The following is a 56,109-nucleotide window of genomic DNA, read 5'->3' on the forward strand; positions in this document are numbered from 1 at the left end:
AACACAAGCCCATTCCGGGAGAACTTTTATGAAAGCTCTTAAACTCACTGTCGCGGCTCTCGTCGCGTCCGTCGCTTTTGCTGGCGCCGCCGCCGCTCGCGACCAGGTTCAGGTCGCAGGCTCCTCGACCGTTCTTCCCTATGCCAAGATCGTCGCCGAGACGTTCGGCGAGACCTTCCCGGACTTCAAGACCCCGGTCGTTGAATCGGGCGGTTCTTCTGCCGGCCTGAAGGAATTCTGCAAGGGCGTCGGCCCGGATACCATCGACATCGCCAACTCCTCGCGCAAGATCAAGGACAGCGAAGTCGAGGCCTGCAAGGCCGCTGGCGTCACTGAAATCCAGGAAATCAAGATCGGCTATGACGGTATCGTCTTCGCGACCGACGCCGGCAATGCCGACCTCGCTCTGAAGCCGGTCGATCTCTACAAGGCTCTGGCCGCAGAAGTCGTCGTCGACGGCAAGCTCGTCGCCAACCCCTACAAGAAGTGGTCGGACGTCAACGCCGAGCTTCCGGCTGTTGATATCGCCGCCTACATCCCGGGCGAAAAGCACGGCACCCGCGAAGTCTTCGAAGAGAAGATCCTCGCTGCAGGCTGCAAGGACGCTGGCGCGGTTGACGTGATCAAGGCTGCCGTTGCCGACGAAAAGCAGCAGCACAGCAAGTGCGTCGCCGTTCGCAAGGATGGCATGGCTGTTGATATCGACGGCGACTACACCGAAACGCTCGCCCGTATCTCCGCCAACAAGAACGGCATCGGCGTCTTCGGCCTGTCCTTCTACGAAAACAACGCCGACAAGCTGAAGGTCGCGACCGTCAACGGCATCGTACCGTCGACCGAAACGATCGCTTCCGGCGAATATCCGGTTTCGCGCCCGCTGTTCTTCTACGTCAAGAAGGCGCATCTCGGCGTTATCCCGGGCCTCAAGGAATATGTTGAGTTCTTCCTCGACGATCAGATGATCGGCCCGGAAAGCCCGCTCGCCGAATACGGCCTGGTTGCTGCTCCGGACGCTGAGCGCGAAGAGATCCGCAAGGCCTTCTCCGCCGGCAACATGCTCTGATAACGACAAGCCCCGGTGCGAGACCGCTCGCGCCGGGGCATGCCTCCACCCGATTTTGCCGGCGGCCATGACGGGCAACGCCGGGGAGACGTGCCAATGAGTACTTCGCTCCTTCTTTTGTTTATTGTTGTTATTGGTTTCATTGCCTATTTTTCCGGCCGCGCACGCTCGCTTGCGCTCTCCGGCGGCAAGCTCTCCAACCTTCATTCTCTGCCAGGCTATCATGGCAGCTACGTCGCCATCTGGGCGATGCTTCCGGCGGCGCTCGTACTCGCCGCCTGGCTGATCGCCGCTCCGGTCTACATTGACGCAAGCACCCGTGCGGCCCTGCCGGACAACGTGCAGAGCCAGGGCGCTGCCCCGGTCCAGCTTGCGCTCGGTCAGGTAAAGTCGGTTGCCGGCGGACTGCTGCGCTTGAGCGGCGAGGAAATCGCCGCACTCGAAAGTGGTGCCGCCAATCTTCGCTCGACGCTTGCCGCCAAGGGTGTTGCGCTCGCCGGCGAAGGCGAGCCTTACATGATAGCCGCTGCGCAACATTTCAACGCGATGAATGCGACCAACCGCTGGATTAAGACCGCTGTCGTTTTGCTGATCGCGATCGTTGGCGGCATCTACGCGATCCGTAACGTCACGACACGCTTCCGCGCCCGCAACCAGGTGGAGCGGGTCATCCTCGGCTCGCTGATTGTCGCTTCATCGATCGCCATCCTGACGACGGTCGGCATCGTTGCCTCGATGCTGTCCGAAGCAGGTCGTTTCTTCACGATGGTTTCGCCGTTCGAATTCTTCTTCGGCACGGTCTGGGACCCGCGCTTCGCCGCAGCAGGCAGCGGTGGCGCTTCGGGTCAGTTCGGCCTGATCCCGCTTCTTGCCGGCACGCTCTACATCGCCTTCGTCGCCATGCTCTTTGCCGTGCCGATCGGCCTTTTCGCCGCCATCTACATGGCGGAGTACGCCAGCCCGCGTCTGCGCTCGACCGCAAAGCCGCTGCTTGAAGTGCTCGCCGGCATCCCGACGATCGTCTACGGTTTCTTCGCGCTGGTGACCGTCGGTCCGTTCCTGCGCGACATCTCGGCCCAGCTGAACGGGCTTGTGACCGGCGACTATCAGAACTTCATTCAGGCGCAGAGCGTTCTCACGGCCGGCATCGTCATGGGCATCATGCTGATCCCGTTCGTGTCCTCGCTGTCGGACGACATCATCACGCAGGTGCCGCGGGCGCTGCGTGACGGTTCGCTCGGTCTCGGCGCCACCCGCTCTGAAACGGTCAAGAAGGTCATCCTTCCCGCAGCCTTGCCCGGTATCGTCGGCGCTCTGCTTTTGACCGCATCGCGCGCCGTCGGCGAGACGATGATCGTGGTGCTCGCAGCCGGCGTTGCCGCCCGCATGCAGATCAATCCCTTCGAGCCGATGACCACGGTGACCGTGAAGATCGTCAACCAGCTGACCGGTGACCTTGAATTCACCTCGCCGCAGACGCTGGTTGCCTTCGCGCTGGGCATCACGCTCTTCGTCATCACGCTCGGCCTCAACATTTACGCGCTCTACATCGTGCGCAAGTACCGGGAACAGTACGAATGACCGACATCGCTTCCTCGACCGTTCGGATTTCCACCCGTCCCGCATCCGCAAAGCGCGATATCGGCATCAAGCGCCGCTATGCTGCAGAACGCCGGTTCCGCGCCTACGGCATGGCCGCCATCAGCACGGGCCTCTTCTTCCTGGGCTTGCTGCTGTGGACCGTGGTTTCCAACGGCTACACCGCATTCCAGCAGACGACCGTCACCCTGCCGATCGAGTTCACCGAAAAGGTCATCGACCCCAAGGGTGAGCGCGCGACCGATGGCAAGGTGCTGATGACGGCCAATTACCCGCTGCTGGTGCGCGATGCGCTCGTCAAGCAGCTCGGCATCGACCCGAGCAAGCGACCGCTGGTCAAGCAGGCAACGGATATGATGTCAGCAAGCTCCCGCACGCTGCTGCGCGATATGGTCGTCGCCGACCCGTCGATCATCGGCAAGACCGTCCCGGTCACACTGCTCGCGGAAGCCAACATCGACTCCGCCTTCAAGGGCCAGATCGACCTCAAGGTCGAAGAGAGCAAGCGCAAGGTGAAGGACCAGCAGGTCACCTGGATGAACCAGTTGGCCGAGGCTGGCGTCCTGAAGAAAAGCTTCAACACCGGCATCTTCACCTTCGGCGCCTCCAGCCGTCCGGAAGCGGCCGGTGTCGGGGTTGCCGCACTCGGCTCGTTCTACATGATGCTGATCGTGCTGGTGCTGTCGCTGCCGATCGGCGTCGCCGCCTCGATCTATCTCGAGGAGTTCGCGCCGAAGAACCGGCTGACCGATCTGATCGAGGTCAACATCAACAACCTCGCGGCCGTTCCGTCGATCGTCTACGGTCTCCTGGGCCTTGCCGTCTTCATCAACTTCGCCGGCATGCCACGTTCGGCAGCCGTGGTCGGCGGCTTCGTGCTGACGCTGATGACGCTGCCGACGATCATCATCGCCACCCGTGCGGCTCTGAAGGCGGTTCCCCCGTCCATCCGCTCGGCGGCGCTTGGCCTCGGTGCCTCGAAGATGCAGACCATCTTCCATCACGTGCTGCCGCTGGCGATGCCCGGCATCCTGACCGGCACGATCATCGGTCTTGCCCACGCGCTTGGCGAAACCGCGCCGCTTCTCCTGATCGGCATGGTCGCCTTCGTCGTCGACTATCCCGGTTCGCCGATGGAGCCGTCGACTGCGCTGCCGGTGCAGATCTACATGTGGGCCAACGAGGCGGAACGCGCCTTCGTCGAGCGCACCTCCGGCGCGATCATCATTCTTCTCATCTTCCTCGTCGTCATGAACCTTGGCGCCATTCTGTTGCGACGTCGCTTTGAGCGCCGTTGGTAGTGAGGTAATTACTATGAACATCATGTCAGAAGCAGCCGTCGAGAAAGCCCTGGACCAGAAAATGAACACGGTTCCCTACAAGATGATCGGCAAGGATGTGTCGGTCTATTACGGCGAGAAGCGTGCGCTTTTCGACGTCAACCTCAACATCCGCGAAAACACGGTAACGGCGCTGATCGGCCCGTCCGGTTGTGGCAAGTCGACCTTCCTGCGCACGCTGAACCGCATGAACGACACCATCGAGAACTGCCGTGTCACCGGCAAGATCACGCTCGATGAGGACGACATCTACGATCCGACGATCGACGTCGTGGAACTGCGCGCACGCGTCGGCATGGTGTTCCAGAAGCCGAACCCGTTCCCGAAGTCGATCTATGAAAACGTCTCCTACGGCCCGCGCATCCACGGTCTTGCCCGCACCAAGGCGGACTTCGACGAGATCGTCGAAACCAGCCTGCAGAAGGCTGGTCTGTGGAACGAGGTGAAGGATCGCCTGCATGAGCCTGGCACCGGCCTGTCCGGTGGTCAGCAGCAGCGCCTGTGCATTGCGCGTGCCGTTGCCGTCAGCCCCGAAGTCATCCTCATGGATGAGCCCTGCTCGGCGCTCGACCCGATCGCGACCGCCAAGGTCGAGGAGCTCATCCACGAACTGCGCACGAACTTCACGATCGTCATCGTGACCCACTCGATGCAGCAGGCAGCCCGCGTTTCGCAGCGCACCGCCATGTTCCACCTCGGCAATCTCGTCGAGGAGAACGACACCGACAAGATGTTCACCAATCCGGATGACCAGCGCACCCAGGATTACATCATGGGCCGCTTCGGCTGAGGCCGGAACCGGCAGAAACCGAACCCGGAACGCGCTCGCAAGGATCGACGATCATGTCCATGCATATCATGTCTGCCTATGACGAAGAATTGAAATACCTGACCCGCCGTATCTCGGAGATGGGCGGTCTGGCCGAACAAATGGTCGCCGAATCCGTGCGCGCACTGGTCAATTCCGACCTGGCGCTGGCACAGAAGGTCATTTCGGACGACACCGTTCTCGACGACGCCGAGCGGCAGATCGGCGAGAAGGCGATCATCACCATCGCCAAGCGCCAGCCTGTCGCTGCTGACCTGCGCGAAATCATGGGGTCGATCCGCATCGCATCCGATCTGGAGCGCGTCGGCGACCTCGGCAAGAACAACGCCAAGCGCGTCATCGCGGTTGCCGGTTCCGGCATCCCGCGCAAGCTCGCCCGTGGCCTGGAGCATCTTGCCGAACTGGCCCTCGTGCAGCTCAAGGAAGTGCTCGACGTTTACGCATCGCGTTCGCCGGAGAAGGCCAACAGCATTCGCGAACGCGACGAGGAGATCGATGCGATCTACACCTCGTTGTTCCGCGAGCTTCTGACCTACATGATGGAAGATCCGCGCAACATCACACCCTGCACGCATCTTCTGTTCTGCGCCAAGAACATAGAGCGCATCGGCGACCACGCGACCAACATCGCCGAGACGATCTACTACATGGCGACGGGCGCGCAGCCGGAAGGCGAGCGTCCGAAGGATGACAACACGTCGACGCTGGGCTCCGTCAACGACTGAGCGCCCTGCGCGGCACCCGAATGCATGCCACTTGAATGCCATCTGGTCGCGGCTTTTGTCGCGGCCCCGATTTCCTGTATCTGAAGCATGCGGTTATTGCCCCGCCTTTGAAAACGGGGGCTGCGCTCCAGATTTAGAGTGTCTGAGTGCCTCGGCGGTCCAGGCGACCGCGCGGTGCTCTTGGTAAGGAGACGTTACCTGATGCTGCCAAAAATCGCCGTAGTCGAAGATGAAGAGGCGCTGAGCGTCCTGCTGCGTTACAACCTGGAAGCCGAAGGCTTCGACGTGGATACGATCCTCAGGGGTGATGAGGCGGAGATCCGGCTCCAGGAACGCCTGCCTGACCTGTTGATCCTCGACTGGATGCTTCCGGGCGTTTCGGGCATCGAGCTTTGCCGCCGCCTGCGCCAGCGCCCGGAGACGGAGCGGCTGCCGATCATCATGCTGACGGCACGCGGGGAAGAAAGCGAACGCGTCCGCGGTCTTGCGACCGGCGCCGACGACTACGTGGTCAAGCCTTTCTCCACGCCCGAACTGATGGCGCGGGTCAAGGCGATGCTCCGTCGGGCCAAGCCGGAGGTCCTTTCGACGCTGCTTCGCTGCGGCGATATCGAACTTGACCGCGAAACCCACCGTGTACATCGCCGCAGCCGTGAGGTTCGCCTTGGACCGACGGAATTCCGCCTGCTCGAGTTCCTGATGTCCTCGCCGGGCCGGGTGTTCTCACGCTCGCAGCTTCTGGACGGTGTCTGGGGCCATGACATCTATGTCGACGAGCGCACGGTCGACGTGCATGTCGGCCGCCTGCGCAAGGCGTTGAACTTCTCGAACATGCAGGACGTGATCCGCACGGTTCGTGGCGCCGGTTACTCGCTTGAAAGCTGAGCGCTCCAGCAACTGCCAACAAAAAAAGGGGCCGATCGGCCCCTTTTTTATGATCCGGTACGCGGGTTCTCAGCGAGCCCGGCGGCGTTCTGCCGACGGCTGGTAAGCAAGCCGTGCGTGGAACGTGCAGTAGGGCGAAGCTTCCGGAGAATCGTTGCCGCAGAAATGGAACTCTTCCTTCAGCGGGTCGCCGATCGGCCACTTGCAGGTGCGTTCGGTCAGCTGGGTCAGCTCGAGGCGTCGCGACATCGGCACAACAACGTCGGTCCGCGTGCTGTAATCCTGCTCGGCAACGAGATCGACTTCGATCTCTTCCTTGAGAACGACAGCGCCAGCAGGACGGGCAACCGGACGGGCAACAACGCGTGCGGCGTAGTTCGGTGCGCGCGGCGCCGAAGTCGGACGCTTCGGGCTCCGGGCTGCGGTGGCGGTGCTGCCGCCGGCCTTGGCGCGGCCGGGAAGGCTCAGGCGATGAACCTTGCCGATGACGGCGTTGCGGCTGACGCCGCCGAGCTGCGCCGCGATCTGGCTGGCGCTTAGGCCCTCCGACCAGAGCTTCTTCAGTTTTTCCACCCGCTCGTCAGTCCAGTTCATTTCTGCACTCTCCGTTCTCAGCGTTAGGGATGGCAGAATCCCTCACCGCACCCTGGCTGAACCCCGGGGTTGCAAACGCGATAACTCTTTTGGTGACTAGGTCCGCCGCATGCGTCTAGTAATTGAATGTTAACGTACTGACGGCCGGACTCCGTGGCAAGAGTCCCAGGAATCGCACCGAATCGATTTCGTAGTTTTCCCCAACTTGCTCGGCTGGCGTTGCATTTTTGCAAGCCCTTCCGCGTGATTTTTTCGCCACCGACAAACGGCCTTCTCTGCTGCGCTGCAAGGCTTGGTTTTGTTGACATTGCAGCGCGAAATGGGAATAGTGCCTGCGCCGCCGAAAGGCGGCATTTTTGATTTTTATCGGACCGCGCGAGACGCGGGATCGATGCCGACTGGAGTGAGAAGGAGAGCCTCGCATGACTGCAACCACGCCGCTTTACGATACCTACCTGCGCGCGCCGTTGCGTTTCGAGCGAGGAGAGGGCGTCTGGCTGATCGCCGAGGACGGCACGCGTTATCTCGACTTCGGCGCCGGCGTTGCCGTGAACGCGCTGGGCCACGCCCATCCGCATCTGGTCGAGGCGCTGAAGGCGCAGGCCGACAAGGTCTGGCACCTGTCCAACCTTTATGAAATCCCAGGTCAGGAAAGCCTCGGCCGCCGCCTGACGGCGGTGACCTTTGCCGACAAGGTCTTCTTCACCAATTCCGGTGCGGAGGCGCTCGAATGCGCCATCAAGACGGCGCGGCGCTACCATTTCTCCAAGGGTCATCCGGAGAAGTTCCACGTCATCACCTTCGAGGGCGCTTTCCACGGCCGGACCATTGCGACGATCGCCGCCGGTGGCCAGCAGAAGTACATCGAAGGCTTCGGCCCGAAGGCCCCGGGGTTCTACCAGGTTCCGTTCGGCGATCTCACCGCGGTCAAGAATGCGATCACCGAGGAAACGGCAGCGATCCTGATCGAGCCGATCCAGGGAGAGGGCGGGGTCCGCCCGGCAGCCAAGGAGTTCATGCAGGAGCTACGCGCGCTCTGCGACGAATTCGGCCTGCTTCTGATCCTTGACGAGGTCCAGACTGGCGTCGGCCGCACCGGCAAGCTGTTTGCCCACGAGTGGGCCGATATCCGTCCGGATATCATGGCAGTCGCCAAGGGTATCGGCGGCGGTTTCCCGTTCGGTGCTTGCCTTGCGACCGAAGAGGCGGCCTCTGGCATGGTGGCCGGCACGCATGGCTCCACCTATGGCGGCAATCCGCTGGCCATGGCTGTCGGCAACGCCGTGCTCGATATCGTGCTTGCGGACGGGTTCCTGACGCATGTGCGTGACGTTGCGCTGGTCTTCCGCCAAGGGCTCGCGTCGCTGCATGATCGCTACCCTGATGTCATCGAGGAAATTCGCGGCGACGGTTTGATGCTGGGCATCAAGGTGAAGGGCCCCTCGGCCGACCTGCTGAAGGCAATTCGCGCCGAGAAGCTTCTGGCCGTGCCGGCCGGTGAAAACGTACTGCGCTTGCTGCCGCCTCTAACGATTACGGCGGAGGAAGCCCGTGAGGGTCTGGCACGCATCGAGCGCGCGGCTGAAGCGGTAAGGAAGGCCAGCGGCAACGCCGCAGCCTGACGGATAGGGCCAAGACTGACACGATGTTAGAATGACCTGTGTGCGCACATGCCGCGAGCGTGGCGCACAAGGGTTCGATTTTTTGAGGAACCGAGTACGATGGCAGGCACCAGACATTTTCTCGATCTTTCGGCCATGACGGCCGCCGACCTTAGGACGATCATCGACGATGCTCGCGTCCGAAAGGCGGCGACCAAGGCCGGGACAGCCGAGAAGCCGCTTGCCGGCAAGATGCTGGCGATGATCTTCGAAAAGCCTTCCACCCGCACGCGCGTTTCCTTCGATGTCGGCATGCGCCAGCTCGGCGGCGAAACGCTGTTTCTGTCGGGTACCGAAATGCAGCTCGGTCGCGCCGAGACGATCGGCGACACTGCAAAAGTTCTGTCGCGCTACGTCGACGCCATCATGATCCGCACCACCGATCATCGTCGTCTGCTGGAACTGGCGGAGCATGCGACCGTGCCTGTCATCAACGGCCTCACCGACGACACCCATCCCTGCCAGATCATGGCTGACATCCTGACCTTCGAGGAGCATCGCGGCCCGGTGAAGGGCAAGACGATCGCCTGGACCGGCGATGGCAACAACGTCCTGCATTCGCTGATCGAGGGTTCGGCCCGCTTCGGCTACCGGATGAACATGGCCGTCCCGCTCGGCTCGGAGCCGCAGGACAAGTTCCTGAACTGGGCGCGCAACAATGGCGGTGAGATCCTGTTGTGCCACGACGCCGAACAGGCCGTCGCCAACGCCAATTGCGTGGTCACCGACACCTGGATCTCGATGAACCAGGAGCATCGCGCCCGCGGCCACAACGTCTTCCAGCCTTACCAGGTCAATGAAGCGCTGATGAAGCGCGCAGCGTCCGATGCGGTCTTCATGCACTGCCTGCCGGCGCACCGCGGCGAAGAGGTGACCGACGAGGTGATCGACGGCCCGCAGTCTGTGGTCTTCGACGAGGCCGAAAACCGGCTGCACGCACAGAAGTCGGTTATCGCCTGGTGCATGGGGCTCGTCTGAGCCGCCTGCGCCCGACCGGGATCGACTGCGGCAAAAGGCGTAGGCGCATGCGCTCCATTGAATATGGGGCGCGTCCGGCACGTGAACGCCGCTATTGACATTGATGATGTGCGACACGATCTAGGCGGCATACGAGCGCTGCTACAGACAGTGAGCGCGCAAACCGTCGAGGTGGTGCGTCGCAATGGCGACGGCACAAACCTGGTGGACAATCCGTTCATCGCGGGATCAAGTGAAACAGCGGGCACGTTGCGCCGGGGGATATGGATGTCCCTGGCGCGATCCGGCTGGCTGAAGGCAAGGAGCAAGACATGACCGACATGACGCCAGGGCTTGGTGAGTTCGACTTTGCCGGTGACGATCACGTTGTACCTTTCCAGGTGGAAGGCCTCGACGTGCGCGGCCGCGCCGTGCAGCTCGGCCCGATGCTTGACGCAATCCTCGAGCGCCACAACTATCCGCTTCCGGTCGCCCGTCTCGTGGCGGAAACGGTCGTGCTCACGGTTCTGCTCGGCACATCGCTGAAGTTCGAGGGCAAGCTGATCGTCCAGACCCAAGGCGACGGTCCGGTTGATCTGGTCGTTGCTGATTTCTCGACGCCGGATCGTGTGCGTGCCTATGCCCGTTATGACGCCGAAGCGCTCGCCGTCGCCGAAAAGGATGGCCGCACGCGCTCGCACGAACTGCTCGGCAAGGGCGTGCTCGCCTTCACCATCGACCAGGGCGCCCACACCCAGCGCTACCAGGGCATCGTGGCGCTCGACGGTGCGACGCTCGAAGAGATCGCCGGCGTCTATTTCCGCCAGTCGGAGCAGATTCCGACCAAGGTCAGGCTCGGCGTTGCCGAACTGCTCGACCGCGACGAAAGCGGCAAGCCGCGTCATCGTTGGCGCGCCGGCGGCATGGTCGCCCAGTTCCTGCCGGAAGCGCCCGAGCGCATGCGCCAGCCGGACCTCTCCGGCGGCGATGGCGACAACGGCGAGAATGCCTTCGAGGACGACGATCTCTGGGCGGAAGCCAAGGTGATGGTCGAGACGATCGACATGGACGAGCTGACCGACCCGATGGTTGGAACCGAACGGCTGCTCTATCGCCTGTTCCACGAGCGCGGCGTTCGCGTCTATGAACCGCAGGCGGTTTACGATCGTTGCAGCTGCTCGCGCGAGAAGCTTCGCTCGGTGCTGTCCAACCTGAATACGGAAGACCTCGAAAGCACCATCGACGATGGCGAGGTCAAGGTCACCTGCGAGTTCTGCTCGACGACCTATCGCTTCGAGGCAAGCGAGGTTCGTCCGCAGTAGGACGGGTTCGCCGGTACAACGGAGAAACGGGAAGCACACGGACATTCCGCGCGCTTCCCGTTTTCGTTTTTTTGGCGGGCACCGTCAACGAGGGCGGCAGCTGCCAGGTGTTTTAGTTCAGCGTTCGCACCAAGCCTGGTGAATCGAGCGAGAAGGCTGGAATGGCGACGTTGAAGATCTCTCCGCCCTCGGCTTCCATGCTGTAATGACCGAACATCACGCCGGACGGCGTATCCAGCGGGCAGCCGGAGGAATACTCGTAGGTGTCGCCGGGATTGAGCAAGGGCTGCTCGCCGATCACGCCGGGACCGCTGACCTCGTCGACCTGTCCATTCTCGTCTGTAATGTGCCAGTAGCGGGTCATCAATCGGACGGCTGCGCCCGAATGGTTGGAGATGACGATGCGATAGCCCCAGACATAGCGGCCGTCATCCGGATCCGATTGCTCTTCGAGATAGTACGGCTCCACCGTAACTTCTATGTCGCGGGTCAAAGCGCGATACATGGGCAACACCTTGCTTCAGGTCTTTCAGGGTATTCTACAGCAAGATGGTTTCGTCAAGAATAACGGCAAGATTGTGCGTGGCCATTCTGGGGCAGGGGCTTGCGGCAACGCGATCGGGCCTTCGGGAAGATCATATCCCGTTGATTTTTATCCGGTTTTCGCGGCCATAGGGCAGTGGCGCTAAGATTGCTGGAGGTGATAAGCGGCCGCCGCCTGTTGCGGCGGCCGCGTTTTCGATCGTGTCAGGCTTTGACGGCCTTGAGCGCGCGGGCGAAATCTTCCACCACGTCGTCGCTGTCCTCGATGCCGGCCGAGAAGCGCACAGTGCCGGCGGAAATGCCGAGTTCTTCGCGGGCTTCGTCGGTCAGGTTCTTGTGCGTGGTCGTCGCCGGATGGGTGATCAGGCTCTTGCTGTCGCCGAGATTGTTGGAGATGCGGACGATCTCAAGCGCGTTCTGCAGGGCGAAGGCGGCATCCTTGCCGCCCTTCAGCTCGAAGGCGACGAGGGTGGAGCCGCCGGTCATCTGCTTGGCGATAATGTCGGCCTGCGGATGGTCCTTGCGGCCGGGGTAGATGACCCTGGCGACCTGCGGTTGCTCGGCCAGGAAGTCGGCGACCCGGCGTGCGGTTTCCGTCTGCTGCTTGACGCGCAGCGGCAGGGTTTCGATGCCCTTCAGCAGTGTCCAGGCGTTGAACGGCGACATGGCGGGGCCGGTGTGGCGGAAGTAGTCGTGCAGGTTCTCGTTGATCCATTCCTTGTCGGAAAGCACGACGCCGCCGAGGCAGCGGCCCTGGCCGTCGATATGCTTGGTCGCGGAATAGACGACGATGTGGGCGCCGAGTTCCAGCGGCTTCTGGAAGAGCGGAGTCGCAAAGACGTTGTCGACGACAACCTTGGCGCCGATCTGGTTGGCGAGCTTGGCGACGCCGGCAATGTCGATCACTTCGAGCGTCGGGTTCGTCGGGCTTTCCAGGAAGAAGACTTTGGTGTTCTTCTGGATCGCCTTTTCCCAGTTCTTGAGGTCGCGACCGTCGACCAGCGTGCATTCGATGCCGTACTTTGGCGCCAGCGTCTCGACCACCCAGCGGCAGGAGCCGAAGAGGGCGCGGGCCGCGACGATGTGGTCGCCGGCTTTCAGCTGGCAGAGGATGGCAGCGGTCACCGCGGCCATGCCCGATGCGGTGGCGCGCGCGTCTTCAGCGCCTTCCAGCATGCACATGCGCTTTTCGAACATGTCGTTGGTCGGGCTGCCGTAGCGGGCGTAGATGAAGCCTTCGGTTTCGCCCTTGAAGCGGGCTTCGGCCGCTTCCGATGTGTCATAGACGAAACCCTGGGTGAGGAAGATCGCCTCGGACGTCTCGCCGTGCTGGGAGCGGGTCGTTCCGCCGTGGACGAGTTGGGTTGCCGGGCGCCAGTTCTTGCTCATGTGACGATCACCTTCAAAAACAAAAAACCGGCCGCGTAAACGGGCCGGTTTTGACACCCGGCCTTTTTAGCTACTTGTTTAACGTGGCTGCAAGCCGACCGGCCAAATCACCACGGGATAAAGCTTCAATACTGCTAGGGTGCGCTTGCGTCAATTCCTGGAGTTTGGTTTTGTCTCGCAACTGGAAAGAGGACTGCAATGGCCCGCAATACTGGGATTTTGGCCGACCGCGCGATCGCCGCGCTGTTCGAAACGGGACGCCTGAAGAGCGAAAAGCCGCTGGATGCCGACCAGATCCAGCCGGCAAGTCTCGACCTGCGCCTTGGCGCCAAGGCTTTCCGCGTGCGCGCCAGCTTCATGCCGGGCCCCTCGCATCTCGTCGCCGACAAGCTCGACCGGTTGAAGCTGCATGTGGTCGACCTCTCCGATGGTGCTGTCCTTGAAACCGGCTGCGTCTACATCGTGCCGCTGATGGAGAGCCTGGAACTGCCTGCGGGCATGTCGGCCTCAGCCAATCCGAAGAGCTCGACCGGCCGCCTCGATATCTTCACCCGCGTCATTACCGACCGCGCCCAGGAGTTCGACAAGATCCCCGCCGGCTACAGCGGCCCGCTCTATCTCGAAATCAGCCCGCGCACCTTCCCGATCGTGGTGCGCCGCGGCTCGCGCCTGTCGCAGATCCGCTTCCGCATGGGGCAATCTATCCTGTCGGAGCAGGAGCTGCAGGCCTTGCACGACAGCGACACGCTGGTGGCGAGCGAGCGGCCAAACGTCAGCGGCGGCGGCATTGCGCTGTCGATCGATCTCAAGGGTACCGGGCCCGAGGGGCTGATCGGCTATCGCGGCAAGCACCACACGGCTGTCATCGACGTCGACAAGAAGGCCCAGCACGCGATCTTCGATTTCTGGGAGCCGCTCTACAGCCGCGGTCGCGACGAACTGATCCTCGATCCGGACGAGTTCTACATCCTGGTGTCGCGCGAGGCCGTGCACGTTCCGCCGCTCTACGCCGCCGAGATGACGCCCTTCGACCCCTTGGTCGGCGAGTTCCGCGTGCACTATGCCGGCTTCTTCGATCCAGGTTTCGGCCACGCGTCGGCTGGCGGCAGCGGCAGCCGCGCGGTGCTCGAAGTGCGTAGCCACGAGGTGCCGTTCATCCTCGAACACGGGCAGATCGTGGGGCGCCTGATCTATGAACATATGCTGGAGCACCCGGACGGTCTTTATGGGACCGGCCTCGGCTCCAACTACCAGGCTCAGGGCCTGAAGCTCTCCAAGCATTTCCGCGCGGAGTGACGGGTTTTCCCCGCGCCTCTGCGGAAGGGCGCTTGACAGATCGCCCCGGTTCGGGAAATTTCGGGGGCATTGCGGGTGTAGTTCAGTGGTAGAACGCCAGCTTCCCAAGCTTGATGTCGTCGGTTCGATCCCGATCACCCGCTCCACTTCTTCCTGATCACCGATTTGCTGCACCTTTCCAAGGGCTGGCCAGTTGCGCTGCGGACGGTTAGTTTGCCGCTCGATGAATCATCCGCGGTTCTATGGGCCGCATCAGACACATGAGGCGCGCCGGCCCTGCCATGAGAGTTTTTTCCCTGCTCGCCCTTTGTGCGTCCTTGATCGCGACCCCGCTTGCGGCCCAGCCCAAGGATCTGCCCATCCTCTTCGATCAGCGTGAGCGTATTGCAAAGCCAGACCTGACCGGCCTTGCCCGGCTGCGCTTTCTGACGACGGTGGACTTTCCGCCGTTCAACTTCATCGACCAATCAGGAAAACTCTCCGGCCTCCATGTCGATCTGGTGCGCGAAATCTGCCGCGAACTCGATATCGAGGCCAAGTGCCAGATCCAGGCCGTGACCTACGCGGAACTCCTGCCGGCGCTGGAAGAGGGGCAGGGCGAGGCGGTTGCAGCCGGCATTGCCGTCGGCCCGGAACTGCGCCAGCGTTTCGGCATTTCGCGCGCGTTCATGCGGCTTCCGGCACGCTTCGCGACTAACGCCAAGGCGGCCGGCGCGATTGCGGCGCCAAAGGATCTCAAGGGAAAGCCGGTGGGTGTCGTCGCGGGAACGACGCATGAGGCCATGTTCAAGGCGTTCTTCCCGACGTTCGAGGCGAAGGTGTTTCCGGATCGCGACGCGATGCTGACAGCGTTGCAGAAGGGCGAGGTGCCGGCGGTCTTTTCCGATGGCATGCAGCTTTCCTTCTGGATCTCGGGCACGACTGCCGGCGGCTGCTGCGCGCTCGTCGATGGTGCCTATTTCTCTCAGCGCTTTCTTGGTGAGGGACTGACGATCATGAACCGCAAGTCCGAGCCGGCCCTGACCCAGGCGATCGACCATGCGCTGCTGGCGCTGTCGCGCAGCGGCCGGCTTGAGGAAATCTATCTGCGCTATTTCCCGAACGGGATCTACTGAAGCCGCCGCGACTAAATATCAGAGAGTTAGATCGTTTTGATTGTTTCTATGAAACAATGAAGTGGGCTAGCGGCGGAAACGGGCAAGCGCGCCGCGCTCGATGGCAGCGCAGGTCAGCTTGTCGAGGCCGAGGCGGTCGCGCAGCAGCTGGAGCAGGCGGATCTCTTCGTTGCGGATGCGCTGGTCGGCTGCAGCGATCTCGACGGCGAGCGCATAGGCCGTCTCGTGGAATTTTTCAGGAAGCGCCTCGCGTACGATTTCGAGCATGATATCCAGACCCTCCGGCGCTGCCAGCTGGGCGGAACATTCATGGCCGATGTGGACGAGGCTGTCTTCGTCGAAGCCGTCGAAGACGGGCAGGAACTGCACCAGCCGGCCGATCCGGGTGAACTCGTCGTCGCTCATCTCGCGGTCGACCGCCGACATCATCACCATGACATAGACAAGGGCTTCGTGGTGGCTGAGGCTGGGCAGCATCGAACGTTCCGCTGTTGGACGGTTGAAAGCTGGGAATTGCAGCGGCTGTTTACAAGTCCGGCTGCAGGGCGTCCATACCCGTTCCCACGGTCGGATCGTCAAAGGTCATCGGCGTGTGGTTGAGATCGCGCGGGTCGTCGCCATAAAAGCCAAGCTTTGCCTTGCGCGCCGCATCGGCGTGTTTTTCAAGCGATGAGCCGGCAAGGGGCATCGCCCAGCCGTTCTCGACAAGCCAGGTTGCGAGGTCCTGCCCGCCGAGCGTGCAAGACGCCGTGGCCGACGGGCCGGCATTGCCCTCGGGCAGGTCGCAACTGAGCGCCCGTGCGCGCAGAAAGTTGCGAAACGCTGTCCGTGCGACAGCTCCGCAGGGCCAGCTTTTACCGGCACTTTCGCAGGTCCTGTCCGCCTGCTCGGGCTCGATGCCGTCGATCTGCACTGTGAGCTTGTCGAACTGGATCACGCCGGCCGCGATGGCCACGGGACGATAGAGGACCGTCGGCCCGGCCTTCGCCTGCTTGGGGTCCTGCTTCGACGAGGGGGTCTGCGGCTCTATCCGCTCGAGCGGTGCGCTCGTCACCGCACCTGAGCCACCGAACTGCTGCGGCTCGACGGCAAGCGCACTCGTTTCTGTCGTCGAATTACCGTTGGGGTCGCTCGCCGGCGCGCCTCCGCCGACGCCACCACCCGACGATCCAAGATCCAGTGGAACGTCGTTGTCTTCTTCCGCCTGATCCGGCGGCGGCTCAAGGTCCGACATGTCGGGCGTTTCTAGCACGAGCTCGGGAGCGGCAGCGCTTTCTCGGTCGCGGATGGCGCCCGCGCCTGCATAAAGGATGCCGGTGAAAAGAGCGATCGCGGCGATGCCGCCGGCAAGGGTATAGATTTGCTGGCGCATCAGGAAGTCGTCCTACTGGCTTGCCCAGATGACACGGGCGATCCATTCGATCTGGTTGGTCTCGAAGCTCCGGTTCGGATGCTCGGGATTGAGAGAGAGGAGTTCGATCATTTGGGGTGTCTGACGCGTCAGGATCTTGGCCATGACCTCGCCGTCACGGGTCTTGACCACCACGCGGTCGCCGCGCCTGATCTGTGCGCCGGGATCGACGATGAGCGTGTCGCCGTCGCGATAGAGCGGCAGCATGCTGTCGCCCTGAACTTCGAGCGCGTAGACGCCTGCGCGGCGCTCCGCTGTCGTCGGAAAGTCGATGACGTCCCAGCCCTGGCCGGCGGGAAAGCCGCCATCATCGAAGAAGCCGCCTGCACCGGCCTGGGCAAAACCGATCAGCGGTATGGTCGCGCTGGCCACCGGAGCGGAGGTCGCCACCGGTGCGCCGACCGTGTTTAACAGGCTCGTGAACTGGTCGATCGTGGCGCCGGTCGCCTCCAGCACCTTGGCGATCGATTCGGTCGAGGGCCAGCGCTCCCGTCCGTCGGCAGACCGACGCTTGGACTTGTTGAACGAGGTCGGGTCGAGGCCGGCGCGGCGCGCGAGACCGGATGGCGAGAGCTGGTAGCGCTCGGCCAATGCATCGATAGCGTGCCAGATCGTGCCGTGGGACAACATGCCGAAAGATCCGGGCCAGATGGGCGGCCATTTGTGGGTTCATTCGAACGCTACCCTATCGAAACGCCGGGTTGGGGTAAAGAATCGGAAGGAAAATAGTCCTTTTCCGATCATTTGCTTTGGGGACTGCTGACCCTATAGTTCCTGTTACGGGCAGGCCGGGCTTTCGGTGGAGGGGCGTCTTTTTGGCACGGATGAGATCGGAGCGCCTGCTGATCGTTGCGGTCGCGGCCGCGTTTGCCGGATTTGCGGTGGAGCATCAGCTGCTTGCGATGGGCCGGTCGGCAGCGCTTCTCGGTGCGGCCGGACTGGTCGTGGCGATCGTGCTTGCCTCGCTGCGCGTCTCCCACCATGCCGAAGTGCTGGCGTCAAAGGTTGGCGATCCTTATGGCACCATGATCCTGACGCTTTCGGCCGTTCTGGTCGAGGTGGTGGTGCTGGCGATCATGATGACGAGTGAGGCGTCGCCGACGCTGGTGCGCGATACGATCTATGCCGCCGTCATGCTGGATATCAACGGGATCCTTGGCCTTGCCGCTCTGCTCGGCGGGCTGAAGCATGGCGAACAGCCCTACAACGACGATTCCGCCCGCACCTACAGCGTCATGATCCTGACGGCGATGGGCATCTCGATGATCGTTCCGGAATTCGTGCCGGCATCGAAATGGCATTTGTACTCGGCTTTCACCATTGGCGCGATGATCACGCTCTACGCGCTGTTCCTGCGCATGCAGGTGGGCGTGCACAGCTATTTCTTCAGCTACAGCTATCCGAAGGCAAAAGTCGAAGGCAGCGTAGCGCAGGGCGACGTCGACCAGCCGGTGCTGCCTTCGATCTTGACCCTGATCTTCGGTATCGTGGTGATCGGCGTGCTGGCCGAAACGATGTCGGTGCTGCTGACGTCGGGCCTGAAGGGGAGCGGTGCGCCGCCGGCCATTGCCGCCATCGTGGTTGCGGCGATCTCCGCTTCGCCGGAGATCATGACCGCCATGCGCGCGGCACTCGCCAACCGCATGCAGGCGGTCGTCAACATCGCCCTCGGGGCATCGCTTTCGACGGTCATTCTCACCGTCCCGGTGATGGAGGCGATCGCGCTTTATACCGGTCAGCCATTCCTGATGGCGATGTCGCCGGTGCAGACCGTGATGGTGGCGATCACCCTGATCGTGGCCGCAATCAACCTCAATGACGGCCAGACCAACGCCATCGAGGGCATGACGCATTTCGTGCTGTTTGCGACCTTTGTGATGCTCTCGGCGATCGGGCTTTGACCGCCGCTTCAGAGCGCTCACCTATCCGCGTCTGACCGCGCTTGCCGGTCAGCCGTTTGCTCGTGTCGCGCGGTTGCGGGCGACAACCTCTTCGTAGGCGGCCTGCAACGTCGCGCGAACCCGCGGCGGTCCGTCGAGCGGTTTGCCAAGGTGATCCCGTCGCAACTCGTCCATGAAGCGGTCCCAGAGTTCGGGACCACCGTTTTCCATCAGTTCGGCCCGAATGCTGAGTTCCTCGCTGACCGGTAGGTATCGACGCCCCCAGGCGCCGAGCTGGGCCATGATCGGCACCAGCGCGATCGTCATCTCGGTCAGGCTGTAGATCGCCTTCTGCTTGTGGCTGGGATCGTCGGCCTTGGTCAGCATGCCTTGCTCGACCAGCATCTTCAGCCGGTCCGCCAGGATGTTGGACGATATGCCTTCCTGGGATCGCAGCAGTTCCCGGAAGTGCCGTTTGCCGCCGAAGATCATGTCGCGAATGATCAGCAGGCTCCATTTGTCGCCGAACACTTCCAGCGAAAGATTGATCGGGCAACCCGAGCGAATGTCGTCCTTCATTGGCACCTCTTCAAAACCGCTTGCATTATCGCATCAGTGGCGTTAGCGTGCAACTGCTTTCATTTTCATAGCGGTTTTGAAAAGAAACCAGTTAGGCCAGAGCCAGCGGTTTCGCCACCAGAGGAGACGAGGAAGATGACCGACAGATCCGTAGAACATCAGAGCTTCACCATCGAGCGTAGCTTCAAGGCGACGCCTGAGCAGGTGTTCAGGGCGTTCTCCGAACCGGCGGCGAAGGAGCGCTGGTTCGTCAATGTCGAGGCCGGAGCCAAAATGACCCACGACTTCCGCGTCGGCGGGCAGGAGAGTGGTCGCTTCAGCCAGGACGATGGAACGACCTATTACGACGACACCATCTATCTCGACATCGTCGAGAACATCAGGATCATCTTCGCCTACACGATGACGGAGAACGACCGGAAGATCTCCGCTTCGGTCGCGACGGTTGACATTCAGCCTGACGGTAACGGCACGCGCCTCGTCTTTACCGAGCAGGTCGCCTTCCTCGACGGGCTCGACAAGCTTGAGTATCGCCGTGGCGGCTGGGAGTCCCTGATGGGCGCGCTGGCAAAGGAGCTCGGCGAAGCGACCGTTTCCGCGTAATTCAAGGCTTAGGAAATCCCCGAAGACCTTTGCCGGACCTCGGGGATTTTCAATGCATGGCGGCGATCGCGCTGCCGGCGATTCCGACCGAAAACAGCGTGAGGCAGACGGCTGCGATCCGCCGCGGCAGATGCGAGGCCGACAAGCTCTTCGACATCTGCACCATCACGGCGCCAGCGGCGATCCAGGTGGATCCCACGGTAAGAACGAGCAAGGAAAAACCAGCAATCCAGGGTGTGACTGCAGCCAGCCCCGCTTGCGGCAAAAGCACGAGCGCGACGATCAACGCCTTGGGATTGAGCAGCGTCGTGACGAAGACCTGCCGGATGGAAATGACCATGCCTTCGCTACGCTCGGCATCGGTCGTCCACAGTGCATAGGCGAGATAGAACACCCAGCAGGCGGCGACGAGCCTCAGCGCGAGGCCGAGCTGCGGGTGCGCAGCAAGGAACGGCGCCAGAAGAGCGACGGCCGGAATGATGACACCGAGATAGCCGCCGAGTTCGCCGGTAAGCAGCGGCAGCGAGCGGCGGAAGCCCACCGACGCGCCGGACAGCCACAGAAGCGTGTTTGTCGGTCCCGGCGTCGCGAGCAGGACGAGGGCGGCGAGGGCGAAGGCGAGCGGCTGCATATCTTTGGACCTGTTTCGTGGCCGTTATCGTCGCCTTCTACCAGCGGCGCAAGGCCAGGCTCTTGATCTCCATCAAGCAGTATCTAGGGTCATCGCAAGAAATCGCCACAGCGACTGGTTTGGATGGCTCTTCCGCGTCGACCGTGACCGCGCTATCAGACGGGCTCCGCCGCTCTTTCTCCCGCCGGCGCGATCGAGGCTTCCATGAACAAGACCGTATTGTCAGGCATCGTCATGACGACGTTTTCCTATTTCCTGTTTTCGCTTCAGGATGCGTCGGTCAAATGGCTGGTCGTCGGTTACTCGGTCTGGCAGATCCTGTTTACCCGCAGCATCACCATTCTCCTGCTCTGCCTCGTCATCGGTCGCGGCAAGCTGGTGCGCGATGCCGTCGCGTCGCCGGTGGTCAAGCCGTTGTTCGTACGCAATCTGCTTCTGCTTGCCGCCTGGCTGTCCTACTTCAACGCGGCGCGCGATCTCGGCCTCGCCGAGATGACGACACTCTATTACGCAGCGCCGATCATCGTAACGCTGCTTGCCGTGCCTGTTTTGAAAGAGGATGTCCCGCCGATCCGCTGGTTTGCCGTCCTCGTCGGCTTTATCGGCGTGCTTGTCGCCTGTGACCCGCTCGGCACCGGCATGAAATTGTCACTGCCCGTGGTTCTGGCGCTGATGGCTGCCGTCTTCTGGGCGATCGGCACGGTGATGTTGCGAAAGACAGCACTTCAGGAAACGACGTTGGTGCAGATGACCATCTCCAACGTCTTCTTCATCGCTATGACCGGGCTTGCCGTCGGCTTCTTCTGGACGCCACCGGCGCTCTTCGACGTGGCGTTGATGGCAGGCACCGGGGTCATCGCAGGCATCGCGCAATACGCCTTGTTCGAGGGCATGCGTCGCGCGCCGATCTCGGTGATCGCGCCGTTCGAATATACGTCGCTTGTCTGGGCCTTCGGCCTCGGCTTCCTGATCTGGGGTGACGTGCCCGCGACAAACGTCTTTGCCGGCGCCGGCCTGATCTTTGCGGCGGGGTTGCTGATCATCGTCGGTGAGCGTCTCGCCCACCGGCGCGCCGGAGCTGCGGCCTGATTGGGGCGCGGGTCCTGACGGAACGCCGTCTCATGCTTTGATGACGAGCGCCTCAGGCACACGGCCGGTCAGACGAAAGAACAGATGTGACGTCACCAGCACGTTCGGGTCGGCAAGATGACGGTCGAGCGCCGCCAGATCGGCCTCGAGCTCCGCCTTTTCGATGAAGCCTTCGCCGACCAGCCTGTCGCGGACATTGTTGATGAAGTCCCGAAGAATTGGCCGACGGTCATGACCCGGCGGATAGACGTGCTCGACGGCGTCGACGGAAATCGCTTCGACACCCGCTTCGCGAAACAGCCGATGCACGCGGCGGCCGATGTGAAGGTCTATGCCTCTTGCGGCGGAGTAAGCGATGTAGGCGGCAAGCAGTCGGTCCCAGGCGGCAAGCGGCGGGTCGCAGATGTGTCCGAGAAAATCGGCCTCGAAGCTCGCGATCCAGCCGCCCGGTTTTACCAGCGACGCCATTTCGAGCACGATCAGCTCCGGCCGCGGCACGTTGACGAGCACCAGCCGCATGTGGGCACCGTCAAACGAGCGGCGCGGCAGGCCCGTGGCATAGGCATCGCCCTCGCGCACTTCCACCTGGGGCAGCGCGTGGCCGGCGACGAAACGGCGGGCAAGCTCGACAAAATGCGGGTCGCGCTCGATGCCGAGCACCGAGCCTGTGGGGCCGACACGCTTGCCGAGGAGATGCAGCACGCCACCGGGGCCGCAACCGAGATCGACGACACGCTCGCCCGGCCGGATGCCGACCCTTTCGAGTTGCTGGTCGGAGTCAGGCGCGAGATTGGCGATCTGTCGTTTCAGACGTTCTTCCTCGGGCTCTGCGCGCCCAAGCAGATAGAGATCAGGCTCGCTCATCGCGTGTCCCCCTCTGATCCCGCAAAGGATGCGCCTCGTGCCTGTGGTCGTCAATCAGAAGATGCTGATAAGCTTAATGCCCGCGAGGTCATCAAGCGAAACTCGGCGGTTCGGAGGTCCTGTCGCGTCGCTCCGCCGATCGTCCCGGCGATTTCGAACGGGCTGATCTAGCATCGCAACTGTAACAAGCTGATGGCTGCCAGGATGGTGGCGTTGAAACGCCACGGCCCAAACGAAAACAGGCCCCACGCGGGAGCCTGTCTCCAATCTTGAATCGAGCGAACCTTACGCCGCCTGCTTCTTCTCGCCGTAGGGATCGAAGCGACCATAGAAGGTCTCGCCGCGCTCGGCCATTTCCTTCAAGAGCGCCGTCGGCTTGAAGTGGTCGCCGTAGTCCTTGGCGAGCTTTTCGCACATCTGGACAAAGGCCTTGGCGCCCATGCCGTCGATGTAGGAAAGCGTACCACCGGTGTAAGGCGCAAAGCCGAAGCCGAGGATCGAGCCGACGTCGGCTTCGCGCGGGTCGGTGACGATGCCCTCTTCCATGGTGCGGGCGGCTTCGAGCGCGATCGTCGAAAGGAAGCGCTGCTTCAGCACCTCGACGTCGATCGTGTCGGCGTTCTTCTGCGGATAGAGCGTCTTCAGCTCCGGCCACAGATACTTCTTCGCGGGCTTTGCCGGGTACTCGTAGAAGCCCTTGCCGTTCTTCCGGCCACGGCGGTCGAGGTCGTCGACCAGCTTGTTGATCAGCGCCAGGTGTTTCGGATCGACGGCCTTTTCGCCGAGGTCGGCAACGGTGGCCTTCAGGATCTTCTGGCTGAGGTCGATCGCAACTTCGTCGTTGAGCGACAGCGGACCGACCGGCATGCCGGCCATCTTGGCGGCATTCTCGATCATCGCCGGCGGCACGCCTTCGATCAGCATGTCATAGGCTTCGTGGATGTAGCGGAAGACGCAGCGGTTGACGTAGAAGCCGCGGGTATCGTTGACGACGATCGGCGTCTTCTTGATCGCGGCAACATAGTCGAGCGCGACGGCAAGTGCCTTGTCGCCGCTCTCCTTGCCGAGGATCACTTCCGTCAGCATCATCTTTTCGACCGGCGAGAAGAAGTGGATGCCGATGAACTGGCCGGGACGCTTGGAGTTCTTGGCAAGGCCGGTGATCGGCAGCGTCGAGGTGTTGGAGGCAAAGATCGTGTCTTCGCCGATCACCGCTTCCACCTTCTCGATCACGTCCTTCTTGACCTGGCGATCTTCGAAGACGGCTTCAACGACGAGGCCGACATTCTTCAGGTCGTTGTAATCGGCCGATGGCGTAATGCGGGAAAGCAGCGCTTCGCCCTCTTCCTTGGTGAGGCGTCCCTTGCCGATCGAATCCTTGACCAGGCCTTCCGAATGCGCCTTGCCCTTTTCGGCCGCTTCCATGTCGCGGTCGATCAGCGTCACGGCGATGCCGGCGGCAGCCGTCAAATAGGCGATCGAGGCGCCCATGAAGCCGGCGCCGACGACGCCGACATGCTTGAACTCCGACTTCGGCACGCCGGCCGGGCGGCGGGCGCCCTTGCCGAGTTCCTGCATCGAGACGAACAGCGAGCGGATCATCGAGAAGGCTTCGGTGGTCTGAAGGATCTCGGTGAAGTAGCGCTGCTCGATTTTGAGCGCGGTGTCGAACGGCACCTGCAGGCCTTCGTAGACGCATTTCAGGATCGCGACGGCGCCCGGATAGTTGCCGTAGGTTTCGCGGCGCAGGATGCCGGAAGCGGCTGGCCAGAGCTGCGCCGAGGCCGGCGTCCAGATACCGCCACCCGGAACCTTGTAACCCTTCTCGTCCCAGGGCTGGACCGGCTTCAGGCCGTTCTTGATCATCGCCTTGGCGGCGTCGACCAGCTTGTCGGCGTCGACGACTTCATGCACGAGGCCAATCGCCTTGGCGCGGGCCGCGGTCAGCGACGAGCCGGTCGTCATCATCTGCAGCGCGTCCTGCGCATTGGTGAGGCGCGGCACGCGCTGGGTGCCGCCGGCACCCGGGAAGATCCCGACCTTGACTTCCGGAAGCGCGATCTTCACCGACTTGGCGTTCGAGGCGACGCGGCCATGGCAGGCGAGCGAAAGCTCGAAAGCGCCGCCCATGCAGGTGCCGTTGATCGCCGAGACCCAGGGCTTGCCCGAGGTTTCGAGCTTGCGGAAGAGGCCGGTCATGCGGCCGACCAGGTCGAAAAGCTTCTGGGCGGCGTTATCAGGATCCTTCTTCTTTTCTTCCTGCTGGAAGGTGAACATCGACTTGATCATCGAGAGATCAGCGCCGCCGGAGAAGGTCGACTTGCCGGAGGTGAAGACGACGCCCTTGACGGCAGCGTCAGCAGTGGTCTGGTCGACGATGGCGTTCAGTTCCTCCATCACCTCCTGGGTGAAGACGTTCATCGACTTCTCAGGCATGTCCCAGGTGACGAGCGCGATGCCGTCGGCGTCTGTCTCGATCTTGAAATTGGTGTACTTCGTCATGGTTCTCCCCCTCAGTAGAGAATGGGTTCGATGCGCAGCGAGATATTCGATCCGCCGCTGTAACGTTGTTTGGTGGTGTTGGTGGCGATCAGCCGTCCGTCGCGCTCGACGCGGACGGTGAAGCCCGCATCGACGGCCTTGTCGAGCTCGGGCTTCGGCACCTGCAGCACGAAGGGCACGCGGGTCGCCTTGCCATCGCTGACGACGGACGTTTCCGCGATCAGCTTGGCGGCGACGTCCATCACGCCCTGCTCTTCGAGCCGGATCGTGACGGTGCCGGCCGGAACCGGGCCGCTTGCGACATTGGAGATCGCACCGGTGAGCGTGAAGCTGTCGCCGCCTTCCTCCTCGTCGGAGACGCAGCCTGATGCTGCAAGCAGCCCCAGGCCCATCAATGTCAGGAGAGAGCGACGCATCACGTCCATCGTCAGACCCTTTCGATGATCGTTGCCGTGCCCATGCCGGCGCCGATGCAGAGCGTGACGAGCGCGGTGTTGAGATCGCGGCGTTCCAGCTCGTCGAGCACGGTGCCGAGGATCATTGCGCCGGTTGCGCCGAGCGGATGGCCCATGGCGATCGCGCCGCCGTTGACGTTGATCTTGTCGTGCGGGATCTCGAAGGCCTGCATGTAGCGCAGCACAACGGCGGCAAAGGCCTCGTTGAGCTCGAAGAGATCGATGTCCGACAGCTTCATGTCGGCGCGCTTCAGGAGCTTCTCGGTGACGTCGACCGGGCCGGTCAGCATCAGGGCCGGATCGGAGCCGATATTGGCGAAGGCGCGGATGCGGGCGCGCGGCTTCAGCCCCATGCTTTCGCCGCCGGCCTTCGAGCCGAGCAGCACGGCTGCGGCGCCGTCGACGATGCCGGAGGAATTGCCGGCATGGTGCACGTAGTTGATCTTCTCGATTTCCGGATGCGCCTGGATGCCGACAGCTTCGAAGCCGCCCATTTCGCCCGGCATCTGGAACGACGGGTTGAGCGAGGCGAGCGCCTGCATGTCTGTGCCGGGACGCATGTGCTCGTCACGGTCGAGGATCGTCAAACCGTTCTGGTCCTTGAAGGGCACGACCGAGTTCTTGAAGTAGCCCTTTTCCCAGGCGTGTGCGGCACGCTTCTGGCTTTCCACCGCATAGGCGTCGACGTCGTCGCGGCTAAAGCCGTATTTGGTGGCGATCAGGTCGGCCGAAACGCCTTGCGGCATGAAGAAGGCGGGCAGGTTCACCGAGGGGTCCATGAACCAGGAACCGCCGGACATGCCGAGGCCAACGCGCGACATCGATTCGACGCCGCCGGCAATGACGATGTCGTCGGCGCCTTGGGCGATCTTGGCCGCGCCGAAGTTGATGGCGTCGAGGCCGGAGGCGCAGAAGCGCGAGATCTGCATGCCCGGCGCGCGGGTCGAGTAGCCGGCCTCAAAAGCGGCCGCCTTCGGGATCACCGCGCCGGCATCCATGACCGGATCGACGCAGCCCATGATGATGTCGTCAACCGTTGCGGTGTCGAGGTCGTTGCGGTCACGCACCGCTTCCAGCATCTTGGCGGCGAGGCGAACGGACGGCACCTCGTGCAGCGATCCGTCCTTCTTGCCACGGCCGCGCGGCGTGCGCACGTGGTCGTAAACGAAGACTTTCGTCATGTCTCATCTCCCTATCGGCAGCACCATCCGGTACTGCCCGTCAAACACTTGTGAAATCGAACGCCTCAGAAGGCGGCCGCGTCGAGCGCCATCAGCGTGTCGGCGCCGGTCTCGATGCGGGCCTTGCGCAGGGCCGTTTCCGGCAGGATCCTTTCCATGAAGAAGGTCGCGGTGATCAGCTTGTTCTTCAGATAGTCTGCGCGCGCCGTTTCGCCAGAGGCAAGCTTTTCCTCAGCGGTCTTGGCAATTTTCGCCCACATGTAGCCAAGGACGACGAGGCCGAAGAGGTGCATGTAGTCGGTCGAGCCGGCGCCGGCATTGTCGGGCTTGGCCATGGCGTTCTGCATGAACCACATGGTGGCTGCCTGCAGGTCGTTGAGGCCCTTCTTCAGCGCCTTGGTGTAGCTGGCAAGCTTCTCGTCGCCGCGGTTTTCCTCGCAGAAATCGCCGATTTCCTTGAACAGCGCCATGACGGCGCGGCCGCCATTGAGACCCAGCTTGCGGCCGACGAGGTCGAGCGCCTGGATGCCGTTGGCGCCTTCGTAGATCATCGCGATGCGGGCATCGCGGACATACTGGCTCATGCCGTGTTCTTCGATATAGCCGTGGCCGCCGAACATCTGCTGCGCCATGACGGCGTGGTCGAAGCCCTTGTCGGTCAAGACGCCCTTCAGGATCGGCGTCATCAGCCCGAGGATGTCGTCGGCGGTCTGGCGGTCGGCGGCGTTGTCGGAGCGGTGCGCGATGTCGGACTTCAGCGCCGTCCACAGCGTGAAGGCGCGACCGGCTTCGGTGAACGCCTTGATCGTCATCAGCGTGCGGCGCACGTCCGGATGCACGATGATCGGGTCGGCCTTCTTGTCCGGTGCCTTCGGACCGGAGAGCGAACGGCCCTGGATGCGGTCACGCGCATAGTTGGCGGCGTTCTGATAGGCGATTTCGGCGATCGACAGGCCTTGCAGGCCGACGCCGAGGCGGGCCTCGTTCATCATCACGAACATGGCGTTGAGGCCCTTGTTCTCCGTGCCGATGAGGTAGCCTTCCGCCTCGTCATAGTTCATGACGCAGGTGGAGTTGCCGTGGATGCCCATCTTGTGTTCGATCGCGCCGCAGGAAACGCCGTTGCGCTCGCCCGGCTCGCCGTCGGCGTTCAGCTTGAACTTCGGCACGATGAACAGCGAGATGCCCTTCACGCCCTCCGGTGCGCCCTCGATGCGGGCTAGCACCAGATGGATGATATTATCCGACATGTCGTGTTCGCCGGCAGAGATGAAGATCTTCTGGCCGGAAATCTTGTAGGCGCCGTTGCCGGTCGGTACTGCCTTGCTGCGCAGCAGCCCGAGGTCGGTGCCGCAATGCGGCTCGGTCAGGTTCATCGTGCCGGTCCAGGTGCCGGCGACCATCTTCGGCAGATAGGCCTGCTTCTGTTCGTCGGTGCCGTGCACGAGAATGGCGGCGATCGCGCCCTGGGTGAGGCCCGGATACATGGTCAGCGCCATGTTGGCGGACGACATGTACTCGCCGACGGCAGTGTGCAGCGTATAGGGCAGGCCCTGGCCGCCGAATTCCTCCGGCACGGCAAGGCCGAGCCAGCCGCCTTCGCGGTAGAGGTCGAAGGCTTCCTTGAAGCCCTTCGGCACGCTGACCGAGCCGTCGTCGCGACGCTTGCAGCCTTCCTGGTCGCCGGACAGATTGACCGGGAACAGAGCCTCCTCGGCAAGCTTGGCCGCCTCGCCGACGATGGCCTCGATCATGTCCGGGGTCGCGTCGGCAAAACCGGGCAGGTTGTTGTAGCGCTCGATGCCGAGCACGTCGTTCAGGATGAACAGGGTATCGTCGACCGGGGCCTTGTAGATGGGCATTCGTTCCTCGCCTTTTGGTGCTTCGGGCCGCCGTCTGTCGTGGTCGACGCCCGGTTGCAGGATGCCGGATGCGCCGCCATCCTCTGGGCGGTCTCGCATCGTTGGCCGGATGCTACAAAATTTTGACGTTTGCGTAAACGTCAAAAATTACGGGTCATGCAGTTTCGTTGGACGTGACGGACGGTGACGGCGGGAGCACAACCCCCGCTAGGCCGGCCGATCCTGCCAAATCGTTAAAAAATCATCGACAGATTAACGGGTTGTTTACCACGTTTCGTGAAAGGTGCGTGTTGAGATGGTCGAAGCTGCAACCAGTCCTGGCGTCGTGTCGTTGTAGCTTTGCCCACGTCGGAAGCGCCACAGGGGTGAAGAAGCTGTTTTCTTCCGTGACGTCTTTCGAGATGGCCGACGACAGGGGCGAAGAACACCATGAATGGATCGCGATCAAATCCTCAGCGCGCAGGCAGCCAGTCCTATAGCGAGCGGCCGTCGCTCGACGCCCTGAACCGCACCATCGAAGGACTGGAGGCGCGGATCGAAGGGCTGATGGGTGGAACGGCGCGCGATCCGGCACCCAGACCGCCTGAACGCGAAAGATCGCCTGAACGCGACCGGCTGCCCGCCCGCGAACCGGCCGCACCCCGCGATCCTGTCCCGACCCGCGACGCAATTGCCGAAATCATGCAGCGCCAGCGCAGCCTCAGTGCGACGCGCGAGCGTCCGAGCCTTCGCGACCGGCTGCCGCAGCGCGAGCCGGAACGTTATGTTCCCGAACGTCCGGCCCCTGACCGTTTTGCCGAAGAGCCCCGCCTGCAACCGATGCATAACCAGCCACAGCGCGCCGCATCTGCCGTCAACGATATTGCCGAGGCGCTCGTCGGCCTGCGCCAGGATCTGAAGCGCGACATCACCGATGGCCTTACGCGCGAGATGAATTCGCTGCGCTCCGAAATTCGCGGCATCAAGGCGCAGGCTCAGGACCACAGCTTTGCCGAAGACGTGCGCGGCGACATGCAGCGCCTTGCCGACAGCATCCAGCAGCTCGGCCGTCAGGCGTCGCCCGCCCAGGCGGATGCGCTGCGCGGCGACTTCGACGACCTGCGCGCGATGATCGACGGTCTGGCGCGCGAAGACAGCATGCGCCGCATGGAAACCCGCTGGAACGGCGTCGAGGACCGGCTGATCGCCTTTGATCAGAACCGTGACGACGAACTCGTGGCGCTCGCCTATCGCCTGGACGAAATCAAGTCGCAGATCGGCTCGCTGCAGGGCAGCTCGGCCGTCGATGCGCTGGAAGACAAGCTGATCGCCGTTGCCCAGGCGATCGAAATGCTGGGCCGCCAGATCCAGCCTGACGACCGTCGCCTCGTATCGCAGTTTGCCGATCTCGACAGCCGGCTCGACGAAATCAGCCGTGCCATTGCCGCCAGCAGCCGCACGACGACCGGATTGGACAGCGGTTTTGTCAACCGTGTGGAGAACCGTCTCGGTGACCTTTCGCGCCAGATCGACAGCCTCTCGCGCCCCAACGATGCCGGGCTCGGTGCTCGCCTGGAAGCCCTGACGGCCCGGGTCGAGGATCTCGCCAGCGAAAAGGCGGCCGCGCGCCTGGAAGAAAGGCTCGAGCAGCTGTCGCTGATGATGGAGCGCAGCAACAGGGCCGCGCAGTCGGATCTCGGCGATTACCTTTCGGACATCTCCCGCAAGATCGAGGCTCTCGACCAGGGCAGCGTCAACGATGCGCTCGCAGAGCGGCTCGACTATCTGGCCCGCCGCATCGACGAACTCGATACGCACGGCGCGCAGCCGGTCTCCGACCCGCGCTTCGACCGGCTCGAAGATCGCCTGGTCGGTATCGCGCAGCGTCTTGAAGAAACCCATGCCGCCCCGTTCGACGATCGCGCAGCACTCCAGAACCTCGAAGCGCAGATCGCCAATCTGTCGACACTGGTCAGCCAGCCGCGCGCGGATGTCGGTGCCACCGCCATGCCGGTCGATTTCGAAAGCCGCATGACTGCTCTGGAAGACTACTTCTCGACCAACGACGAGTACATCGTCGAAGCGGCCCGGCAGGCGGCGGAAGCGGTGATGGAGGCCTACGGCAAGAACACGTCGCCCCAGACGGTGAGCGGCGACCTTGCAGCGATCTCGGCGCTCGCCGAGGATCTAAGGACGCTCGAGGACCTCAGCCGATCGAGCGAAGAACGGACAGCGCGAACCTTCGAGGCGCTGCACGAAACGCTTGTTCACATCGCCGACAAGCTGGAACGGATCGAAAATCGCGAGCCGGCATCTTCGGCGCGGGCCGAAATGCCCGTGCGCGAAGCCGCGCCGATGCCGCGCGCCGTGCAGCCGGAATTCAACGACCCCTTCGGCGGCAGCGATCTCGACGACCGCTACGACGATCTTCAGCGCAACGTGCGCGCCCTCCAGGCAGAGGATCAGGTGGTCGCAGCGCAGGTGGCGGAACCGGCAACGGCCTTTGTCGAAGAAGAGCAGATCTCCACCATCGAGGTCGAAGAAGCCCGCGAACCCGCAGCCGCTGCGCGCACGGGCCTGCTTGCAGGTCTGACCCGGCGCTTTTCCGGAAAGCGTTCCGAACCGGGGATGGAGCAACCGCGGCAACTCGTCGAACCGGCCCCGTCAATCGACCCGTCCGAAATGCTCGCTCCGGAAGAGGCCAACCAGTTGCTGGAGCCGGGTTCCGGCGTGCCCGACGTGAAGAAGATCCTGGAGCGTGTGCGCGCCGGGCAGATGAACAAGGCCGGTATCCAGCCGGCCGATGGCGACAAATCGGATTTCATTGCTGCGGCCCGTCGGGCCGCTCAGCTCGCCGTCGAAGAGGCCGATACGCTGAACAAGGTCGGGGAAAACGGAGCCACGTCGGGCATTGGCGGCGCCTTTGCCCGTCATCGCCGGCCGATCCTCATGGCTGTCGGCGCGGTGCTGCTGGCAATCATGTCCTATCCGCTGGTCAGCACGATGCTGACGAAGAGCGACACGGCACCCGTCGAGCCGGTGGCGATCATCGAGCAACAGGCAGCACCTCAAGTGCAGGAATTCAAGTCCGCGGATGATCGCCTGTCGCAGACCGCAGCTGCCGCCGCGCAGCAAGCCGCTGTTGCAGCATCTGAAGCCACGCCCGCCGCGCCACTAGATTCCGTCGCTGTGCCGGCCAAGACGCCCGAAGCATCGATCGCGGTGACGGCGACCGCGGTGCCGACAAGCACCATTACGACGCCGACCCAGGAAAAGGCGCCGATGCTGACCCCGGTCGCCGAAGCGCCGGCGCAAACCACTGAGTTCCAGCCGGCGTCCGCCGGCAATGCGTCGACCGCCAGCGCTTCGATTGCAAGTGCGCCGGCTGACGGTGCGGCCATGGTTCCGGCCATGACTCAATCGGCTCCCGCAGTGGCGCCGAGCGAGATCGTGTTGCCCGAAGGTTTCGGCCCGGTGGCCCTGGTGACGGCCGCCAAGGGTGGTGACCCGCTCGCTTTCTACGAAATCGGCGCTCGCTTCAGCGAAGGACGCGGCGTTCCGGAAAACATGGCGGAAGCGGCAAAGTGGTATCAGCGCGCCGCCGACGCTGGGGTCGTGCCGGCGCAGTACCGTCTCGCCAGCATGCACGAAAAGGGCATGGGCGTGACACGCGACGCCGCCAAGGCGAAGACGCTCTATCTCGCCGCCGCCGGTCAAGGCAACGCCAGCGCCATGCACAATCTCGCAGTGCTCCTGGCGAGCGGGCGCGATGGCGCGCCGGACTTTGCCGAAGCGACGAAATGGTTTGCCAAGGCCGCCGAACTCGGCATTCGCGACAGCCAGTTCAACCTTGCAGTCCTCTACGCCCGCGGCAATGGCGTGCCGCAGGACCTGACGGAATCCTACAAGTGGTTTTCAGCGGCCGCCGGCGAAGGCGACATGGATGCCGCCGCCAAGCGCGACGAGGTTGCCAAGGCGATGAAGCCGGAACAGCTTGAAAGCGCCAAGGCGAAATCTCAGGCCTGGAAGGCACAGCCGGTCGATGCCAAGGCGAACACCGTGGACGTGCCGGATGCCTGGGTCGGTCCGGCCAACAAGACCGCCAGCGTCGACATGAGCAAGGCCGTCCGCAACATCCAGGCGATCCTCAACAACAACGGCTTCGACGCCGGCAAGCCCGACGGGCAGATGGGCAAGAAAACCGTCGCTGCCATCAAGGCCTTCCAGAAGTCGGTCGGCCAGGAGCCGACGGGCGAAATCACCGAACAGCTCGTCAAGGAACTGTTGAAGCGCAATTCCTAAATCTGTGGCGGTCCCGAGCTTCGGTCGGGGCCATCGCCGCAATTAAGCCTCAGAACCGGGCGACACGGGTTTGCGGGTGGCGAAACCATCTGCCATGTGGCTGAAAAGGTTGAAATGTCAGGCCTGCTGCATAATTCCTTAATCGGAATCGGGCTAAGGGTAAGCTGATGCAGCCGATCAGGGTCCTGCTGCGGCCTTGGCACCTCCTGGCGGAAGCGCGGCGCTGCAGGCGTGCATGACGAAGGTCACCTCTCTTTTGGGAGCGGGTCGGCTTTTCGAGACAATCCCTCATTGGTGGTGAATGGCTCGCCACACTAACAGTTTTGCCCGCATCGCGGGCCGTTGGCATATCGAGGTCCCGGCGTGACGATCTATCTGCCCATCGCAGAGTTGTCGGTGAACATACTCATCATTCTCGGTATGGGCGCTGCCGTCGGCTTTCTGTCGGGCATGTTCGGCGTCGGCGGCGGCTTCCTGATCACGCCATTGCTAATCTTCTACAACATACCACCGGTGGTGGCTGTTGCGACCGGTGCCAACCAGGTGGTGGCGTCGTCGATTTCAGGCGCGATCACGCATTTTCGAAGAGGCACGATCGATATCAAGCTCGGCACGGTGCTGCTCTGCGGCGGTCTTGCCGGTGCGACGGTCGGTGTCTGGCTGTTCTCGCTGCTGCGCCGCATCGGTCAGCTCGATCTGGTGATCTCGCTGCTCTACGTCGTGCTGCTGAGCACCGTCGGCGGCCTGATGCTCTGGGAAAGCATCACCGCCATGCGCAAGGCCGCCAAAAACCAGGCGACGCCCTTGCGCCGCCCCGGCCAGCACAACTGGGTGCACGGCCTGCCGCTGAAGATGCGCTTCAAGAAATCGAAGATTTACCTGAGCGTCATTCCGGTTGCCGGCCTCGGCTTCTGCATCGGCGTACTGACGTCCGTCATGGGCGTCGGCGGCGGCTTCATCATGGTGCCGGCGATGATCTATCTCCTGCGCATCCCGACCAACGTCGTCGTCGGAACGTCGCTGTTCCAGATCATCTTCGTGTCTGCCTATACTGTCATCGTCCAGGCCTCGACCAACTACACCGTCGATATCGTGCTCGCCTTCGTCTTGATGATCGCCGGCGTCATCGGCGCGCAATACGGCGTGCGCGTCGGCCAGAAGCTGCGCGGCGAACAGTTGCGCGCGCTGTTGGCGCTGCTTGTTCTTGCGGTCGGCATCCGTCTGGCGATCGAGCTCGTCATTCCGCCGAAGGACGTCTACTCGGTCGTATCTGCGGGGTTCGGCTTCTGATGTTCCGCTTCGCCCGTGCAACTCTGGCCTTTCTGGCGCTCGCCTTCGCTGTTCCGGCGCAGGCGGCGATCCAGGACGAAAATGCCGATTTCACCGAAAAGCTGGAGATCGGCATCTCGACCGACGAGATCGCCATCACCTCGGATTTCCGCGGCGCGGATCTGACGATCTTCGGCGCTGTCGATGGCTTCGACCAGAGCCTTCTGGCGCAAGGCAGGTACAACATCGTCGTGAGCCTCGAAGGCCCCAAGGACAATGCGACGGTGCGCAAGAAGGAGCGCGTCTTCGGCATCTGGGTCAACACCAGCTCCATGACATTCGAGCTGGTGCCGGAATCCTATTCGCTGTCGTCGACGCGCGACATCGAGACGATCGCGCCGCCCGGCGAGATGGGCAATATGGGCATCGGCGTCGACCACATGCGGCTGGTGCCGCTCGGCTTTGTCGGCGATGGCAGCAATCTCGGCGAGTTCCGCAACGCTTTCCGCCGCATCCGCGAGACGAGCGGCGTCTACGAGCGTGATCCAGGCGGTGTGCAGTTCATCAGCTCCAGCCTGTTCAAGGCCTCCGTGCGCCTGCCGGCGAACGTGCCGAATGGCGTGCACGTGGTGCGCGCCTATCTTTTCCGCGACGGCGTGTTCGTTGCCGCCAAGGCGCTGCCGTTGCGTGTCGTCAAGACCGGCCTGGAGCAGTTTATTACTCAGGCCGCGCACCAGCAGCCGTTCTTTTACGGTCTGATGGCGGTTCTGCTCGCGGTCATCACCGGCTGGGGTGCCAGCCTGATCTTCCGCAAAGACTAACCTTGCAACGGTGAGGAAGTGTGCGCTGACGTTTCCTTTTGCGCGCCGGAGCGCTAAGGAAAGGAATGCCGCGCGTCCTATCGGACGCGCAAAGGACGCTGTAGCACTTTGAAGTGCTGCATGTTTCTGTCCTTTAATCGGTTACGATTACAGGAAACATGCAGTGGAAGAAGAAGCAGAGGAAGCTCGATGAAACCGATTTTTGTCCAGTTGCAGTGCGCTCCCGGCAAGACCTACGAGGTTGCCGATGAGATTTACCGCAAGGAGATCGTTTCGGAGATGTATTCGACGAGCGGCGACTACGATCTGATCATCAAGATCTATATCGAGGAAGGCCAGGACATCGGCAAGTTCATCAATGACAACATCGCCACGGTTCCGGGTATCTCGCGCTCGTTGACGACCCTGACGTTCAACGCTTTCTAAGCCGTTGGGGCGTGATGCCCCGTACGCGTCTGAACCGCACGCGCCGCAGGTTCATTCGCTCGCGCGCAAAAATCCCATCCGGTTTACCCCATCGCCCCGTTGGCAGAATGCCTGCGGGGCATTGTTGTTTTTCCCTTGGCTCAAAACTGCTTGCAAATCGAGATCGGTTTGCTATCTTGAAACTGGTTCAATTATGCAACCGGTCTGGAGGTCGGGAAAATGGGCAAGCTCATCGTCTGGAATCTGGTGACGCTCGATGGCTACTTCGAAGGCGCGCGGAAATGGGACCTCGATTTCCATGGCGGCGCCTGGGGACCCGAGCTCGATACCCTCAGCCACGAGTTCGGCAACAGGGCCGAAGCGCTGGTTTTCGGGCGTATCACCTACGAAGGCATGGCGGCCTACTGGTCGACGACCGAAGAGGAGGGCGAGGTCAAGACCTACATGAACGCTCTGCCGAAGATCGTCGCCTCACGCACGATGGACAAGGCGGAGTGGAACAACAGCCGCGTTGCAAGCGACATTGTCGCCGAACTCAGAAGGTTGAGGCAGGAAGCCGAGAAGGACCTCTACATCTTCGGCAGCGCCGAACTGGTCGATTCACTCCTGCCGGAAAATCTGATCGACGAGATCATGCTCTGCCTTGTTCCGGTGCGGCTCGGCAAGGGCACGCCCTTCTTCAAGGATGCAGACGCTCCGTTACCGATGACGCTTTTGGAAGCACGGCCGCTTTCGACCGGCAGCGTGATCCTGCGCTACGCACCGCAACCTGCCGCTGCCTGATAACGGGCATCAAACTGTTTGCGCTTCAGCCGATGAGATTGCCAAAGCGGACGGAATAGATCCGGTCGCGCCCGAGCATGTGGGCGACGAGCTTGTCGCGGTCGAACAAGCCGCTCATCGCCCGGTGCCTGAGGTCGAGCCCGCCCGTCGTGACACCGAAGGCTGGCATCAGCATGCGCGCACCATCCGTCGCGAAACAGGCTCGGCGCACCGCTTTCTCACGCCGCACGACCGTTGCCGCCGGATGCAGATGGCCGGCGATTTCCCCGATCGCCTCGCCGCGCTTCGGCTCATGCCGGAAGACGAGGTTCGCGTGATTGAGTTCGTCCATCGAGGCGCCCGGCAAGCCGAAGGCGCCGTCCGGATCGTGGTTGCCGTTGATCCAGACCCACTCGCGGCCGTGCGCCATCGCCGCGATCATATGCCGGAAGGTTTCGGGCATGACGGCCGAACCGACGCGGTCGTGGAAATTGTCGCCAAGGCTGATGACGAGCTTCGGATCGTGCCGCGCGATCGCCGCCTCGAGCACGCGCAGGGTCGCAAGCGTGTCATAGGGCGGCAAGAGCATGCCGCGTCGGGCAAAGGCCGAGCCTTTTTCCAGATGCAGATCGGAGACCACGAGCGTGCCCGTCTCCGGCAGGTAGAGGCCTCCGAGGGGATCGCAAGTGCCTTCCACCCCATTGACGACGATGCGCGCCGAGATCGGCGTCGGATCTGTCGCTGGAGAAAGGGCATGGGCCAGCCTGTGCATCATCGTCTCTTTGCATCCCGCCGGTTTCTGCGGCGCTGTTCAAGTATCGTCCGGCGTGACGTCGTGACACCGGCGGTCATACCGGTTCGCCGCCCATCGCCTCGTGGATCAGGTCGTCGGCGGCTTCCGAAAGCAGGAAGTCCTGCGCCTCGCCCTGGATCATTTCCTTGCCGATCTCAAGCATGACCGGCACAGCCAGCGGCGAGATCCGGTCGAGCCGCCTGTGGGTGATGTGGCCCTTGATTCGCTTCAGCATATCCCCGAGCCGGGCGATGTCCAAAAGACCTGTCGCGGCGTCGTTGCGGGTTGCCTCGAGCAGGAGGTGGTCCGGCTCGTGCGCGTGCAATACGTCGTAAATGAGGTCGGCCGAGACCGTCACCTGCCGGCCGGTCTTTTCCTTGCCGGGGTGCCTCTGGTCGATCAGCCCGGCAATGACGGCGCAGTTGCGGAACGTGCGCTTCAGCAGGAAGGACTCGTTCAGCCACGCCTCGAGGTCGTCGCCGAGCATGTCCTCGTCGAAGAGGTCGGCGAGCGCGCCGCGCCTGAGTTCGAAGGTGGAGCCGAGGTCGTCGAGCGCCCAGACGGCGAGCGAATAGTCGGTAGCGACGAAGCCGAGCGGTTTTAGCCCGGCGCGGTCGAGCCTCCGCGTGAGCAGCATGCCGAGCGTCTGATGCGCCAGCCTTCCCTCGAAGGCATAGATGACCATGTAATGCTTGCTGCCACGTGGGAAAGTCTCGATCAAAAGCTCGTCTTCTCGCGGCAGCATCGAGACGTCCTTTTGCAAGGACAGCCAGTCGCGCACCTGTTCCGGCAGCCCCGCCCGCCGCCCCGGATCGGCGAGCATCCGGCGCACCTGCTCGGCCAGATAGGTCGACAGCGGAAACTTGCCGCCCGCATAGCTCGGCACCTTCGGGTCGTAGGAAAAGGCCTGGCTGACGAGGCACTCGCTCTCGCGGATGCCCTCGAAGCGCAGAACCTTGCCGGAGAACATGAAGGTGTCGCCCTGGGAGAGCATTTCGAGGAAATACTCCTCGACCTTGCCGAGCGACATGCCGCCGCGGCCGAGCGAGCCGCGCTGGTTGCGCTTGACCATGCGCACGTTGAGCATTGGCGACTCGACGATAGTGCCGACGTTTAGCCGGTATTGCTGCGCCACCAGTGGATTGGAAACCCGGTAGAGCCCGTCCTTGGTCTTGCGGATGCGGGCGTAGCGCTCGTAGGTCTTCAGCGCATAGCCGCCGGTCGCGACGAAATCGATCACGCGCTCGAAGGTCTCCCAGGAAAGGGCCGCATAGGGTGAGGCGCTGGTGATCTCGTCGTAGAGTTCAAGCGGATCGAAGGGGGCGGCGCAGGCCATGCCGAGCACGTGCTGGGCGAGCACGTCGAGCGCGCCCTTGCCGACCGGCGGCGTGTCCTGCGCGCCGACATAATTGGCGTCGAGAGCCGCCTGGCACTCCATCACCTCGAAGCGATTGGCCGGCACCAGGATCGCCTTGGATGGCTCGTCCATGCGGTGGTTGGCGCGGCCGATACGCTGGGCAAGGCGGCTTGCGCCCTTGGGTGCTCCGACATGCACCACGAGATCGACATCGCCCCAGTCTATGCCGAGATCGAGCGTCGAGGTGGCGACCACGGCGCGCAATCGGTTCTCGGCCATCGCCGCCTCGACCTTGCGGCGCTGGGCGACGTCGAGCGAGCCGTGGTGCAGCGCGATCGGCAGGTTGTCGTCGTTGTTCGTCCAGAGTTCCTGGAAAAGAAGCTCGGCCTGGCTGCGGGTGTTGACGAAGAGCAGAGTGGTGCCGTGCTCCTTGATTGCCTGATAGACGTCGGGGATTGCGTAGCGAGCGGAATGCCCGGCCCAAGGCACATGCTCCTCAGTCCTGAGGATGGAGATTTGCGGCTTGGCGCCGCCCTGGACCTGGACAAGGCCGGCATGATTTCCCGCGTCCGGCTCCTGCGGCGCGAGCCAGCGCTGCAGGTCCATCGGGTCGGCCACGGTCGCTGACAGACCGATCGTCTGCAGACCTGGCGCAAGCCGTCGCAACCGCGCAAGGCCGAGCGACAGGAGATGGCCGCGCTTGGAGGTGACCAGCGAGTGCAGCTCGTCGAAAACGACGTAGCGCAAATCCCCAAAGAAGCGCTGCGCCTCGCCATTGGCGAGCAGCAGTGCCAGCTGCTCTGGCGTCGTCAAAAGGATGTCCGGCGGATTGAGCTTCTGCCGCTGGCGCTTGGCGGTCGGCGTGTCGCCGGTGCGGTTTTCGACGCGTACCGGCAGCCCCATTTCGCCGACCGGCTTCATCAGGTTGCGCTCGATATCGACCGCGAGCGCCTTTAGCGGCGAGATGTAAAGCGTGTGGATCCCGACAAAAGCGGATCCCGGTGGGATCTTGCCGCGGCGAGTAAGCTCCACCAGGGACGGCAGGAACCCGGCGAGAGTCTTGCCGGCGCCCGTCGGCGCGATCAGCAGCGTGCTCTCGCCGGCCTCGGCTCGGGCGAGCAGTTCGAGCTGATGGGCGCGCGGCTGCCAACCCTTTTCGCCAAACCAGCGCAGAAAAGGGGTGGGCAGGGTCAGGGCATCGCCCTGCGGCTCTTTGGAATCGATCCTGTTCACGGAGAACAAAGGTAGATCAAATCCGGCAAAAGAGAAGCGTCGGCATGGCGATATTGACTCTGCGCAGAATCATAGATAAAAAATATCCATGATTAGGGAGGTGCTCAATGAAACTCGGTGACGGCGTCGAGCAGGCCATTCACAGCGTGACGATGCTGAGCTGTCTTCAGCCGGGCAGCACGCTGTCGGCCGCCGCCCTTGCCGAGTTTCACGGCGTGTCCACGAGCTACTTGCTGAAGCACCTGCAGGCGATGTCCGGTGCAGGGCTACTCGAAGCCGTGCCGGGTCCGAAGGGCGGTTACCGCCTTGCCCGCATGCCGGAGAAGATCACCCTGCTCGATATCGTGCTGGCGGTCGAAGGCCCGGAGCCGGCCTTCCGCTGCAACGAAATCCGCCTGCGTGGCCCCAACCCCTATGCCTGCAAGCCGACGGCGCCCTGCACGATCAATGTCGCGATGCTGAAGGCCGAGCAGGCCTATCGCGCCGAGCTCAGGCGCGTGACCATCGCCAGCATTCTCGACGATCTCAACGCCAAGGATGACGGCAGCGTTTCGGCGAGGACCAATGCTTTTCTCGCGATCAACGAACGCCGATCAGCGGCCGGCGCGTGATGCCGCACTTCAGTTTTGGATTTTCCCTTCAACCCAAGGAGACGAGCATGCAACCGCGTTTCAATTTCGTCGAGGCTGCCCCGGATGCCTACAAGGCGGTCGCCGCCCTCGACAAATACATTATCAAGGACTCCGGCCTTGAGCCCCGCCTCATTCACCTGATCAAGCTCAGGGCCTCTCAGATCAATGGCTGCGCTTACTGCGTCGACATGCATGTGAAGGAAGCGCGCCACAGCGGCCTCAGCGAGCAGTGGATTCACCTGATTGTCACCTGGCGTGAATCGCCGATCTACGACGCGCGCGAGCGTGCAGTGCTTGCCTGGACGGAATCGCTGACCAACATCGCCCAGACGCGTGCGCCGGACGAAGACTTCGAGCCGTTGAAGGAGCATTTCACCGAGGCCGAAATCACGAAACTCACGATCGCGATCGGAGTGATCAACACCTGGAACCGGATCGCCGTCGGCTTCCGCTCCCAGCATCCGGTCGACGCAACGGCCAAGGCCGCCTGAGATCGCGGGAATGAAGATACAGATAGCCCCGAGGTCCGCTTCGGGGCTATCTGGTGTCAGAGCACCTGCCTTCAAGTCGGATCACTTGCGGGCCGATCGATGCTCTGGAGAAAAAACGTTAGAGCGCGATATAGCGGTCTGCGCGGTGGTTGATGGCGACGAAAAGGTTGAGGACGACCGCGCCGAGCACCGACCAGGCGACGACCGTGGGCGAGGTGACGCCGAAGGCGATGACCAGCACGACCATGTCGATCGCGAGCTGCACGAGGCCGGCACGAATGCCGAAGCGCTCCTGCAGGTAGATGCCGAGAATGCCGACGCCGCCGAGGCTGGCGCGGTGTCGGTATAGCGCAAGCAGGCCGTAGCCGAGAAGCAGTCCGCCGAGCAGGGCCGCCCAGGCGGGCTGGATCGTGCCGATCTGGAAGAGGCGCGATTGGATATCCGTCAGGAACGAGGTGAGGCCGATGGCGATGAAGGTCTTGACCGTAAAGGCTGGGCCGAGCCGCTTCAGCGACAGGTAGAAGAACGGCACATTGAGCAGGAAGAAGGCAAGGCCGAAGTTGATGCCAAAGGCATAATGCAGCAGGAACGCGACGCCTGCCGTGCTGCCGGTGAGCAGACCGGCGCTTGCCAGGAAATAGAGGCCGAGTGCTGCAATCAGGCTGCCGGTGAAGATGCCCTGCAGATCCTCCACGGCCGTATGCCGGGTCGGGCTGGTGTTCCAGAGACCGAAAACACTGCTGAGCTGGGCCATGGCAAATCCTCGATTGCGATGGCCAAGCAATGCTGCAATGCACAAAAACAATCAAGAAAAATATGTCAGTAATGCTGACTTATTTTTGCGACCCTGCCTTGCGTTTTATGCAGGTTTGCGCGCCAGGAACAGGATGCCGAAGATCGGTTCACCTGCGTCCATGCGAATGACCGTGCGTTCGGTTGCAATGAGCTCAAGACCATGGGCCGCACAGAGAGAACGGACATAGGCCTCGCCATGGGCGTAGCGCAACGATGGCCGCAGCACGAAATCCGCGATGTCGCCGGCATCTTCGACCGAGAACGCGAAGTATCCGTTGCCCGCAAGCAGTCGGGTTGTGATGTCGAAGACGCTGTCGAGATTGCCGAGATACATCAAAACGTCGGCGGCGCTGACGAGGTCGGCACGCTCTGGGGCGAAGTTGCCGAAGATGCCGGAGGCATCGGGTGTAAGCGAAAGGTCGGCGCGGGCCAGCCGGTCATAGGTGGATTTCGCCTCGGCCTTGGCGAGCATGTTGACGGAGAGGTCGAAGCCTTCAAGAAACTGCGCCTGATCCCGGATGCGTTCGCCGAAGAGGCCGGTGCCGCAACCGAGATCGGTTACATGCTCGAAGATCAGGCCTCCGGTATGGCTTTGGAGGAGGGCCGCCAGCTTCTGCGGAACCGTATAGCCAAGCTTCTCCACGAGCGCCTGGTCGAAGCGATCGGCATAGTCGTCAAAGAGGCGTTCGACATAGAGGCTTGGCGGCTGCTCGGGCACGCCGGCCGCACCCAGCAGCGCCAATTTCAGGCCGGCGCCGAAGATGTCTTCGGGGCTGAGCGCCAGGGTTTTTCTCAGCGCTTCGATCGCCGCCTCTTTCCGGCCCGATTTTTCCTCATAGTCCGCGAGCCGAAACCAGCCGGCTGCCCAATCCGGCGCCCGTTCCAGCGCCTGTGCCATGAGTTCGGCAGCACTTGCGGGCTCGCCGCCCTCGGCAAGCATTTTTGCGTAGTCAGCGCGGCGGTCGGCGATCAGGTCGCCGGAGGAGAGCTGGTTGAGCGTCATCAATGTGAGATGTTGGTTGCGATCAGCGCTTCTGACGCCGGAAGCTGCAAAATACAAGCGGAATCTGGCTGAAACTGGGAGCTTGGCCGCACAGCAGGGCTTGGCTGGGTTGCGACGCCGCCGATCGCGGCCTATGTGAAGACAAACAGGAGAAGTTCGCGGATGTCGGACGGAATGAACAAATTCTTGGGTGACTCGCCGCTGCGTGTGCTGGTCAAGCTCATCGTGGTGTCGATCCTCGTCGGCTTCGTCATGAGGATGTTCGGCTGGTATCCGACCGACATCTACTTCGCCGTCCGCAACTTCCTGCTCGACCTCTGGTACACGGGCTTTTCGGCCCTTGGTCGCGTTGGCGACTACTTGCTGCTTGGCGCCGTGATCGTCGTTCCGGCTTTCGTCATCCTGCGCGTGTTGAGCTTCCGGCGTTGACGATGCAGGACCGTTTTCTTGTGATCGAACGCCGCGGCCTGCTGCGGGCCACTGCCATACTCTCGCTCGGCGCACTGGCCGGCTGCACGACGTCGCAGGTGCTGACGCCCGGCAGTGGTGCCGGCAGCGACCAGACCGAGGCGAGCCTCGGCTATGTCAACAGCCTGCGCAAGGGAAAAGGCCTGAGCCCGCTCGTCGCGGACAAGGCCGCGTCAGCCGCCGCCATGAACCAGGCCGCCCGCATGGCCAAGGCCGGCAAGATGCAGCATCTCATCGGCTGGAACGACAGTTTCTACGACCGGATGAAGGGCCAGGGCGTGACGCTGCCGGCGGCAGAAAACATCGCCATGGGCCAGGACGATGCCGAGCGCGCCTATGACGCCTGGTACAAGTCGCCCAAGCATCTCGAAAACATGCTCGGCAACTATCGCGGCCTCGGCGTTGCGGTCGCCCAGAACAGCGCTTCGGGCAACCGGCCCTTCTGGGCGATGGTGCTTTCGGGCTGAGCAGGCGGGCAGAAGGCGGATTGCCGCACTCTCCCAATCCACTGTGACCGCTGACCGGAACGTCCTTCGATCGTTGCCGAGGCAGGTTGCGCTTGCCAGGTCACCTCTCCCCGCCTGCGGGGAGAGGGCTCGTCCTCGCGTTAAGCCCGAGTAGAGGGCGCTTTGGCGCACGCTGAACGGGATGTGCGCCCGTCATCGTTCAACAGCAAGTTACGTCTTGCATCCGCCCGTGATCATTCCCTAAAACGGTTATCGCTCACCCATCACGACCGGACCGCTCGATGACCGCCGCATCTTCCGCCTCGCCGAGCGACCCCGCCGGCCCGTTTCACGTCACGCACCGGCTGATCCTTGCCATCGCGCTGCCGATGACGCTCGGCTTCCTGACGACGCCGTTGCTCGGGCTCGTCGACACCGCCGTCGTCGGACGGATGGGGGAGGCGAAGCTTCTCGCAGGGCTGGCGATCGGCGCGATCATTTTCGACCTGATCTTCACCACCTTCAATTTCCTTCGGGCAGCGACGACCGGCCTCGTTGCCCAGGCCTATGGCCGCGGCGACCGACGCGAGCAGCAGGCGGTGTTCTGGCGGTCGTTGATCATCGCGCTTGTCTGCGGCACCGTCAGCATTCTCATCTCGCCGCTTCTTTTGTCCGGAGGCCTCTGGCTGATGGGGCCGGAACCGGAAGTGGCGGCTGTCACCAGCACCTATTTCCTCTGTCGCATCATCTCCGGTCCGGCAGCACTTTCCAACTACGCCATTCTCGGCTTCGTACTCGGCCGCGGCGAGGGCACGATCGGCCTTATGCTGCAGACGCTGATCAATGGCATCAACATCGTGCTGTCGATCCTGCTCGGCCTCGTTCTCGGCTGGGGCGTGATGGGGGTCGCGCTCGCGACCGTGACGGGGGAGATCGTTGGCGCACTTGTCGGCTTTGGCATCGTCTATGGCCGCTTCGACGCCAAGGATGCGCCGGGCTGGGCCGAAATCTTCGATCGCGAACGGCTGAAGCCGCTCTTCGGCCTTAACCGCGACATCATGATCCGCTCCTTCGTGCTTCTGGCCGCCTTCACGCTAATGACGCGCATCGGCACCGCCTTCGGCCCGGTGACGCTGGCGGCAAACGCGGTGCTGATGACCATCTTCCTCGTCGCCGGCTATTATCTCGACGGCCTGGCCAATGCGGCCGAGCAATTGATCGGCCGCTCGGTCGGCGCGCATTATCGCCCGGCTTTTGATCGCGCGCTGCGGCTCACCGCCGCGTGGTCGCTGGCGCTGGCGCTGGTGACGACAGTTGCGTTCCTGCTGTTTGGCAAAGGGCTCGTCGACCTCTTGACCACGGCCCCTGACGTGCGAGCCATGGCCGACGAATACCTGCCATGGGCGGCGCTGACGGCGATGACCGGCGCGCTGGCTTTCCTGATGGACGGGGTGTTCATTGGCGCCACGTGGTCGCGCGAGATGCGCAACATGATGATTGCAGCCTTCGTCGGCTATCTCGCAGCCCTTGCCGTGCTGGTCCCCGCCTTCGGCAATCATGGCCTGTGGGCGGGTCTCAACCTGTTCCTGTTGATGCGCGGTCTGTTCCTGCTTTCCAGGATTCCGGCAAAGGCGCGTCAGACGTTCCGGTCGGCCCAGTAGTCGAGGCGGTTGTCGCGGATATCGCGGATCGAGGCGAGCTTCTCGCGATCGCAGAGATCGGAGAGGCCGCGCACGATACGGCCGGGCAGGGCCGGTCCCTCATAGACCATGCAGGAATAGAGCTGCACCAGGTCGGCGCCGGCGCGGATCTTTTCCGCTGCCGTCTCGGCGGAGCTGACGCCGCCGACGCCGATGATCGGCAGCTTCGGCCCGACGCGCTTGCGCATGCGGGCAAGCACCGCCGTCGACTTTTCAAACAGCGGCTTGCCGGAGAGACCGCCGGCTTCCTTCGCTTGGGCCTGGTCCTTCAAGCCGTCACGGGACAGCGTCGTGTTGGAGACGATCAGGCCGTCGAGATCATGCGCAAGCACCTCGGCCGCAATATCGTCCATGCCTTCTTCGGTGAGATCCGGCGCGATCTTCAGGAAGACCGGAACCCGGCGGTTGCTGCGCAACGCCTCTTCGTCACGCGCGGCAAGCACGGCCGACAGCAGGGCGGATAGGCTTTCGCGCGCCTGCAGGTCGCGCAGGCCCGGCGTGTTCGGCGAGGAGATGTTGGCGGTGAAGTAGCGGGCGACTGAATAGAACGTATGGATGCCGCTGACATAATCGGCAATGCGATCCACACTGTCCTTGTTGGCGCCGATGTTGACGCCGATCAGTGCATCCCGCGAACAGGCCTTCAGCCGTGCGAGGGCAGCGCCATGGCCCTCATTGTTGAAGCCGAGGCGGTTGATCACCGCCTCGTCCTCGACCAGCCGGAAGATACGCGGCTTGTCGTTGCCGGACTGGGGCTTCGGCGTAACGGTGCCGATTTCGGTAAAGCCAAAGCCGATCCGCAGGAGCGCTTCCGGCACCTCGGCGTTCTTGTCGTACCCGGCCGCCATGCCGACAGGGTTCGGGAACTCAAGGCCGGCGATCGTCTGGGACAGTCGCTTGTCAGCCTTGGTCGGACAGCTCGGCACGAGCCCGGTTTTCAACGCCTTGATCGACAGGCCGTGGGCGGCTTCGGGATCAAACAGGAAAAGGCCGCGACGGGCGAGAGTGGTAAGCGGGTTCATGCGTTCAAGTCCGGAAAGCGATGCAGGCCGTCGGCGCCAAGTGGCAGCGGTTTTTCCCACACGACGGCTGAGAGGAAGAGCGGGGCGTAGAGATGCGGGAAGAGGGCACCGCCGCGCGAGGGCTCATAGACAAGCTCTTCGCCGAGCGCATCGCCGTCGACGGCAACCAGCAACAGGCCTTCCTGCCCCTCGAAGTGACGCGCCGCCGTTTCCACGGCCTGTTCGGCAGTCGAGAAATGGATGAAACCGTCGGCGAGATCGACCGGCGCGCCGTCGAAACGTCCGCTGCGCTTGGCTTCCTGCCAGAGTGAGGCCGGAACGATCTTGTAGATGATGGAACCCATGGTGCCCGTCTGTCCCCGTAATCTTATGTCGTGGCCTTGCCGCAAATATCAGCGATTGTCCATCGCAGAAGGACGCCGATTCGCGCATAATCCCTTGTGAAGAGCGATTTTGCTCTTCCCGTTCATGTGTCGAAAGACGTTCGCAGCCAATCGCAACGGAGAGGACGTCATGAGAAACGTTACTGTCGCATTTCTGATCGGTACCGGTCTGGCAATCGCCGGCGGCGCAAGTGCCCAGGATCCAGCACCCGGTCGCTACAGCATGCAGAAGTCCGAAACCGGCATTGCAAGGCTCGATACCCAGACCGGCGAAGTATCGCTTTGCCAGGAAAAGGACAGCCAGCTTGTCTGCCGCATGGCGGCCGACGAACGGGCCGCGTTCGAGCAGGAGATCGACCTTCTGACGAAGCGGGTCGAGGCTTTGGAAAAGGCCGCAAAATCCGGTGACAGCGTCGCAAAACAGGACGTTCCGGCCGAGGAAGAGATTGACCGGGCAATGGGCATCATGGAAAGAATGATGCGTAAGTTCATGGATATCGTGAAGGATCTCGAAGGCAGCGACCCCGCTCAGGAGCCGCAGAAGACCTGAGATGCCCGATCGGCCATGCGGGCTGCGGATCAGCGCGTGGGGGCGCGTAGATTTCATCCCGGGCTCTTGGGAGGGAGCAGCATGACACCGGACATGACCATCATCATCGCCGACGACCATCCGCTGTTTCGTGGCGCAATGCGCCAGGCCCTGAGCGGCATGGACGGCGCACCCGATATCGTCGAGGCCGGCGATTTCGCCGCTGCCCGCAAGGCCGCGGCCGATTGTCCGGACGCCGATCTCCTGCTTCTGGATCTGACCATGCCGGGCGTCAGCGGTCTTTCCGGGCTGATTGCGTTGCGCGCCGAGTTTCCGAGCCTGCCGGTCATGGTCGTCTCGGCCCATGACGATCCGGCAACGATCCATCGTGCGCTCGACCTCGGGGCCTCCGGTTTCCTCTCGAAATCGGCCGGTATCGACGAAATCCGCGATGGCATCGAGAAGGTTATGGCTGGCGAGGTTTTCGTGCCGGCCGGCTACGACCAGGCGCAGGAGTACGAGCCCGAGGTTGCCGATCTGCTGCAGCGGCTGCAGACGCTGACACCGCAGCAGTCACGGGTCCTCAGCATGCTCGGCGAAGGTCTGCTCAACAAGCAGATCGCCTATGAACTCGGCGTCTCCGAGGCGACGATCAAGGCGCATGTTTCGGCGATCCTGCTGAAGCTCAACGTCGATAGCCGCACCCAGGCGGTCATCCAGCTTTCGAAGATCGGTACCGTTGCCGCAGCCTGACAAGGCCCGCGCCCACACCCGCTTCATTTGCCGACGCCACCTGTGATCCTTACTCTGCGGCAGCGCGCGCGGCGGTCGAAAGCTGCGTCAACCATGCCCGCATAGCCGCTGGCCTCACCGGCTTGTTCTGGATTGCAACGCCATCGCGCTCGGCCGCCGCGCGCACCTCCGGCGAGCGGTCCGCGGTGACCAGCAGGGCCGGTATCACCTCGCCAAACTGTGTCCGGATTTTCGCGATCGCTTCGATCCCCGTGCCGTCGTCGAGATGGTAATCGGCGATGATCGCATGCGGCCGTTCGCTTGAGTGCGCTTCGATCCCGGCACAGGCGGCCACGGATTCCGCCGTGCTGACGACGCAGCCCCAGCCGGACAAAAGCACCTTCATGCCCTCGAGAATTCGCGGTTCGTTGTCGATGCAGAGCACGCGCAGGCCGTTCAACGCATCGCTTGCCTTGCTGGCGGCGACGGGGCGGACGGCCACGCGCTCGCCAGCGGTCGCATCGAGCGGAAGCGTGACCTTGAAGCCCGTGCCCTTGCCCGGCGTCGATTGCAAGCTGACCGGATGGTTGAGCACGCGCGAGATGCGGTCGACGATCGACAGGCCGAGACCGAGGCCCGAAGCCGTGCGCGCGCCCTCGTCGAGCCGGGCGAACTCCTTGAAGACGGTGCGAAACTTCGACTGGGGAATGCCGATGCCGGAATCGAGCACCTCGATCGTTGCCATTGCCCCGCGCCGGCGCACGCCGACAAGCACCTTGCCGGTCAGCGTGTACTTGATGGCGTTCGAGACCAGGTTTTGCACGACGCGGCGCAAAAGGTTCGGGTCGCTACGCACGACGAGCGAGGTTGGCATGACGACGAGCTTAAGATCCTTGGCGCGCGCCATCGGGGCAAAGTCAGTCTCGATCCTGCGGAGAAGCTCATTAAGCGGGACGGACTGCACACGCGCCTTCATGGCGCCGGTGTCGAGACGCGAGATATCGAGCACGGCGCCGAGAATGGCCTCGACCGATTCCAGCGAGGAATCGATGTTTTCGACCAGCGTGCTGTTGTCGGACTCGCCGAGCCGCTCTACCAGCGACGAGGAGTAGAGGCGGGCGGCGTTGAGCGGCTGCAGGATGTCGTGGCCGGCGGCGGCGAAGAACCGCGTCTTGCCGATATTGGCTTCGTCCGCAGCAGCCCGCGCCTCGGCAAGTTCCCGGTTTACCCGGGTCAGTTCGCCGGTGCGCTCGGCCACACGCAGCTCCAGCGTCTCGTTCGCCTGCTTCAGCGCCATGTCGGCGGCGACGCGCTGGGTGATGTCGGTGTAGGTGGTGACGATGCCCTTGTCGGGCATGGCGTTGGTGCGCACTTCGATGATGCGCTCGCCGTTGCCGAGTTCGAGCAGGAAGGGTTTGTCGAGCGTCAGGAAGTTGGCAACCAGGCCCTTTTCCTGTTCCTTACGGATATCGCCGCGCTTGGTGAGGACCGCCACGATATCGGCAAGCGGGAAGCCGACCTGGCCGGCAGCTTCTGGCAGATCGAGAAGCTGGCGGAAGCGCCGGTTCCAGATGATCAGGTTGTTGGTATTGTCGAAAACGGCGATGCCCTGGTCCATCTGCGCAAGCGCGGTGTTGAGCATATCCTGATTGTATTGCAGCGCCTCGCTCGCCTGGTCGAGCAGCCAGGCGGTGTCGGACGAGGTGTCGTCTCCGCGCTGGAGCAGAAGGGACAGCACGAGCCGTGCCGAGGACGAGCCGATCGCGCTTCCGAGCAGCTGTTCGGAGAAATGCACGACCGCCATGTCGGCCGGCGCATTGTCGTCCAGCCAGCGGCCGGATTGCCGCTCATAGGTGTGGAAGGAACGCTGCATGCGCTCAGCGCCCATGTAGCGGGCGATGGTTGCCTTGAGGTCGCGCACAGTGACCTTGGTCTTGCGGCCGCGAAAGGCGCCTTCGGTGCGCGACCTGCGGGTGATGAAGATGCCGGCCTGGAAGCGCTCGATCGGTTTTGGCGTACGTGTCAGGGACGCAAGCACATAGGTGGTGCAGTTGACGAGCAGGCTGAGCATCGTCGCATTGACCAGCGGGTCAGCGTTCGGCCCCGAGAACATGTCGGTAAACGGCAGCAGGAAGCTGAGAACGGTCGTCGCCACATGGGAATTGTCGGGGCCGCCGAGGCTCGGCAGGAAAAGCAGGTAGGCCCAGACCAGAAAGCCCGAGACCATGCCGGTGATCGCGCCACGCGCATTGGCCTGGCGCCAGACGAGGCCGCCGAGCAATGCCGGCGCCATCTGCGAGATGGCGACGAAGGACAGGAGCCCGAGCGAGGCGAGGCCGGCGCTGATGTCGGCAGAACGGTAGTAGCCGTAGCCGAGCAAAAGCACGACGAAGATCGCCGAACGGCGGATGTTGAGCAGCGTGCCTGCCAGGTTTTCCTGCAGACCGCCGCGTTGGCTGAGGTTGCGGCGCAGGAACACCGGCATGACGATGTCGTTGGAAATCATGATCGACAGCGCCACCGAGGCGACGATGACCATGGCGGTCGCTGCCGAAAAGCCGCCGATGAAGGTGATCAGCGTCAGCACCGGTAGATCGTTGGCAAGCGGCAGGGTCAGGAGATAGAGGTCGGCATCACCGGTGCCGGAAAAGGTGAGGATGCCGGCAATGGCGATCGGCAGCACGAAGAGATTGATTGCGACCAAGTAGAGCGGAAAGAGAATGCCGGCCGTGCGCAGTTCCCCATCGGTGCGGTTTTCGACGACGGTCACATGGAACTGGCGCGGCAGCATGATAATCGCGAAGGCCGAGGTGACGATCAACAGGATCCACCGTGCGACCGGGGTCTCGTAGGACAAAGCTGACTGCACTGCCGGGCTCTGCTGTGCCAGCGACCAGAGATGGGCGGGACCGTTGAATATGACGAAGACGATGTAGAAGCCGGCGGTGACGAGCGCCACGAGCTTGACCAGCGATTCCATTGCGATCGCCAGGATCAACCCGTCCTGGTGTTCCGTCGCATCCGTGTGGCGGGTGCCGAAGACGATTGCGAAACAGGCGAGGAACAGCGTGACGAGCAGCGGCAGGTCAATGAAGCTCTGCCCCGCACCGATGCCGTAGTCGCTGGTGTTGATCATCGCCGCGACCGAGCTCGAGATCGCCTTCAGCTGCAGCGCGATATAGGGAATGGCGCCGACCAGCGAGATCAGGGCGACGATCGCGGCCACGGCCGGGTTCTTGCCGTAGCGCGCCGCGATGAAGTCGGCGACCGACGTCAGCTTCTCGGTCTTCGCCAGGCGGATGATCTTGCGGATCAACGGCATGCCGAGCGTAAACATCAGGATCGGGCCGATATAGATGCCGGTGAACTCGAGCCCTCGTTCGGCCGCAAGCCCGATGCCGCCGAAATAGGTCCAGGAGGTGCAATAGATGGCAAGGCTCAGCGCATAGACGAGCGGTCTGCCCTTCAGCGCAACGCTGTTCCTCCTGGCCCGCCGGTCGCCATAGCTTGCGACTGCAAACAGCAGCAGCAGATAGGCGAAGGCCGAGGCAAAAATGACCGAACCCGAAAGCATGCCTCATTCCTCCGCGGTGAAGCATAGGGCAAGTCCACAGCGTTGAGAATTGCCCGCGCATAAGTCTTAAGTCCAAGGCTCGACACGAGAAATCGGCCCATGTCATGCACCACTTTGCCGTTACCGGTTCCATCCGGTGCTAATTGACCAAAGACAAAGAAAGGTTTTCTCGCTGCCCTCTTTGGTTTAGTTTCCGTAAACGGTTGCAGCGCGGGACAGCGCCGCCGGCCGCTTTCAACGGGGATGACACGGAGAGACGTATGCTGAATGAGTTCAAGGAGTTTATTGCCCGCGGGAACGTGATGGATCTCGCGGTCGGTGTTATCATCGGTGCTGCGTTCAACAAGATCGTCACATCGGTCGTCGAAGACCTCGTGATGCCCATCGTCGGTGCGCTTACCGGCGGCGGTTTCGATTTCTCCAACTACTTCCTGCCGCTTTCGGCCAACGTGACGGCGACGTCTCTCGCCGCTGCCCGTCAGCAGGGCGCGGTGTTTGCCTATGGCAACTTCATCACCGTGCTCATCAACTTCCTCATTCTGGCCTGGATCATCTTCCTGATGATCAAGGCGGTGAACCGCATGCGCGCTTCGATGGAAAAGAAGAAGGACGAAGCGCCGGCCGCACCGCCGCCGGAAGACATCCTGCTGCTCTCCGAAATTCGTGACCTCCTGAAGCAGCGCGCGTAGTCCTCCATTCGCGGCCCCGCTTGCCGGGGCCGCGAAACATCACAGAAATCGATAAACCGGTCAGATAAAGTCGCGTGATCGCGTCGACGAAAGCGGCTAGAAGCGACGGGCAGTCCGGAGCGGGCAATTTCCGCTCTAATCCATTGGAATCTTTCACGATGACGCCCGGCGCTCTGGCCAGGGACCATCGTGCTCCCGGAGCCCGTCGATGACCATCATGAGCAGCATCAGCCCCCGCGCACTTGCGGCGCCCGAAAGCGGCATCGTCGAAGTGGTGAACTATGCCCGCGGTCGCGACGGACTGATCCCGCTTTGGGTCGGCGAAGGTGATCTGCCGACGCCCGCCTTCATCAGCGATACGGCTCGCGAAGCGCTCACCGCCGGCGAGACCTTTTACACCTGGCAGCGCGGTATCCCGCCGCTGCGCGAAGCACTTTCGCGCTACTATCAGCGGCGTTTCCAGAAGGCCCTTTCGCCCGAGCATTTCTATGTCGTCGGCTCCGGCATGCAGGCGATCAAGCTTTCGATCGAAGCGATCGCCTCTCCCGGTGACGAGATGGTGCTGTTGACGCCGGCCTGGCCGAATTTTGCGGCGGCCGCCGATCTCTCGGGCGTGCGGCCCGTGTCCGTCGATCTGCGCTTCGAACACGGCAAATGGCAGCTCGACCTGGAGCGATTGGAAGCGGCGATCGGGCCGAAGACCAGGGCCTTGTTCATCAACACGCCGTCGAACCCGACGGGGTGGACGGCGACCCGCGAAGAGCTGGCGGCGATCCTCGGTCTGGCGCGCAAGCATAGTCTCTGGATCATCGCCGACGAAATCTACGCGCTTTACTATTATGCCGGCGCCCGTGCGCCCTCCTTCCTCGACGTCATGGAGGAGGGAGATCGAATTCTCTTCGTCAATTCCTTCTCGAAGAACTGGTCGATGACCGGCTGGCGCGTCGGTTGGATCGTGGCGCCGCCTGAAATCGGACAGGTGCTGGAAAACCTCGTGCAGTACTCGACCTCGGGCGTTGCCCAGTTCATGCAGCGCGCAGCCGTCGCGGCGCTTGATGAGGGCGACGCCTTCGTCGATGCCAATGTCGCCAAGGCCGCCAAGAACCGCGACGCCTTCTGCGACGCGCTGATCGCCACCAACCGGGTGGAAACGTTGAAGCCTGACGGCGCGCTCTATGCGTTCCTGAAGATCGACGGCGTCACCGATTCGCGCGCCGCTGCGATCGACATCGTCGACAAGACGGGCGTCGGTCTGGCGCCGGGAACCGCGTTCGGTGATGGCGGATCGCTGTTCATGCGCGCCTGCTTCCTGCGAGATCCGGACCAGGTGAAGGAAGCGGGAGACCGCCTGCAGCGCTACATCCTCGGCCGCTGAGGCTTACAGTGCCGTGCGTCTTGTCGGACGCGCAAAGGTCGCTGTAGCGGCTTTGGATTAAGCGGGCGACTACTCGTCGCCCGTTTCGCCCAGCAGTTTCTGCTCGTGGGCAATCGCGTGGCCAATCAGCCGCGCCCAGATATCCTCGTAGAAATCCGGGTCGAGCTGGAAGTTCTCAGCGTTCTTGCGGGCATTCTTGCGCACTTCCATGACCCGCGCGGGAATGTCGGCTTTCAGCTTCAAGGGCCGTTTGATTTCAGCGGCCCGGTCGATATAGCCCCAGCGCTCGGCAAACAGCGTCATCAGCGCCTGGTCGAGCCGGTCGATCTCGGCACGCACGTCGGCCATCGTGTTGCATTGGGCGGGGGTCTTTTGCATCTGTCTCGTCCGATTGCCTGAAACACGGCCGTTGCAGCCGGTGAAATTCAGGATGTTCGAGCGTCCCTCGGCTCAAAGCAAGCGGGGCGCTCTTGCGGCGCACTGCTAACAAACGGGAGGCTCGATGAGAAGGGGCAACAGGGTCGCAGCAGGCGACGGCACCGTGGTCACCTCAGCAGGCGATCGCTTGGCAGGGGAGGAGGGTGCGGTCCTGTCTCCGTCTGCGGCGATCGCCTGCTGACGTGTTGAGAGAAAGTAGCCGGCCAAGCTTGAGCGAGGCTTTTTAGAGCGGGATCAACGGGGCTGGATGAGGAAAAGTGCATGCGGTTTCCGCCCGCATCCCGCCCCAGCTTGATCAGGTTCCGATCATCAGCTTGATCGCCAGGCCGACGATGGTGACCGCCGCCACGCCTGCGCACCAGAGGCCGACGAACCAGAGGAGCTTGCGACCGGTTCCGGTTTCGCTGGTCAATGGTAACCCTCCTCGGGATCGATCTTGCCGCGAAACACCCAATAGGCATAGGCGGTGTAGGCAAGGATGATGGGTATCAGCACCAGCGCGCCGGCGAGCAGGAACGACAGGCTTTCCTCAGGGGCTGCCGCATCCCAGATCGTCAGCGACGGCGGCACGATGTAGGGATAGAAGCTGATGCCGATGCCGGCATAGCCAAGTACGAAGAGGCCGAGTGCTGCAATGAACGGGCGTCTGTCGTGCCGGTTGCGGATGCCTGTGACCAGTGCATAGAGGCACCCGAGAACGAGGGCGGGTACGATGACGCTGAAGATCGCCGTCGGAAAGCCGAACCAGCGCTTGAGGTAGAGCGGCTCCAGAAATGGCGTCCACAGGCTGACGATGCCCATGGCGACGACGGTGGCGAAAGAACATTTGAGCGCCAGATCACGGGCGCGCTCGGCAAGTTCGCCATGGGTCTTCATGACAAGCCAGGTGGCGCCGAGCAGCGCATAACCGACGACGACGGCGATGCCTGTCATGATCGAGAACGGCGTCAGCCAGTCCCACCAGCCACCGACATAGGCACGGTTTTCGACCGGAATGCCCTGGACGAGGGCGCCGAGCGTGATCCCTTGCGCGAAGGCGGCAAGCATCGAGCCGCCCGAGAAGGCCCAGTTCCAGAGATATTCGGCCCGCCGCGTGCGCCAGCGATATTCGAAGGCGACGCCGCGGAAGATCAGCCCGATGACCATGGCGATGATGGGGGCGTAGAGCGCCGGCAGGATGGTCGCGTAGGCGAGCGGAAACACCGCCATCAGGCCGCCGCCGCCGAGCACCAGCCAGGTCTCGTTGCCGTCCCAGACCGGAGCGACGGAATTCATCATGACGTCGCGGTCATGCTTTTCCGGAAAGAACGGGAAGAGAATGCCGACGCCGAGATCGAAGCCGTCGAGAATGACATAGGCGAGCACCGCAAAGGCGATGATACCGGCCCAGATGAACGGCAGGTCAAACTCCATGACGGCCTCCGTGAGTGTTGGTGTGCGGGGCGCCGTGGGCGGCAAGGCCGGGCATGATGCCCGAGCTGCGCAGCGGTCCCTCGTCGAGATCCGGCATCGGATCGCGCGGCAATCGCGCCATCAGCCTCAGGATGTAGAAGGTGCCGGCGCCGAAGACGAAGAAATAGACGATGATGAAGGCGATCAACGAGGCGGCGACGGCAGGGGCCGCGATCGGCGCCACGGAATTCGCCGTCAGCAGGTGGCCATAGACGGTGTAGGGCTGCCGACCGACTTCGGTCGTCACCCAGCCGGCAAGCACGGCGACGAAACCGGCCGGCCCCATGGCGATTGCGGCCCGGTGCAGCCAGACATTGCTGTCGAGCGTACCGCGATACCGACACCAGAGCGACCAGAGGCCAATGCCGAGCATGGCAAAGCCAAGGCCGACCATCACCCGGAACGACCAGAAGACGATGCCGACAGGGGGATGCAGTTCCTCGGGGATGGTATCCAGACCGGCAAGCGGTGCGTTGAGGTCGTGTTTCAGGATCAGGCTCGATAGCTTGGGGATTTCGACGGCATAGTCGACTCGCTTTTCGGGCGAGTTCGGGATGCCGAAGAGGATCAGCGGCGCTCCATCCGGATGGCTCTGGTAGTGGCCTTCCATCGCCATCACCTTGGCGGGCTGGTGCTCCAGCGTGTTGAGGCCATGCATGTCGCCGGCAAAGATCTGGATCGGCGCGACGATCGCCGCCATCCACATCGCCATCGAGAACATTTTGCGCGCCCGGCGTGGCGCCGTCTGACGGATCAGGTGCCAGGCGCCGCAGGCACCGACAACGAAGGCGGTCGTAAGATAGGCCGCAAGCACCATATGGGTAAGGCGATAGGGGAAGGACGGGTTGAAGACGATTGCCCACCAGTCGACAGGAACGAATTGCCCTGCCTCGTTGATTGCGAAACCGGCCGGCGTCTGCATCCAGGAGTTTGCCGAAAGGATCCAGGTGGCCGAAATCAGCGTGCCGATGGCGACCATGACGGTCGCGAGGAAATGCAGTTTTGGACCAACGCGGTTAAGCCCGAAAAGCATGACGCCGAGGAAGCCTGCCTCGAGGAAGAA

At 62.8% G+C, this 56,109-nt stretch carries 51 protein-coding genes, 1 tRNA gene and 1 riboswitch (1 of these 53 only partly in view); of the genes, 29 read left to right on the forward strand and 23 right to left on the reverse strand.

Going from position 1 to position 56,109, the window contains the following annotated elements; genetic code table 11:
* Positions 1-28 precede the first annotated feature (28 nt).
* The 6 genes from VGO04_RS11130 to phoB all read left to right on the forward strand — a co-directional run bounded on the left by VGO04_RS11130 (position 29) and on the right by phoB (position 6,441).
* Positions 29-1,063: a substrate-binding domain-containing protein gene (locus VGO04_RS11130; protein WP_327496020.1), complete on the forward strand. Its 1,035-nt coding sequence runs from the start codon at positions 29-31 to the stop codon at positions 1,061-1,063.
* Positions 1,064-1,159: 96 nt separating this feature from the next.
* Positions 1,160-2,644, forward strand: coding sequence for a phosphate ABC transporter permease subunit PstC (gene pstC / locus VGO04_RS11135; protein WP_327496021.1), 1,485 nt, complete (start codon positions 1,160-1,162; stop codon positions 2,642-2,644).
* On the forward strand, positions 2,641-3,963 hold the full coding sequence (pstA, locus tag VGO04_RS11140; protein WP_327496022.1) for a phosphate ABC transporter permease PstA: 1,323 nt from the start codon (positions 2,641-2,643) through the stop codon (positions 3,961-3,963). The genes pstC and pstA overlap by 4 nt, the downstream gene beginning before the upstream one ends.
* 13 nt (positions 3,964-3,976) lie before the next feature.
* Complete coding sequence (pstB, locus tag VGO04_RS11145; protein WP_327496023.1) at positions 3,977-4,792, forward strand: phosphate ABC transporter ATP-binding protein PstB; 816 nt, start codon at positions 3,977-3,979, stop codon at positions 4,790-4,792.
* Positions 4,793-4,842: 50 nt separating this feature from the next.
* Positions 4,843-5,556: a phosphate signaling complex protein PhoU gene (gene phoU, locus VGO04_RS11150; RefSeq protein WP_327496072.1), complete on the forward strand. Its 714-nt coding sequence runs from the start codon at positions 4,843-4,845 to the stop codon at positions 5,554-5,556.
* A 201-nt stretch (positions 5,557-5,757) separates the two neighbouring features.
* Positions 5,758-6,441, forward strand: coding sequence for a phosphate regulon transcriptional regulator PhoB (phoB, locus tag VGO04_RS11155; RefSeq protein ID WP_327496024.1), 684 nt, complete (start codon positions 5,758-5,760; stop codon positions 6,439-6,441).
* A gap of 69 nt (positions 6,442-6,510) precedes the next feature.
* Here the strand turns inward: phoB and VGO04_RS11160 are convergent, their stop codons facing one another.
* Positions 6,511-7,035, reverse strand: a complete 525-nt coding sequence (locus VGO04_RS11160) for a GcrA family cell cycle regulator (RefSeq protein ID WP_327496025.1) — start codon at positions 7,033-7,035, stop codon at positions 6,511-6,513.
* 422 nt (positions 7,036-7,457) lie between these two features.
* Between VGO04_RS11160 and VGO04_RS11165 the strand changes: the two genes are divergently transcribed.
* The 3 genes from VGO04_RS11165 (at position 7,458) to VGO04_RS11175 (ending at position 10,975) form a co-directional block, all read left to right on the forward strand.
* Positions 7,458-8,657, forward strand: coding sequence for an aspartate aminotransferase family protein (locus VGO04_RS11165; RefSeq protein WP_327496026.1), 1,200 nt, complete (start codon positions 7,458-7,460; stop codon positions 8,655-8,657).
* 99 nt (positions 8,658-8,756) lie between these two features.
* Complete coding sequence (gene argF / locus VGO04_RS11170; protein ID WP_327496027.1) at positions 8,757-9,674, forward strand: ornithine carbamoyltransferase; 918 nt, start codon at positions 8,757-8,759, stop codon at positions 9,672-9,674.
* A 311-nt stretch (positions 9,675-9,985) separates the two neighbouring features.
* A complete protein-coding gene (locus tag VGO04_RS11175; protein WP_327496028.1) occupies positions 9,986-10,975 on the forward strand; it encodes an Hsp33 family molecular chaperone in 990 nt (329 codons plus the stop codon).
* Positions 10,976-11,087: 112 nt separating this feature from the next.
* Here the strand turns inward: VGO04_RS11175 and apaG are convergent, their stop codons facing one another.
* Both apaG and VGO04_RS11185 read right to left on the reverse strand, forming a co-directional pair.
* Positions 11,088-11,480, reverse strand: coding sequence for a Co2+/Mg2+ efflux protein ApaG (gene apaG / locus VGO04_RS11180; RefSeq protein ID WP_327496029.1), 393 nt, complete (start codon positions 11,478-11,480; stop codon positions 11,088-11,090).
* Positions 11,481-11,722: 242 nt separating this feature from the next.
* Complete coding sequence (locus VGO04_RS11185) at positions 11,723-12,907, reverse strand: O-succinylhomoserine sulfhydrylase (RefSeq protein WP_327496030.1); 1,185 nt, start codon at positions 12,905-12,907, stop codon at positions 11,723-11,725.
* A 45-nt stretch (positions 12,908-12,952) separates the two neighbouring features.
* A riboswitch (SAM riboswitch) is annotated at positions 12,953-13,031 on the reverse strand.
* Positions 13,032-13,105: 74 nt separating this feature from the next.
* On the opposite strand from VGO04_RS11185, the gene VGO04_RS11190 reads away from it, so the two are divergent.
* From VGO04_RS11190 to VGO04_RS11200, 3 genes are all read left to right on the forward strand, one after another.
* Positions 13,106-14,203, forward strand: coding sequence for a 2'-deoxycytidine 5'-triphosphate deaminase (locus VGO04_RS11190; RefSeq protein WP_327496031.1), 1,098 nt, complete (start codon positions 13,106-13,108; stop codon positions 14,201-14,203).
* Between the two features lie 71 nt (positions 14,204-14,274).
* Positions 14,275-14,349, forward strand: a tRNA-Gly gene (locus VGO04_RS11195).
* 135 nt (positions 14,350-14,484) lie between these two features.
* Entirely contained in the window at positions 14,485-15,318 is an 834-nt protein-coding gene (locus VGO04_RS11200) for a transporter substrate-binding domain-containing protein (protein WP_327496032.1), read from the forward strand.
* A gap of 66 nt (positions 15,319-15,384) precedes the next feature.
* Here VGO04_RS11200 and VGO04_RS11205 read toward each other — a convergent pair whose 3' ends face one another.
* From VGO04_RS11205 to VGO04_RS11215, 3 genes are read right to left on the reverse strand one after another with little or no spacing between them, the layout of a single operon-like run.
* Positions 15,385-15,795: a tellurite resistance TerB family protein gene (locus tag VGO04_RS11205; protein WP_327496033.1), complete on the reverse strand. Its 411-nt coding sequence runs from the start codon at positions 15,793-15,795 to the stop codon at positions 15,385-15,387.
* 49 nt (positions 15,796-15,844) lie between these two features.
* Positions 15,845-16,690, reverse strand: a complete 846-nt coding sequence (locus VGO04_RS11210) for a thermonuclease family protein (protein WP_327496034.1) — start codon at positions 16,688-16,690, stop codon at positions 15,845-15,847.
* Between the two features lie 12 nt (positions 16,691-16,702).
* Entirely contained in the window at positions 16,703-17,359 is a 657-nt protein-coding gene (locus tag VGO04_RS11215; RefSeq protein ID WP_327496035.1) for a helix-turn-helix transcriptional regulator, read from the reverse strand.
* A gap of 194 nt (positions 17,360-17,553) precedes the next feature.
* On the opposite strand from VGO04_RS11215, the gene VGO04_RS11220 reads away from it, so the two are divergent.
* Positions 17,554-18,630: a calcium:proton antiporter gene (locus tag VGO04_RS11220; protein WP_327496073.1), complete on the forward strand. Its 1,077-nt coding sequence runs from the start codon at positions 17,554-17,556 to the stop codon at positions 18,628-18,630.
* A 48-nt stretch (positions 18,631-18,678) separates the two neighbouring features.
* Here the strand turns inward: VGO04_RS11220 and VGO04_RS11225 are convergent, their stop codons facing one another.
* The gene (locus tag VGO04_RS11225; RefSeq protein ID WP_327496036.1) at positions 18,679-19,188 is read right to left on the reverse strand and encodes a helix-turn-helix domain-containing protein; all 510 of its coding nucleotides are present in this window, start codon (positions 19,186-19,188) and stop codon (positions 18,679-18,681) included.
* A gap of 135 nt (positions 19,189-19,323) precedes the next feature.
* On the opposite strand from VGO04_RS11225, the gene VGO04_RS11230 reads away from it, so the two are divergent.
* Positions 19,324-19,791, forward strand: a complete 468-nt coding sequence (locus VGO04_RS11230; RefSeq protein ID WP_327496037.1) for an SRPBCC family protein — start codon at positions 19,324-19,326, stop codon at positions 19,789-19,791.
* A 49-nt stretch (positions 19,792-19,840) separates the two neighbouring features.
* Here the strand turns inward: VGO04_RS11230 and VGO04_RS11235 are convergent, their stop codons facing one another.
* Complete coding sequence (locus tag VGO04_RS11235; protein WP_327496038.1) at positions 19,841-20,422, reverse strand: threonine transporter RhtB; 582 nt, start codon at positions 20,420-20,422, stop codon at positions 19,841-19,843.
* 204 nt (positions 20,423-20,626) lie between these two features.
* Here VGO04_RS11235 and VGO04_RS11240 point away from each other — a divergent pair, with 204 nt between their 5' ends.
* Positions 20,627-21,511 (forward strand): DMT family transporter, encoded by an 885-nt coding sequence (locus VGO04_RS11240; protein WP_327496039.1) that lies wholly within the window; start codon positions 20,627-20,629, stop codon positions 21,509-21,511.
* A 30-nt stretch (positions 21,512-21,541) separates the two neighbouring features.
* Here VGO04_RS11240 and VGO04_RS11245 read toward each other — a convergent pair whose 3' ends face one another.
* The 5 genes from VGO04_RS11245 to VGO04_RS11265 form a co-directional block, all read right to left on the reverse strand.
* The gene (locus VGO04_RS11245; RefSeq protein WP_327496040.1) at positions 21,542-22,375 is read right to left on the reverse strand and encodes a methyltransferase domain-containing protein; all 834 of its coding nucleotides are present in this window, start codon (positions 22,373-22,375) and stop codon (positions 21,542-21,544) included.
* 285 nt (positions 22,376-22,660) lie between these two features.
* Entirely contained in the window at positions 22,661-24,877 is a 2,217-nt protein-coding gene (locus tag VGO04_RS11250) for an FAD-dependent oxidoreductase (RefSeq protein WP_327496041.1), read from the reverse strand.
* 11 nt (positions 24,878-24,888) lie between these two features.
* Positions 24,889-25,293 (reverse strand): YbaY family lipoprotein, encoded by a 405-nt coding sequence (locus VGO04_RS11255; protein ID WP_327496042.1) that lies wholly within the window; start codon positions 25,291-25,293, stop codon positions 24,889-24,891.
* Positions 25,294-25,304: 11 nt separating this feature from the next.
* Positions 25,305-26,513: an acetyl-CoA C-acetyltransferase gene (locus tag VGO04_RS11260; RefSeq protein ID WP_327496043.1), complete on the reverse strand. Its 1,209-nt coding sequence runs from the start codon at positions 26,511-26,513 to the stop codon at positions 25,305-25,307.
* A gap of 65 nt (positions 26,514-26,578) precedes the next feature.
* Positions 26,579-28,375: an acyl-CoA dehydrogenase C-terminal domain-containing protein gene (locus VGO04_RS11265; protein ID WP_327496044.1), complete on the reverse strand. Its 1,797-nt coding sequence runs from the start codon at positions 28,373-28,375 to the stop codon at positions 26,579-26,581.
* 429 nt (positions 28,376-28,804) lie between these two features.
* Between VGO04_RS11265 and VGO04_RS11270 the strand changes: the two genes are divergently transcribed.
* The 5 genes from VGO04_RS11270 to VGO04_RS11290 all read left to right on the forward strand — a co-directional run bounded on the left by VGO04_RS11270 (position 28,805) and on the right by VGO04_RS11290 (position 35,955).
* Entirely contained in the window at positions 28,805-32,656 is a 3,852-nt protein-coding gene (locus VGO04_RS11270) for a peptidoglycan-binding protein (protein WP_327496045.1), read from the forward strand.
* 363 nt (positions 32,657-33,019) lie between these two features.
* The gene (locus VGO04_RS11275) at positions 33,020-33,946 is read left to right on the forward strand and encodes a sulfite exporter TauE/SafE family protein (RefSeq protein WP_327496046.1); all 927 of its coding nucleotides are present in this window, start codon (positions 33,020-33,022) and stop codon (positions 33,944-33,946) included.
* Complete coding sequence (locus VGO04_RS11280) at positions 33,946-34,746, forward strand: TIGR02186 family protein (protein ID WP_327496047.1); 801 nt, start codon at positions 33,946-33,948, stop codon at positions 34,744-34,746. The genes VGO04_RS11275 and VGO04_RS11280 overlap by 1 nt, the downstream gene beginning before the upstream one ends.
* Before the next feature lie 189 nt (positions 34,747-34,935).
* A complete protein-coding gene (locus VGO04_RS11285) occupies positions 34,936-35,172 on the forward strand; it encodes an Lrp/AsnC ligand binding domain-containing protein (protein ID WP_065774359.1) in 237 nt (78 codons plus the stop codon).
* Positions 35,173-35,391: 219 nt separating this feature from the next.
* Positions 35,392-35,955, forward strand: a complete 564-nt coding sequence (locus VGO04_RS11290) for a dihydrofolate reductase family protein (protein ID WP_327496048.1) — start codon at positions 35,392-35,394, stop codon at positions 35,953-35,955.
* Positions 35,956-35,980: 25 nt separating this feature from the next.
* Here VGO04_RS11290 and pdeM read toward each other — a convergent pair whose 3' ends face one another.
* Complete coding sequence (pdeM, locus tag VGO04_RS11295) at positions 35,981-36,706, reverse strand: ligase-associated DNA damage response endonuclease PdeM (RefSeq protein WP_327496074.1); 726 nt, start codon at positions 36,704-36,706, stop codon at positions 35,981-35,983.
* 76 nt (positions 36,707-36,782) lie between these two features.
* The gene (locus VGO04_RS11300) at positions 36,783-39,326 is read right to left on the reverse strand and encodes a ligase-associated DNA damage response DEXH box helicase (protein WP_327496049.1); all 2,544 of its coding nucleotides are present in this window, start codon (positions 39,324-39,326) and stop codon (positions 36,783-36,785) included.
* 98 nt (positions 39,327-39,424) lie between these two features.
* On the opposite strand from VGO04_RS11300, the gene VGO04_RS11305 reads away from it, so the two are divergent.
* Positions 39,425-39,928, forward strand: coding sequence for an Rrf2 family transcriptional regulator (locus tag VGO04_RS11305; RefSeq protein WP_327496050.1), 504 nt, complete (start codon positions 39,425-39,427; stop codon positions 39,926-39,928).
* 47 nt (positions 39,929-39,975) lie between these two features.
* Complete coding sequence (locus tag VGO04_RS11310) at positions 39,976-40,440, forward strand: carboxymuconolactone decarboxylase family protein (RefSeq protein ID WP_327496051.1); 465 nt, start codon at positions 39,976-39,978, stop codon at positions 40,438-40,440.
* A gap of 118 nt (positions 40,441-40,558) precedes the next feature.
* On the opposite strand, the gene VGO04_RS11315 is transcribed toward VGO04_RS11310, so the two are convergent.
* Both VGO04_RS11315 and VGO04_RS11320 read right to left on the reverse strand, forming a co-directional pair.
* On the reverse strand, positions 40,559-41,194 hold the full coding sequence (locus VGO04_RS11315) for a YitT family protein (protein WP_327496052.1): 636 nt from the start codon (positions 41,192-41,194) through the stop codon (positions 40,559-40,561).
* 105 nt (positions 41,195-41,299) lie between these two features.
* A complete protein-coding gene (locus tag VGO04_RS11320) occupies positions 41,300-42,238 on the reverse strand; it encodes a methyltransferase (RefSeq protein ID WP_327496053.1) in 939 nt (312 codons plus the stop codon).
* A 162-nt stretch (positions 42,239-42,400) separates the two neighbouring features.
* Here VGO04_RS11320 and VGO04_RS11325 point away from each other — a divergent pair, with 162 nt between their 5' ends.
* From VGO04_RS11325 to VGO04_RS11335, 3 genes are all read left to right on the forward strand, one after another.
* Positions 42,401-42,667: a DUF6460 domain-containing protein gene (locus VGO04_RS11325; RefSeq protein WP_327496054.1), complete on the forward strand. Its 267-nt coding sequence runs from the start codon at positions 42,401-42,403 to the stop codon at positions 42,665-42,667.
* A 2-nt stretch (positions 42,668-42,669) separates the two neighbouring features.
* Positions 42,670-43,173: a CAP domain-containing protein gene (locus tag VGO04_RS11330; RefSeq protein WP_327496055.1), complete on the forward strand. Its 504-nt coding sequence runs from the start codon at positions 42,670-42,672 to the stop codon at positions 43,171-43,173.
* A gap of 281 nt (positions 43,174-43,454) precedes the next feature.
* The gene (locus VGO04_RS11335; RefSeq protein ID WP_327496056.1) at positions 43,455-44,813 is read left to right on the forward strand and encodes an MATE family efflux transporter; all 1,359 of its coding nucleotides are present in this window, start codon (positions 43,455-43,457) and stop codon (positions 44,811-44,813) included.
* Here the strand turns inward: VGO04_RS11335 and VGO04_RS11340 are convergent.
* On the reverse strand, positions 44,789-45,874 hold the full coding sequence (locus tag VGO04_RS11340) for a quinone-dependent dihydroorotate dehydrogenase (RefSeq protein WP_327496057.1): 1,086 nt from the start codon (positions 45,872-45,874) through the stop codon (positions 44,789-44,791). The two genes, VGO04_RS11335 and VGO04_RS11340, sit on opposite strands and share 25 nt — an antisense overlap.
* Positions 45,871-46,218 (reverse strand): DUF952 domain-containing protein, encoded by a 348-nt coding sequence (locus VGO04_RS11345; RefSeq protein ID WP_327496058.1) that lies wholly within the window; start codon positions 46,216-46,218, stop codon positions 45,871-45,873. The genes VGO04_RS11340 and VGO04_RS11345 overlap by 4 nt, the downstream gene beginning before the upstream one ends.
* 169 nt (positions 46,219-46,387) lie before the next feature.
* Here VGO04_RS11345 and VGO04_RS11350 point away from each other — a divergent pair, with 169 nt between their 5' ends.
* The gene (locus tag VGO04_RS11350; protein ID WP_327496059.1) at positions 46,388-46,807 is read left to right on the forward strand and encodes a hypothetical protein; all 420 of its coding nucleotides are present in this window, start codon (positions 46,388-46,390) and stop codon (positions 46,805-46,807) included.
* An 81-nt stretch (positions 46,808-46,888) separates the two neighbouring features.
* Positions 46,889-47,539 carry a response regulator transcription factor gene (locus VGO04_RS11355; RefSeq protein ID WP_327496060.1) on the forward strand — a complete coding sequence of 217 codons (651 nt, stop codon included), beginning with the start codon at positions 46,889-46,891 and terminating at the stop codon, positions 47,537-47,539.
* 49 nt (positions 47,540-47,588) lie between these two features.
* Here the strand turns inward: VGO04_RS11355 and VGO04_RS11360 are convergent, their stop codons facing one another.
* Entirely contained in the window at positions 47,589-51,092 is a 3,504-nt protein-coding gene (locus VGO04_RS11360) for a PAS domain-containing hybrid sensor histidine kinase/response regulator (RefSeq protein ID WP_327496061.1), read from the reverse strand.
* 260 nt (positions 51,093-51,352) lie between these two features.
* Between VGO04_RS11360 and mscL the strand changes: the two genes are divergently transcribed.
* Positions 51,353-51,781, forward strand: coding sequence for a large conductance mechanosensitive channel protein MscL (gene mscL / locus VGO04_RS11365; protein WP_043613162.1), 429 nt, complete (start codon positions 51,353-51,355; stop codon positions 51,779-51,781).
* 208 nt (positions 51,782-51,989) lie between these two features.
* The gene (locus VGO04_RS11370; protein ID WP_327496062.1) at positions 51,990-53,156 is read left to right on the forward strand and encodes a pyridoxal phosphate-dependent aminotransferase; all 1,167 of its coding nucleotides are present in this window, start codon (positions 51,990-51,992) and stop codon (positions 53,154-53,156) included.
* Positions 53,157-53,225: 69 nt separating this feature from the next.
* Here VGO04_RS11370 and VGO04_RS11375 read toward each other — a convergent pair whose 3' ends face one another.
* The 3 genes from VGO04_RS11375 to VGO04_RS11385 form a co-directional block, all read right to left on the reverse strand.
* Positions 53,226-53,534: a chorismate mutase family protein gene (locus VGO04_RS11375; protein ID WP_327496063.1), complete on the reverse strand. Its 309-nt coding sequence runs from the start codon at positions 53,532-53,534 to the stop codon at positions 53,226-53,228.
* 468 nt (positions 53,535-54,002) lie between these two features.
* Positions 54,003-55,007, reverse strand: a complete 1,005-nt coding sequence (gene cydB / locus VGO04_RS11380; RefSeq protein ID WP_327496064.1) for a cytochrome d ubiquinol oxidase subunit II — start codon at positions 55,005-55,007, stop codon at positions 54,003-54,005.
* Positions 54,997-56,109 carry the 3' portion of a cytochrome ubiquinol oxidase subunit I gene (locus tag VGO04_RS11385; RefSeq protein ID WP_327496065.1) on the reverse strand. The gene runs 318 nt beyond the window's last position, so 1,113 of the gene's 1,431 nt are visible here — the last part of the coding sequence; its start codon lies beyond the right edge, outside the window — the gene reads right to left on this strand; its stop codon occupies positions 54,997-54,999. Before VGO04_RS11385 ends, cydB begins: the two co-directional genes overlap by 11 nt.

The sequence above is a fragment of the Ensifer sp. genome (assembly GCF_035999185.1).
Taxonomy (GTDB): Bacteria; Pseudomonadota; Alphaproteobacteria; order Rhizobiales; family Rhizobiaceae; genus Ensifer.

Bases quoted from the DNA above. Each gene is read 5' to 3' on its own strand.
- VGO04_RS11290 (WP_327496048.1), top strand. From the start codon at position 35,392: ATGGGCAAGCTCATCGTCTGGAATCTGGTGACGCTCGATGGCTACTTC.
- VGO04_RS11165 (WP_327496026.1), top strand. From the start codon at position 7,458: ATGACTGCAACCACGCCGCTTTACGATACCTACCTGCGCGCGCCGTTG.
- VGO04_RS11325 (WP_327496054.1), top strand. From the start codon at position 42,401: ATGTCGGACGGAATGAACAAATTCTTGGGTGACTCGCCGCTGCGTGTG.
- VGO04_RS11185 (WP_327496030.1), bottom strand. From the start codon at position 12,907: ATGAGCAAGAACTGGCGCCCGGCAACCCAACTCGTCCACGGCGGAACG.
- cydB (WP_327496064.1), bottom strand. From the start codon at position 55,007: ATGGAGTTTGACCTGCCGTTCATCTGGGCCGGTATCATCGCCTTTGCG.
- VGO04_RS11270 (WP_327496045.1), top strand. From the start codon at position 28,805: ATGAATGGATCGCGATCAAATCCTCAGCGCGCAGGCAGCCAGTCCTAT.
- VGO04_RS11340 (WP_327496057.1), bottom strand. From the start codon at position 45,874: ATGAACCCGCTTACCACTCTCGCCCGTCGCGGCCTTTTCCTGTTTGAT.
- VGO04_RS11320 (WP_327496053.1), bottom strand. From the start codon at position 42,238: ATGACGCTCAACCAGCTCTCCTCCGGCGACCTGATCGCCGACCGCCGC.
- VGO04_RS11310 (WP_327496051.1), top strand. From the start codon at position 39,976: ATGCAACCGCGTTTCAATTTCGTCGAGGCTGCCCCGGATGCCTACAAG.
- VGO04_RS11250 (WP_327496041.1), bottom strand. From the start codon at position 24,877: ATGACGAAGTACACCAATTTCAAGATCGAGACAGACGCCGACGGCATC.
- VGO04_RS11375 (WP_327496063.1), bottom strand. From the start codon at position 53,534: ATGCAAAAGACCCCCGCCCAATGCAACACGATGGCCGACGTGCGTGCC.
- VGO04_RS11355 (WP_327496060.1), top strand. From the start codon at position 46,889: ATGACACCGGACATGACCATCATCATCGCCGACGACCATCCGCTGTTT.
- argF (WP_327496027.1), top strand. From the start codon at position 8,757: ATGGCAGGCACCAGACATTTTCTCGATCTTTCGGCCATGACGGCCGCC.
- VGO04_RS11305 (WP_327496050.1), top strand. From the start codon at position 39,425: ATGAAACTCGGTGACGGCGTCGAGCAGGCCATTCACAGCGTGACGATG.
- VGO04_RS11255 (WP_327496042.1), bottom strand. From the start codon at position 25,293: ATGCGTCGCTCTCTCCTGACATTGATGGGCCTGGGGCTGCTTGCAGCA.
- pstA (WP_327496022.1), top strand. From the start codon at position 2,641: ATGACCGACATCGCTTCCTCGACCGTTCGGATTTCCACCCGTCCCGCA.
- VGO04_RS11245 (WP_327496040.1), bottom strand. From the start codon at position 22,375: ATGAGCGAGCCTGATCTCTATCTGCTTGGGCGCGCAGAGCCCGAGGAA.
- VGO04_RS11285 (WP_065774359.1), top strand. From the start codon at position 34,936: ATGAAACCGATTTTTGTCCAGTTGCAGTGCGCTCCCGGCAAGACCTAC.
- VGO04_RS11215 (WP_327496035.1), bottom strand. From the start codon at position 17,359: ATGTTGTCCCACGGCACGATCTGGCACGCTATCGATGCATTGGCCGAG.
- VGO04_RS11280 (WP_327496047.1), top strand. From the start codon at position 33,946: ATGTTCCGCTTCGCCCGTGCAACTCTGGCCTTTCTGGCGCTCGCCTTC.
- VGO04_RS11335 (WP_327496056.1), top strand. From the start codon at position 43,455: ATGACCGCCGCATCTTCCGCCTCGCCGAGCGACCCCGCCGGCCCGTTT.
- VGO04_RS11230 (WP_327496037.1), top strand. From the start codon at position 19,324: ATGACCGACAGATCCGTAGAACATCAGAGCTTCACCATCGAGCGTAGC.
- VGO04_RS11370 (WP_327496062.1), top strand. From the start codon at position 51,990: ATGACCATCATGAGCAGCATCAGCCCCCGCGCACTTGCGGCGCCCGAA.
- mscL (WP_043613162.1), top strand. From the start codon at position 51,353: ATGCTGAATGAGTTCAAGGAGTTTATTGCCCGCGGGAACGTGATGGAT.
- apaG (WP_327496029.1), bottom strand. From the start codon at position 11,480: ATGTATCGCGCTTTGACCCGCGACATAGAAGTTACGGTGGAGCCGTAC.
- VGO04_RS11210 (WP_327496034.1), bottom strand. From the start codon at position 16,690: ATGCGCCAGCAAATCTATACCCTTGCCGGCGGCATCGCCGCGATCGCT.
- VGO04_RS11220 (WP_327496073.1), top strand. From the start codon at position 17,554: ATGAGATCGGAGCGCCTGCTGATCGTTGCGGTCGCGGCCGCGTTTGCC.
- VGO04_RS11160 (WP_327496025.1), bottom strand. From the start codon at position 7,035: ATGAACTGGACTGACGAGCGGGTGGAAAAACTGAAGAAGCTCTGGTCG.
- VGO04_RS11190 (WP_327496031.1), top strand. From the start codon at position 13,106: ATGGCCCGCAATACTGGGATTTTGGCCGACCGCGCGATCGCCGCGCTG.
- VGO04_RS11330 (WP_327496055.1), top strand. From the start codon at position 42,670: ATGCAGGACCGTTTTCTTGTGATCGAACGCCGCGGCCTGCTGCGGGCC.
- VGO04_RS11130 (WP_327496020.1), top strand. From the start codon at position 29: ATGAAAGCTCTTAAACTCACTGTCGCGGCTCTCGTCGCGTCCGTCGCT.
- VGO04_RS11265 (WP_327496044.1), bottom strand. From the start codon at position 28,375: ATGCCCATCTACAAGGCCCCGGTCGACGATACCCTGTTCATCCTGAAC.
- VGO04_RS11260 (WP_327496043.1), bottom strand. From the start codon at position 26,513: ATGACGAAAGTCTTCGTTTACGACCACGTGCGCACGCCGCGCGGCCGT.
- VGO04_RS11350 (WP_327496059.1), top strand. From the start codon at position 46,388: ATGAGAAACGTTACTGTCGCATTTCTGATCGGTACCGGTCTGGCAATC.
- pstC (WP_327496021.1), top strand. From the start codon at position 1,160: ATGAGTACTTCGCTCCTTCTTTTGTTTATTGTTGTTATTGGTTTCATT.
- pstB (WP_327496023.1), top strand. From the start codon at position 3,977: ATGAACATCATGTCAGAAGCAGCCGTCGAGAAAGCCCTGGACCAGAAA.
- VGO04_RS11345 (WP_327496058.1), bottom strand. From the start codon at position 46,218: ATGGGTTCCATCATCTACAAGATCGTTCCGGCCTCACTCTGGCAGGAA.
- VGO04_RS11205 (WP_327496033.1), bottom strand. From the start codon at position 15,795: ATGCTGCCCAGCCTCAGCCACCACGAAGCCCTTGTCTATGTCATGGTG.
- VGO04_RS11175 (WP_327496028.1), top strand. From the start codon at position 9,986: ATGACCGACATGACGCCAGGGCTTGGTGAGTTCGACTTTGCCGGTGAC.
- VGO04_RS11240 (WP_327496039.1), top strand. From the start codon at position 20,627: ATGAACAAGACCGTATTGTCAGGCATCGTCATGACGACGTTTTCCTAT.
- VGO04_RS11315 (WP_327496052.1), bottom strand. From the start codon at position 41,194: ATGGCCCAGCTCAGCAGTGTTTTCGGTCTCTGGAACACCAGCCCGACC.
- VGO04_RS11360 (WP_327496061.1), bottom strand. From the start codon at position 51,092: ATGCTTTCGGGTTCGGTCATTTTTGCCTCGGCCTTCGCCTATCTGCTG.
- phoB (WP_327496024.1), top strand. From the start codon at position 5,758: ATGCTGCCAAAAATCGCCGTAGTCGAAGATGAAGAGGCGCTGAGCGTC.
- VGO04_RS11200 (WP_327496032.1), top strand. From the start codon at position 14,485: ATGAGAGTTTTTTCCCTGCTCGCCCTTTGTGCGTCCTTGATCGCGACC.
- pdeM (WP_327496074.1), bottom strand. From the start codon at position 36,706: ATGCACAGGCTGGCCCATGCCCTTTCTCCAGCGACAGATCCGACGCCG.
- VGO04_RS11225 (WP_327496036.1), bottom strand. From the start codon at position 19,188: ATGAAGGACGACATTCGCTCGGGTTGCCCGATCAATCTTTCGCTGGAA.
- VGO04_RS11235 (WP_327496038.1), bottom strand. From the start codon at position 20,422: ATGCAGCCGCTCGCCTTCGCCCTCGCCGCCCTCGTCCTGCTCGCGACG.